We start from the raw sequence: 55,768 nt of genomic DNA, 5'->3' as shown, positions 1-55,768 counted from the left end.
GAGGCGGTAGTCGACGTGGGCGGCGTCGAGCAGGGCGATCAGGTGGTCGTAGGTGTCGTGGTGGGTGTGCTCGGGCATGCGGAGTCCTTGTCGAGGGTGTCGGCGGGTGGGAGCCGGTGTTCCGGTGCGCGTCGGTGGGCGCGCTCCACCGCCTGGCCCCAGTAGGTGCCGGCGACCATGAGGGCCGCCCCGAGGCCGGTGAGCGGGGTCAGGCGGTCGCCGCCGAGGGCCACGCCCACCGCGACCGCCCAGACCGGCTCGGTGCCCAGCAGCAGGCTGGCCCGGCTGGCGGAGGTGCGCTGCACGGCCCAGGTCTGGGCGAGGAAGGCGAACACGCTGCAGAACAGGGCGAGATAGACGAGCTGGGCCCAGGTCGCCGGGTCGGAGCGGACCAGCGTCGGCAGGTCCTGGGCCACGACCGGCAGGAACAGGGCGGTGCCGACGAGCGTCTGCACGGTCGTCAGCTGCAACGGACGGACCGCCCGCCCGGCGGTCAGGCGGCCGACGAGGGCGACATGCACGGCCCGGATCAGCGCGGCGCCGAGCATCAGCAGGTCGCCGAGACGGGGCTCGTGGAAGCCGTTGCCGGACATCAGCAGTCCGACGGCCAGGACGCAGACGGCGGTCGCGGCGAAGAAGGAGGCGGGCAGCGGGCCGCGGCGGCCGCCGCGGTCGAGGAGCGGGGTGAGGACGATGGTCAGGCTGATGATGAGGCCGGCGTTGGCGGCGCTGGTGTGGGCGACGCCGTACGTCTCCACGACCAGGACCGCCGCCTGGGTCAGGCCCAGGGGCACCCCGATCCGCAGCTCGTCCCGGGTCCACGGGTGCGCCCCGCGCCGCCGGGCGGCGACCAGACCGAGACAGGTGAGCGCGGACAGGGCGTAGCGGGCGAACAGGACGAGCAGGACGGGCAGGGCCGCGGTCGCCGTCTGGGCGGACAGATAGCTGGAACCCCAGACGAGCGCGACAAGGAGGAGTACCGCATCGGTACGGCGGACGTCGGACACCCGCCCACCGTGCACCGGAGACGTCCTTGAAGCCCAGTACCACTTTCTAAAACGATCATTTAGCAGCCCTACATCATCGACCTACACTGGGGCGATGGACGAAAGGCAGCTGCGGATCCTCCGGGAGCTCGGCGAACTGGGGAGTGTCACGGCGGTCGCCGAGGCGCTGCTCGTGACACCGTCGGCGATCTCCCAGCAGTTGCGGCTGCTCCAGCGGTCGATCCCCGTGCCGCTCACCGAGCGGCAGGGACGCCGTCTGGTCCTCACCGACGCCGGGCAGGCGCTGGCGGGCGCGGCCGTGGAGGTCGAGACGGCACTCGCGCGGGCCCGGCACACGGTCGAGGAGTTCGTGCAGCGGCCGCACGGGGAGGTGTCGGTGGCGGCGTTCCACAGCGCGGGCACCGCGTTCTTCCCGCTGCTGGTCCGCGCGCTGGCCGGGCCGGGCGGACCGGCGCCGAGGCTCGTCGACGAGGATGTGCCGCAGGAGGACTTCCCCCGGCTCACCCGGGAGTACGACATCGTCCTCGCCCACCGGCTGGACCACGCCCCGCCCTGGCCGGACACGGTGGCCGTGACGACGCTGCTGCGTGAGCCGCTGGACGTGGCCATGCCCGCCGACCACCCCCTGGCCGCCAAGCGCCGCGTCACCCCGCGCGACGTGGCGGACGAGTCCTGGATCACCGTGCACGACGGCTTCCCGGTGCTGGCGGTCATCGAGGCGATCGCGGCATCGGCCGGGCGGCGCCTGCATCTGGCCCACCGCATCAACGAGTTCGCGGTCGTCGCGCAGGTGGTGGCCGCCGGCGGCGGTATCGCGCTGATGCCGCGCTGGACGATGCCCCGGCATCCGGCGCTGATCCTGAGACCGCTGAGCGGCGTCCAGGCCAGACGTCACATCGACGCCCTGTACCGCCCGGAACGCACGGCCAGATCGGCGGTCCGCACGGTACTGGCCGAGTTGCGCCGCGCCGCAAGCAACATCCAGCACCAGCAGTCCGACGGCGGGACCACGCCCCACAGGGGCGCGGGGAACCGCGCGACCAGCCACGAACCACCCGCAGTCGCCCGCGCACCAGGAGCCCCCACCCCGTAGGCGCTCAGAACGAATGCCACCGCACGGTCTCGTCCCCGTCCCGCAAGGACGCCACCCGCCGCTCGAACTCCGCCAACGCCCGCGGATTGCCCGGCGCGTGCTGAGCCACCCACGCGCAACTCGCCGTCTCCCGCGCCCCGCGCAGCACCGAACAGCCCTCCCACTCGCGCACGTCCCAGCCATAGGTCCCGACAAACGACTCGTAGGCCGCCGCGGGCAACCCGTACCGGTCCCGCGAGAGCGCCATGACCACCAGGTCGTGCTCGCGCAGATCGAAGGCGAAGGTCTCCAGGTCGACCAGCACCGGCCCGTCCGCCCCCACATGCACATTGCGCGGCAGCGCGTCCCCATGGATGGGCCCGGGCGCCACATGGGGCGTGAGCCCCGCCGCGGCCGCCGCGAACCCGTCCCGCCGCTCCCGCAGATACGCCGCGTCCGCCGGATCGATCGCGTCACCGGCGAGCCGCAGCCAGCGCTCCACCCCGCCCAGCAACTCACGCGGCGGCAGGGCGAAGGAGGGCGCGGGCAGCGCGTGCACGACCCGAAGCAGTTCGGCCAAATCCCGTGGCCCGGCGGGCCGTACCGGATCCGGCAGCCGGTGCCACACGGTCACCGGATGGCCCTGAACCAGACGCGCCTTCGGCTCGGCCGCCCGCACCGCGGGCACGCCCGCCTCCGCCAGCCACACCGCGATGTCCAGCTCGCGCCGCGCCCGGTCGAGGAGTTCGGCGTCACGGCCGACCTTGACGGCCAGGTCACCGGCGGCGAAGACCGCGTTCTCGCCCAGGGCGAGCAGCCGGGCGTCCCGCGCCGGCCCCGGCAGCACCTCCGCCGCGGCCAGTACGTCCCGCGCCCGTGCCTCGTCCATCGTCCGCCTCCGTGTGCTCGCCCGCCGCCAGGATCGGCGTCGGATTCCCGCCATCCGCGCTCAGTCTCGCATTTCCACAGGTCGGACCGCGTGCGCGCGGCCTTGACGGGGGTACGGCGCCTTCACGACCATGACCGGGCCCACCCGAGCCGCACAAAGGGGCTGATTCCGTGACATCGGTGACCGAGGCGGAAAAGGCGGTGAGACCTGCGCCGGGCGGCAAGGAGGGGCGCGGCGTCATGGACCGTGGCGCCTGGTTCCTGGTCCTGCCCGCGCTGATCCCCATCCTGGTCCTGAGCGTCGGTCCGCTGCTGTACGGCATCGCGCTGTCCTTCACCGACGCCCAGTCCGGGCGGACCCGGCCCACCCAGTGGATCGGCGCGCTCAACTTCACGGACCTGCTGCACGACACACTGTTCTGGGAGTCGTTCCGGATCGGTCTGGTCTGGGCGGTCTGCGTCACCGTCCCGCAGTTCCTGCTGGCGCTCGGCCTCGCCCTCCTGCTCAACGAGGACCTGCGCCTGCGCTGGCTCGCCCGTGCCCTCGCGATCGTCCCGTGGGCCATGCCCGAGGTCGTCGTCGGTGTGATGTGGCGACTGGTCTACAACCCCGACGCGGGCATCCTCAACGAGACGATCCGCGACCTGGGTCTCGGTGACGGCCGCGACTGGCTGAGCGGGCTCGGCACCGCCCTGCCGGCCGTCGTCGTCGTGGGCATCTGGGCGGGCATGCCGACCACGACGGTCGCCCTGCTCGCGGGCCTCCAGAACACCCCGCGCGAACTGCACGAGGCGGCGGCCGTGGACGGCGCCGGCGCCTGGCGCCGCTTCCGCACGGTCACCTGGCCCGCGCTGAGGCCCGTCGCCCTGTCCATCACGGCGCTCAACCTCATCTGGAACTTCAACTCCTTCGCCCTGGTCTACGTCCTCACCAGCGGCGGCCCCGGCGGCCGCACCCGCCTGCCGATGCTCTTCGCCTACGAAGAGGCCTTCCGCTACGGGCAGTTCGGCTACGCGGCGGCGATGGGATGCGTGATGGTCGCGGTGATCTCGGTACTGCTCGCGCTCTTCCTCGTCGGCCGGCTCAGGGGAGGCGCCGAGGCATGAGGACCAGCCGAACCGCCCGCGCCGGACAGTACGTGGCCCTGCTCGCGTACCTCGTCTTCCTGGCCTTCCCGTTCCTGTGGCTGATCTCGACCGCCTTCAAGCCTCCGCGTGAGCTGGGCAGCCTGCATCCCACCTGGATCCCGAGGGACCCCACACTCGCCAACTTCCGTCAGGCCTTCGACGAACAGCCACTGCTGCACGCCGCCCTCAACTCCCTGATCGCCGCCCTCGGCGCCGCCCTCGTCGCCGTGCTGCTCGCGACCCCGATGGCGTATGTCATGGCCCGCCACCGCACCCGGCTCGCCCGGGCGGCGACCGGCTGGGTGGTCGTCAGCCAGGCCTTCCCGCTGGTCCTGGTGATCATCCCGCTGTTCCTGGTGCTGAAGAACCTGCGGCTGATCAACTCGATGCCCGGACTGATCATGGTGTACGTGGTGTGGGCGCTGCCGTTCGCGCTGTGGATGCTCGTCGGCTACGTCCGCGCGGTGCCGCCCGAGCTGGAGGAGGCGGCGGCGGTCGACGGGGCCGGGCGCCTGCGGACCCTGGTCTCGGTGACCGCCCCGCTGCTGGCGCCCGGGATCGTCGCGACGGCGATGTTCGCGTTCGTCACGGCGTGGAACGAGTTCTTCTTCGCCCTCGTCCTGCTGAAGACCCCGGAGAAACAGACCCTGCCGGTGATCCTCACGCACTTCATCGGTGCGGAGGGCGTCGCCGACCTCGGCCCGCTGGCCGCCGCCGCGTTCCTCGCGACGCTGCCCTCGCTGGTCGTGTTCGCGCTCATCCAGCGAAGGATCACGGGCGGCATGCTCGCCGGGGCGGTGAAGAACTGATGCGTACGAGAATGCTGTTGGGCTGCCTGGCTCTGGTGCTGCTGCTCGCCGGGTGCAGCGGCGGCGGCGACTCCGCGGGTGGCCGCATCACCCTGCGCTTCCAGTCCCTGGCCTGGCAGGAGGAGTCCGTCCAGGCCAACGAGGAGCTGGTGAAGGAGTGGAACGCGAGTCACCCCGACGTCGAGGTCGAGTACGTGCAGGGCAGTTGGGACGGCGTCCACGACCAGCTCCTCACCTCCTTCGAGGGCGGTGAGGCCCCGGACATCATCCACGACGCCTCGGACGACCTCGCGGACTTCGCGTACGGCGGCTACCTCGCCGAACTGACCGACCTGCTGCCCGCACGGCTCAGGTCCGGCATCCCGCGGCGCAGTTGGGAGACGGCGACCTTCGGGGACGGGATCTACGGCGTGCCGTTCCTCCAGGAGCCGCGGGTGCTGGTCGCCAACGCGAAGTGGCTCAAGCAGGCGGGCGTACGCATTCCGACCCCCGAACGGCCCTGGAGCTGGGCCGAGTTCCGGGCGGTCACCGAGCGGCTCAGCGGGGACGGCAAGTACGGCGTGGCCTGGCCGCTCAAGGAGCCCGTCTCCGCCACCCTCAATCTGTCGCTGTCGTCCGGCGGCCGGCTCTTCCACCGGGACGCCGACGGCAAGGTGACCGTGCGCTTCGGGACGGACGACGAGGTCATGCCGCGCACCGTCCACGACCAGGTCAACGCCGACCGCAGCGCCTCCCCGACGACCCTGGGCAGCGGCGGCTCGGACACCCTGCCCGGCTTCTTCGGCGGCCGGTACGCGATGGTCCCGCTCGGCTTCTCCTACCGGCAGCAGATCGTGCAGCAGGCCCCCGAGGGCTTCGACTGGCAGGTGCTGCCCGCCCCGGCCGGCGCCGACGGACTCACCCAGGGCGTCAGTCCGCAGACCCTGTCCATCGCGGAGGACAGCCCGCACAAACGGGAGGCGGCCGAGTTCATCGACTTCCTGCTGCGCCCCGACAACATGGTGCGGCTGGCCCTGGGCGACTGGATGCTCCCCACCGGCACCGAGGCCCTGAAGGACCCGGCCCTGCACACGACCGAGAACGACTGGGCCACCGGCACCGCCCTCGCCGCACATCTGCGCTCGGCGCCCGCGCAGTCGGTACGCGGCTACCCGGAGTGGAAGGACAAGATCGCCACGCCCGCGTTCCAGGAGTACTACAGCGGAGCCATCGGCCTGGACGAACTGCGCGAGCGGCTGGAGGAGGACGGGAACCTCGTCCTGGCCCGCTATCAGCGCTGACCCGGCGCCGTCGCCGTTATTCGGTTGTCCTCGTCCTTCCTCCTGTCTTCCGGTCAGGGCCTTCGTCTGCCCTTCCCGCTCTCCACGGAAGACAAGGACCGCAGGCCATGACCCGTCCCACCCTCGTATCCCGCGCGCTCTCCCGGACTTTCCCCGCCGACCGCACGGCCGCCGGACGACTCGCCTACGAGCTGCACGCGTCGTCCCGAGGGCCCTCGTCGGCGAGGTGCCGCCGGGGGCGTGGCCGAGCCTGCACGAGGTGCTGGGGGTGCCCACGACACGAAAGCGAGTTGCACGAGACGTATCGTCTCGATTAGCGTCGGGGTCATGACCAGTCCCGCTCACATCGCCATGTTCTCCATCGCCGCGCACGGCCACGTGAACCCCAGCCTCGAAGTGATCCGCGAGCTCGTGGCACGCGGGCACCGGGTCACCTACGCGATCCCGCCGGCCTTCGCCGAGAAGGTCGCCGCCACCGGCGCCGAGCCGAAGCTCTGGAACTCCACGCTGCCGGGCCCCGACGCCGACCCGCAGGCGTGGGGGAGCACCCTGCTGGACAACGTCGAGCCGTTCCTGGCCGACGCGATCCAGGCGCTCCCGCAGCTGATCGAGGCGTACGACGGGGACGAGCCGGACCTCGTCCTGCACGACATCACCTCGTACCCGGCACGCGTCCTCGCCCACCGCTGGGGCGTGCCCGCGATCTCGCTCTCGCCGAACCTCGTCGCCTGGGAGGGCTACGAGGAGGAGATCGCCGAGCCGATGTGGGCGGAGCCGAAGAGGACCGAGCGCGGGCAGGCCTACTACCGCCGCTTCCACACCTGGCTGGAGGAGAACGGCATCACCCGGCACCCCGATCCGTTCGCGGGCCGTCCCGACCGCTCCCTCGTCCTCATCCCGCGCGCCCTCCAGCCCAACGCCGACCGTGTCGACGAGACGGTCCACACCTTCGTCGGCGCCTGCCAGGGCGACCGCACCGCCGAGGGTGACTGGCGCCGGCCGGAGGCGGCCGAGAAGGTCGCGCTCGTCTCCCTCGGCTCGTCCTTCACCAAGCAGCCGGCGTTCTACCGGGAGTGCGTGCGCGCCTTCGCCGGTCTGCCGGGCTGGCACCTCGTGCTCCAGGTCGGCAGGCACGTCGACCCCGCCGAGCTCGGTGACATCCCGCCCAACGTCGAAGTGCACAGCTGGGTACCGCAGTTGGCGATCCTCAAGCAGGCCGACCTGTTCGTCACCCACGCCGGCGCGGGCGGCAGCCAGGAGGGCCTGGCCACGGCCACCCCGATGATCGCCGTCCCCCAGGCGGTCGACCAGTTCGGCAACGCCGACATGCTCCAGTCCCTCGGCGTCGCCCGCCACCTCCCGACCGAGGAGGCCACCGCCGAAACCCTGCGCGAAACCGCCCTCACCCTGACCGCCGACCCGGAGGTCGCCCGGCGCCTGAAGGGCATCCAGGCCCAGATGTCCGAGGAGGGCGGCACCCCACGGGCCGCCGACCTGATCGAGAGGGAGCTGACGGCCGTACGGAAGGCGTGAGGGGACGCCTCAGAAGGGAGCAGGGCCCGTTGGCTCCCCCGGAGTCAACGGGCCCTGCATCTGGGACGGGTGGGTCAGACCGGTACGCGTTCGCCCTTGTCGTCGTGGGCCGTGCCGTGGGTCACGGCCTCGGGTGCCTCGTCGTGGGTCATGTCGGGCAGGCGGTTGAGCCACTTCGGGAAGTACCAGTTGCGCTCGCCCAGCAGGGCCATCACCGCCGGGAGCAGGACGCCCCGGATGATCGTCGCGTCGATGAGGACCGCGGCCGCGAGGCCGACGCCCATCTGCTTCATCGACTGCATGGACAGCGTGCCGAAGATCGCGAACACGGCGACCATGATGACCGCGGCGCTGGTGACGACACCGGCCGTGGTGACCACGCCGTGCTGGATCGCGTCCTTCGTGCTGCGGCCCCGCAGCCGTGCCTCACGGATCCGTGAGACGACGAACACGTGGTAGTCCATCGACAGGCCGAACAGGATCACGAAGAGGAACAGCGGCAGCCAGGTGATGATGGCGCCGACGCCCTCCGCGCCCACCAGCGAGGCGCCCCAGCCGTGCTGGAAGACGGCGACGAGGATGCCGTACGCCGCGCCCACCGACAGCAGGTTCAGCACGATCGACGTGACCGCGACGGTCAGGGAGCGGAACGACAGCAGCATCAGCCCGAAGGCGAAGACCACCACGAACGCGAAGACCGGGACGACCGCTCCGGCGAGCTGGTCGTTGAAGTCCTTCGAGCCCGCGACCTGCCCGGTGATCGGCGCCTCGACGCCGTCGACCTTGCCCAGCGTGGCCGGGCGCACGTCGTCGCGCAGCTTGTCCAGGCTCGCGCCCGCCTTGTCGAGGTCGGAGCCGCCGACCAGCGGGACGTACACGAAGGCGATGTTCTGCTCGTCGTGCAGCTTGATCTCGACCGGGCCGCGCGAGGCGCCCGAACTGACCGCACGGTCACGGAAGTCGGCGAGCGCGGACTTCACCTCGGGAGCGTTGATGTCGTCGGCCTTGACGACCACCTCGGCCGGTTCGGAACCGCCCGGGAAGGCCTCGTTGACCCGGTTGTACGTCTGCACGATCGGCAGCGAGTCGCCGAACTCCTGGTCCAGCGTGAGGTTCTGGGTCTTCATGCCGACCGCGGGAGCCGCGATGGCGAGCAGCGCACCGGCCGCGACGACGACCGAGATGACGGGCCGCGCGAGCACTCCCTTGAGCACGGCCGTCCAGAACCGGCTCTCGCGGTTCGCGCCGCCCTTGTCGCGGCGGAGCCTGCTCTCCGGGTGCAGGAAGGGGATCTTGCCCTTCTCGACCCGCTCACCCAGCAGCGACAGCAGTGCCGGGAGCACCGTCACCGAACCGACCATGGCGACCGCCACGACGATCAGCGAGGCCAGGCCCATCGCCTCGAACTCGGCGAGACCGGTGAACAGCATGCCCGCCATCGCCACGCACACCGTGACACCGGAGACGATGATCGCGCGGCCACTGGTGGCGGCGGCGACCCTCAGCGCGGTCTGCGGGTCCCGGCCGGCCTGGCGTTCCTCGCGCTCGCGGCGCAGGTAGAACAGGCAGTAGTCGACGCCGACGGCCAGGCCGACCAGCAGCATCACGGAGCTCGCGGCGTCCGTCATCGGCATCACATGGCTGATGACGCCCATCAGGCCCGTCGTCGCCATGATCGCGGTGACCGCCAGCAGGACCGGCAGCAGGGCCGCCACCAGCGCGCCGAAGGCGATGAGCAGAATGCCGAGGGCCACGGGCACCGCGGAGTACTCGGCCTTCTGGAAGTCGTCCCCGAACGCGTCGTCGAACGTCTTCATCATGCTGGCGCCGCCGATCTCCTCGATCCGCACCGCCCCATGGTCCTTCTGGACGTCCTCGACCGCGTTCAGCACCGGCTCGACGCGCTCACCCGCGGTGTCCGAGTCACCGCGTATGTCGAACTGCACCAGCGCGCTGCGGCCGTCCTCGGAGATCGTCCGCGTGTCGTACGGCGACGTCACGTCCGTGACCCTGCCGGTGCCCTCGACCGCCTTGACGACGGCGGTGACGGCCTCCCTGAACTCGGCGTCGGTGGCCTTGAGCGAGGCGTCCTTCGCCTGGATCAGGACCGTCTCACCGGCCGGCTCCTCGATCCCGGCGTCCTCGATGATCTTGGCTGCGGTGTGCGTCTCGCCCTTGAGCTGGTCGCTGTCCTTGACGTCGACCCGGCCGGCCGCCGAACCGAGCCCCATCGCCAGGACGACGAACAGCACCCAGATGCCGACGGCAGCCCATCGATGGCGGGCGCTCCAGCCGCCGGCGCGGGCGGCGAGGCCCCGTACCCGCGTTTTTCCGTTCCCCATGACGGGCTTGCCCCCTCGTCTTGCGGTGGCGGCCCCCTGCCGCCTCCTTTCGTTTCGAAGGTATGGGCCGGATAAAGCCATCTCGTCGTGCTCCCCGGTGAAGTGGCGCGGCCGGAAGTCATCCCCTCGGACCGCGGTCCCTCCCCACTGGGGAGGATGGGGGTCCCTTACATCTATCCGGCCGGGTCGGGGGAGTGGATCAGGGAGGCGCGGTCTGGCGGATCGGGTGAAGGAGCTTGTGCTGCATGCTGACCGGTGAGTAACTTACGGGTCCGGCCGTCGTGCCCGCCCCCACTGGGCACGACGGCCGTCTCGCCATGACCGGACTGCCCGGGGCGTGCGGGATCGCCATAAGGTGGCCGGATGACGACGACGTATGCGGCGCTGCTCCGTGGCATCAACGTGGGCGGCAGCAGAAAAGTCCCGATGGCCGAACTGCGCACCCTGATGACCGGTCTCGGCCACGACCGCGTTCGCACCCATCTCCAGAGCGGCCAGGCCGTGTTCGCCGCCGACCACGGAGACGAGGAGTCCCTCGCCGCGGAGCTCGCCACGGCCATCGAGAAGCACTTCGGCTTCGCCGTCGACGTGATCGTCCGCGACCACCCCTACCTCAAGGCGATCGCCGACAACTGCCCCTTCCCCGCGGCCGAACTGGAGCCCAAGCAGCTCCATGTCACCTACTTCTCCGCCCCGGTCGAGGCCGAGCGCTTCGCGGAGATCGACCGGGACGCCCACCTCCCGGAGGAGTTCCGGCTCGGCGACCGCGCCCTGTACCTGTACGCCCCGAACGGCCTGGGCCGATCCAAGCTCGCCGAAATCCTGTCGAGACCGCGGATCAACAAGGGTTTGACCGCCACCAGCCGCAACTGGAACACCGTCGTGAAACTCGTGGAGATGACCGGTGACTGAGCAGGATCCCGCCGTACGCGCAGCCGTCGAGGGCGAGCTGAGACTGCTCGACCCCGAGGTCCGCCGCTCGCCCGAGGAGCTGGGGGCGCTGCTGCACCCCGAGTTCCACGAGTTCGGTTCCTCGGGCAGGCGCTGGGACCGGGAGTCGACCATGGCACGGCTGCCCGTGGACAACGATCCGCATCGCCATGTCGTCACCTCCGAGATGCACGGCGTCCGGCTGGCGCCCGACCTCGTCCACCTCACCTTCGACACCGAGTACAACGGCAGCCGCGCGCACCGCAGCTCCCTGTGGCGGCGCACGGACGCCGGGTGGCAGATGTACTTCCATCAGGGGACGCCGTTCCCCGCCGAGGGGCAGTAGACCTTGCGCTACGTCGTCATCGGGGCCGGAGCCGTCTGCTGCCCGTCGTCGACGGACCCGCCGCGCTCGGGGAACTGCGCCCCGACGACGTCCTCGTGCTCGCCGTGAAGACCCAGGACAGCGTGGCCGCACTGCGGACCTGGGGTCCCGCCCCGGGCGCCGTCGGCGGACGGCCGACGAGGCTGTCGTCAACACACGCTGCTCAACTGACCGCGGCTCGGCCCAACCAGGCGACAAACAGCGGCCGTTGTCCCTAGGGTGATCCGCGCCAGGACGGCGGGAAGAGCAGGTCACCGTGGCGGGCGGCGCGGCACAGGCATGCCCGCGGCGGTGCGGCCGGGCCACGGCGCGGTCGAGCTCTCGGCCGTGCAAGCCACAGGAGGCGGGACAGTGAATACCTACAACAGGCGCGACTTCGACGGCTCGGCCCACGACGGATCCGACCCGGTCGCGCTGCTGCGCCTCGCGGAGCGGCTCGTGGAGCGGCTGCACATCGAGAAGCCCGCGCTCGTCCCGCAGGGGGAGATCGTCCGGGACGAGCTGCTGTACGCCGCTCAGGACGGCCTGCCCGCCAACCGCGGCCGGATCCGCTTCGCCCTGGAGGCCATCGGCACCGGAGTGGCGGCCGGCGGCGGCTGTCTGATCCTGGTCCAGGAGATCGGCCGCGTGCTGGAGGTGTGACGCCCCGGGACGCCCGGGTGCCGGGGCGCTCAGGCCCCGACGGCCGCCAGCACCGGCACCCGCGCCGCCTCGTAGCGTTCCAGCAGGACCCGGGCCACCTCGGGCGCCGCCCCCAGCACGTCCGCGAGGACGTCCGCCTCGGCCGCGCCCCGGGCGATGCGGTCCGGGAGGAAGCCAGGCGCCAGGACGTACGGCGCCACGGCCACCCGCTCGCAGCCCAGCTCGCGCAGCTCCCGCACCGCGTCCTCGGTGCGGGGGAACCCCGCGGGAGAGCCGGCGGAGGCGAACGCAGGCCGCACGGCGCACCAACCGGTGTGCCGCCACTCCCGCGCGATTTCAGCGATCACTGCGATCGCCTCCGGGTCGGTGGACCCCGCCGAGGCCAGCACGACCCCGGTCGAGGACTTGTCGGCGGGCGTCAGGCCCGCCTCGTACAGGCGCCGCTCCAGGGCAGCCGTCAGCAGCGGCGACGGGCCGAGGACCTCCGCCTGCCGGATCCGCAGCTGCGGCGGCGCGTCCCGCAGCACCGCCGGGATGTCGGCCTTCGCGTGGAAGGCGCGGGTCAGCAGCAGGGGCAGCGCCACGACATCCCGCACGCCCTGGGCCGCCAGCGACTCCAGCACGCCCTGCACGGAGGGGATGTTGAAGTCCAGGAAGCCGGTCTCCACCCGCACGTCGGGGCGCAGCGCGCGGACCCGCCGCACCAGGGCGTGCACGGTCGCGGCATGCCGCGGGTCGCGGCTGCCGTGGGCGATGACGAGGAGGACCGGTTTCTTGGACATCGGGGTTCAGCTCCTTGCCAGCAGACCGCGGCTGCGCAGCACCCACCGCTCCAGCGGGCTGAAGATCAGCAGGTCGATGGCGATGCCGACGATCAGGATGAGCAGGATGGCGAAGAACACCATCGACATGGAACTCGTGTTGCGGCCGTTCTCCAGCAGCTGGCCGAGGCCGGTGCCGAGGTCGGGCGAGGACGCGATGATCTCCGCCGCCATCAGCGAACGCCAGGAGAAGGCCCAGCCCTGCTTCAGGCCCGAGAGATAGCCGGGCAGCGCCGCCGGCATCACGATGTGCCAGGTGCCCTTCAGACCCGTCGCGCCCAGCGTGCGGCCGGCCCGCAGGAACAGCGGCGGCACCTGGTCGACGCCGGAGACCAGGCCGTTGGCGATCGAGGGGACCGCGCCCAGCAGGATCACCGCGAACATCATCCGGTCGTTCAGGCCCAGCCAGATCACCGCCGGCGGCACCCACGCCACCGACGGCAGCGACTGCAGACCGGACAGGATCGGCCCGATCGCCGCGCGCACGAACCTCACCCGCGCGACCAGCAGACCCAGCGGCGTACCGATCGCGAGCGCCAGCAGGAAGCCGAGCAGACCGCGCGAGACGGACGTCCAGATGTACTCGTGGAGGGTGCCCTCCAGCCACGACTCGCGCAGCTCGCCCCACACGTCGGACGGCGCGGGCAGCTTCGTCGGATCGCCGGCGGTCCCGGACGACACCAGGAACTGCCACACCGCCAGTACCAGCGCGACGGCGACGACCGGCGGCAGGATCTTCTGGGTCAGGGTCCTGCGGAACGGCGTACGGCCCGTCTGGACCGTCTCCAGTGCGTCCAGGCCCGCTTCGAGTCCGGCGAGATCGGCCCCGTCCTTGGCGGCGGTCGTCTCAGTGCTGGCCATGACGGCGGATCTCCCCACGCAGTTCTTCCGTGATCTCCCGGGACAGTTCCGCCACCGCGGCGTCCTCGATGCGGCGCGGCTGCGGGATGCCGACCGTCCACTCCCGCGCGACCCGGCCCGGGCGGGACGACAGCAGGACGACGCGCTGCGCCAGGCGGACCGCCTCGCGCACGTTGTGCGTGACGAACAGGACGGACAGCCGCGTCTCGCGCCAGATACGGGTCAGCTCGTCGTGCAGCACGTCGCGGGTGATCGCGTCGAGCGCGGCGAACGGCTCGTCCATCAGCAGCAGCTTGCTGTCCTGGGCGAGCGCCCGCGCCATGGCGACGCGCTGGCGCATACCGCCGGACAGCTCGTGCACCCGCTTGCCGTACGCGCCCTTGAGGCGGACCAGTTCGAGGAGTTCCTCGGCGCGCTCGCGCCGTTCGGCCCTGGCGACACCCCGCAGCTTCAGGGCGAGCTCGATGTTCTTGCCCGCGGTCAGCCACGGGAACAGGGCGTGCTCCTGGAACATCAGCGCCGGGCGGCCGTCGGTGGTGATGCTGCCCGCGCTGGGCCGGTCGAGGCCGGCCACCAGGTTCAGCAGCGTCGACTTGCCGCAGCCGGACGCCCCGAGGAGGGTGACGAACTCGCCGGGCGCCACGTCGAGGTTGATGTCGTCGAGGACCAGCTGCTGCCCGGCGGGGCCGGCGAAGGACTTCGAGACGTGGTCGATGCGCGCGGCGTGCTCCACGGACACATCCGTGTCGGCGGCCTCGGCGAGGACTGTCGCCATGGTCGTCACCTCCTGGGAACTCATCGGGATCACTGCCTTGCTCACGACGTCGCGCCGAGTCCGGCGTCGTCGACCTCGGGTTCGCCCTCGCCCTTGAGGACCTTGTTCAGCGGTGCCAGGTCGTAGATGCCGGCCAGGTCCGGCTGCTGGAGCAGCCCCGCCTCGACCGCGTGCTCGGCCTGGGTGTTCAGCGTGGCCGCCAGCGGGTCGTCCGTGACCCGGATGGACCGCCACGCGGGGTCGAGCACATCGGCCGGGAGCGGCTTGCCGGTGTCGGCCTCGAGCTGGGCGTTGGCCGCCGCCTTGGCCTCGTCCGGGTTGGCGTCGATCCACTCGTTGGTCTTCACCGAGGCGCGCAGCACGGCCGCCACGGCTTCCGGGTGCTCCTTCAGGAAGCTCTGCGACACGATCACGTTGGTGATCACGAACTTCTTGTCCGGCCACAGGTCGGATTCGTCCAGGAGTACCTTGGCGCCCTCGGCGACCAGCTTCGACGCGGTCGGCTCGGGCACCCACGCACCGTCGATCGAGCCGGACTTGTAGGCGTCCGGCGTGATCTTGTTGTCCGTGCGGACGACGGAGACGTCGCCCTTGCCGCTCTCCGCGTCGACCTTCCAGCCCTGCTCGGCGGCCCAGTTGAGGAACGCCACGTCCTGGGTGTTGCCGAGCTGTGGGGTGGCGATCCTCTTGCCCTTGACGTCCTTCAGGGACTTGATCTTCTCCGGGTTCACCACGAGCTTCACGCCGCCCGAGGCCGAACCCGAGACGATCCGAAGGTTCTTGCCGCCCGCTTTGATGTAGCCGTTGACCGCGGGGGACGGGCCGATCCAGCCGATGTCGATCGAGCCGGAGTTCAGCGCCTCGATCTCCGACGGACCGGCGTTGAACGTGGCGTACTCCGCCCTGGTGCCGCCCAGCTCCTTCTGGAACCGCCCCTCGTGCCGGCCGACCAGCGCGGTGGCGTGGGTGAGGTTCCCGAAGTAGCCGATCCTCACCGAGTCCAGGCCGTCGACCTTGGCCGCCCCGGCGATCGCCTGCTCGGCGTTGTCCTTGGCCTGCGAGCCGTAGCCGCACGCCGCGAGGGCGAGCAGCGGCAGCGCGGCCAGGACGGCGAGCGTCCGTCGCAGGGCGGGGGTGGCAGGCACGGGAGGGGTTCCTCTCGGTGGCCCGGCACTCACGCCCTTCTCAGGCGCGGCCGGGAGATCGGCGGATGGACGAAGAGCGGCTCAGCGCACACATCGCGAGACCCCGCCCTGTCCGCTGCCCAGGACGCCGCTGCCGACGCGGCCGCCCTCCTTCGCGAACGTGGAGAAGTAGTCGAGGGCCTTCATCTCAGAAGTCCCACCCGTCGTCCTCGGCCTCGCCCTTGACCGGCTCCGGCGAGGCGAACGACTCGCCGACCATGCCCGCGGTGAGCGTGGTGCCGTCGCTGGGGTCGATCAGGATGAACGAACCGGTGCGGCGCGAGTCGGCGTAGGAGTCGACCGGCAGCGGCTCGGCGGTGCGGATCTTCACCCGGCCGATGTCGTTGGCGACGAGCTGCCCCGGGTGCGGGTGCAGGGACAGGTCGTCCAGCGTCAGCCGGGACGGGATGTCCTTGACGATCGCCTTGACGGTGCGGGTGCCGTGCTTGAGCAGCACACGGTGGCCGACGGTCAGCGGTGCGTCGGCGACATGGCACACCGTGGCCTCGATGTCCTGCGTGGTCGCGGGCGCGTCCTTCGTCGGCACGATCAGGTCGCCGCGCGAGATGTCGATGTCGTCCTTCAGCAGGACGGTCACCGACTGCGTGGTCCACGCGACGTCGACCGGTTCGCCCAGCAGGTCGATGCCGGAGATCCTCGACGCACGGCCCGACGGCAGCACCGTCACCGACTCGCCGACGCGGAACGAACCCGCGGCGATCTGCCCGGCGTAGCCCCGGTAGTCCGGGTGCTCGGCGGTCTGCGGCCGGATCACGTACTGCACGGGCAGCCGGGCGTGGCAGTGGCTCAGGTCGTGGGTGACCGGGACCGTCTCCAGGTGCTCCAGGAAGGTCGGCCCGCCGTACCAGTCCATGTTCGCGGACGGGTCCACCACGTTGTCGCCGGCCAGTGCCGAGATCGGGATGGCGGTGATCTCCGGGACGCCCAGTTCGAGCGCGTACGCCGTGAACTCCTCGGCGATCGCGGCGAACACGGACTCCTGGTAGTCGGCCAGGTCCATCTTGTTCACGGCGAGCACGACGTGCGGCACCCGCAGCAGCGCGGCGATCGCGGCGTGCCGGCGGGTCTGCTCGACGACGCCGTTGCGGGCGTCGACCAGGATCACCGTCAGCTCGGCCGTGGAAGCGCCGGTGACCATGTTGCGGGTGTACTGCACATGGCCCGGGGTGTCGGCGAGGATGAACCGGCGCCGGGGTGTGGCGAAGTAGCGGTACGCCACGTCGATCGTGATGCCCTGCTCGCGCTCGGCCCGCAGGCCGTCGGTGAGCAGCGCGAGGTCCGGGGCGTCCTGCCCGCGCGAGGCGGACGCGCGCTCCACGGCCTCCAGCTGGTCGGCGAGGACCGACTTGGAGTCGTGCAGCAGCCGGCCGACGAGCGTGGACTTGCCGTCGTCGACGGAGCCGGCGGTGGCGAACCGCAGCAGGGTCGTCTCGGAGAGTTCCGTGGTCGTGCTCATGCTTAGAAGTACCCCTCGCGCTTACGGTCTTCCATCGCGGCCTCGGACATCTTGTCGTCGGCGCGGGTCGCGCCGCGCTCGGTCAGCCGGGAGGCGGCGATCTCGGTGATGACCTGCTCCAGGGTCACGGCGTCGGAGTCGACGGCGCCCGTGCAGGACATGTCGCCGACGGTCCGGTAGCGCACGAGACGCTTCTCGACCCGCTCGCCGTCCTTGGGGCCGCCCCACTCGCCGGCCGTCAGCCACATGCCGCTGCGCGCGAACACCTCACGCTCGTGCGCGAAGTAGATCTCCGGCAGCTCGATGCCCTCACGGGCGATGTACTGCCACACGTCCAGCTCGGTCCAGTTGGACAGCGGGAACACCCGGACGTGCTCACCGGGCGCGTGCCGGCCGTTGTACAGGTTCCACAGCTCGGGCCGCTGCCGGCGCGGGTCCCACTGGGAGAACTCGTCGCGCAGCGAGAAGACGCGCTCCTTGGCCCGCGCCTTCTCCTCGTCCCGGCGTCCGCCGCCGAAGACCGCGTCGAACTTCTCGCTCTGGATCTTCTCCGTCAGCGGCAGCGTCTGCAGCGGGTTGCGGGTGCCGTCCGGACGCTCCTTGAGCACCCCGCGGTCGATGTAGTCCTGCACGGACGCGACATGCAGCCGCAGGCCGTGCTCGGCGACCGTACGGTCCCGGTAGTCCAGGACCTCGGGGAAGTTGTGCCCGGTGTCGACGTGCAGCAGCGAGAAGGGGATCGCCGCGGGGGCGAACGCCTTCAGTGCCAGATGCAGCATGACGATGGAGTCCTTGCCGCCGGAGAACAGGATCACCGGCCGCTCGAACTCACCCGCCACCTCGCGGAAGATGTGCACCGCCTCGGACTCCAGCGCGTCCAGGTGCGAGAGGGCGTACGGGGCGTCCGTACCCTCCTCGGCCTCGGCGACGGTCGTCGTCATGCCAGTCCCCTTTCGGTGAGCAGCACGTGGACCGCGGCCGCGGACTCCTGGACGGTCTGGTGCTGCGACTCGATGCGCAGGTCGGGCGTCTCGGGCTCCTCGTAGGGGTCGTCCACCCCGGTGAGCCCGGACAGTTCGCCCGCCGCCTGCTTGGCGTACAGACCCTTCACATCACGTACGGAGCACACCTCGACCGGAGTCGCCACGTGCACCTCGATGTACGGTGCCCCGCCCTCCTGGTGGCGCTTGCGAACCGCCTCACGGCTGTCCGCGTAGGGCGCGATCACCGGGACGAGCGCCTTGACGCCGTTGCGGGCGAGCAGTTCGGCGAGGAAGCCGATGCGCTGCACGTTGGTGTGCCGGTCCTCGCGGCTGAAGCCGAGGCCCGCCGAGATGAACTCGCGGATCTCGTCGCCGTCGAGCACCTCGACGAGGTGGCCCTGTGCGCGCAGCCGGCCGGCCAGTTCGTACGCGATGGTGGTCTTGCCGGCGCTCGGCAGACCCGTGAGCCAGACGGTGGCTCCGGTCGTCACTTGGTTCTCCTGAGTCTGATTCGTCCGGGTGGTCGTCATCCGTGCAGCCCGCACTCGGTCTTGGCCCGCCCGGCCCAGCGGCCGGCCCGCGCGTCCTCGCCCTCCAGCACCCGGCGGGTGCAGGGGGCGCAGCCGACGGAGGCGTAGCCGTCCATCAGCAGCGGGTTGGTCAGCACGCCGTGTTCGGCGACGTAGGCGTCCACGTCGTCCTGCGTCCAGCGGGCGATCGGGGAGACCTTCACCTTCCGGCGCTTGTCGTCCCAGCCGACGACCGGGGTGTTCGCCCGGGTCGGCGACTCGTCGCGGCGCAGCCCGGTCGCCCAGGCCACGTACCCCTTGAGCCCGCGCTCCAGCGGCTCGACCTTGCGCAGTTTGCAGCACAGGTCGGGGTCGCGGTCGTGCAGCCTGGGCCCGTACTCGGCGTCCTGCTCGGCGACCGTCTGACGCGGGGTCAGGGTGATGACGTTGACGTCCATCACGGCCTCGACCGCGTCGCGGGTGCCGATGGTCTCCTCGAAGTGGTAGCCGGTGTCGAGGAACACGACGTCCACGCCGGGCATGGCACGCGAGGCGAGGTGCGCCACCACCGCGTCCTCCATCGACGAGGTCACGCAGAAACGCTCCCCGAAGGTGTCGACCGCCCACTGGAGGATCTCCAGCGCGGAGGCGTCCTCCAGGTCACGGCCCGCCTGCTCGGCGAGCGCCTTCAGATCGTCGGTCGTGCGCTCTTCCTGAACCGCGGTCATATCTCGTCTCCCCCTGCGTCGCCGGGCTGAAGGCCCCGGGTGAGCAACCCGAGGAACTTCAGCTGGAATGCGCGGTTGCACGCCGCGCATTCCCATGCGCCGTGGCCCTGCTCGGACGGACGGAGGTCCTCGTCGCCGCAGTAGGGGCAGTAGAAGGGGGCGGCCCGCTCGCTCACGACAGGGCCTCCTCGGAGGCGCGCGCGGCCCAGGCGGCGAACCGCTCGCCGTCCTCGCGCTCCTCCTGGAACCGCTTCAGGACGCGCTCGACGTAGTCCGGCAGCTCCTCGGAGGTGACCTTCAGGCCACGCACCTTGCGCCCGAACCCGGCCTCCAGACCGAGCGCGCCGCCCAGGTGCACCTGGTAGCCCTCGACCTGCTCGCCCCGGTCGTTGACGACCAGCTGCCCCTTGAGACCGATGTCCGCCACCTGGATACGGGCGCAGGCGTTCGGGCAGCCGTTGATGTTGATGGTGAGCGGCTCGTCGAAGTCCGGGATCCGGCGCTCCAGCTCGTCGATCAGCTGGGAGCCGCGCGCCTTGGTCTCGACGATCGCGAGCTTGCAGTACTCGATGCCGGTGCAGGCCATGGTGCCGCGCCGGAACGAGGACGGCCGGGCGGTGAGGTCCAGCGCCTCCAGGGACTCGACGAGCGAGTCGACCTGCGCCTCCTCGACATCGAGGATGATCATCTTCTGCTCGACGGTGGTCCGGACCCGGCCCGAGCCGTGCGCCTCGGCGAGCTCGGCGATCTTCGTCAGGGTCGTGCCGTCGACCCGGCCGACGCGCGGGGCGAACCCGACGTAGAAGCGGCCGTCGTTCTGCCGGTGCACACCGACGTGGTCGCGCCAGCGCTGCAGCGGCTGGGCGGGGGCGGGGCCGTCGAGCAGCTCGCGCCCCAGGTACTCGTCCTGGAGGACCTGGCGGAACTTCTCCGCGCCCCAGTCGGCGACCAGGAACTTCAGGCGGGCGCGGGTGCGCAGCCGCCGGTAGCCGTAGTCGCGGAAGATGCCGATCACGCCCGCCCAGACGTCCGGGACCTCGTCCAGCGGCACCCAGGCGCCGAGCCGGACGCCGATCTTCGGGTTGGTGGACAGGCCGCCGCCCACCCACAGGTCGAAGCCGGGCCCGTGCTCGGGGTGGTGGACACCGACGAACGCGATGTCGTTGATCTCGTGGGCCACGTCGAGCAGCGGCGAGCCGGAGACCGCCGTCTTGAACTTGCGCGGCAGGTTGGAGAACTCCTTGCTGCCGATGTAGCGCCGGTGGATCTCGTCGATGGCCCAGGAGCCGTCGATGATCTCGTCCTCGGCGATGCCGGCGACCGGTGAGCCGATGACCACACGCGGGGTGTCGCCGCAGGCCTCGGTGGTGGACAGGCCGACCGCCTCCAGGCGGTTCCAGATCTCGGGCACGTCCTCGATCCGGATCCAGTGGTACTGGACGTTCTGCCGGTCGGTGATGTCGGCGGTGCCCCGCGCGAACTCCTGCGAGATCTCACCGATCACCCGCAGCTGCCCGGTGGTGAGCCGGCCGCCGTCGATCCGTACCCGCAGCATGAAGTACTTGTCGTCCAGCTCCTCCGGCTCCAGGATCGCGGTCTTGCCGCCGTCGATCCCGGGCTTGCGCTGGGTGTAGAGCCCCCACCAGCGCATCCGGCCGCGAAGATCGTTCGGGTCGATGGAGTCGAAGCCGCGCTTGGAATAGATCGTCTCAATACGTGTCCGCACATTGAGACCGTCGTCGTCCTTCTTGAACTGTTCGTTGCCGTTGAGCGGGGTGAAGTGCCCCGCGGCCCACTGGCCCTCACCGCGGTGACGGCTCACCTTGCGGCGGGGAGTCGCGGCGGCAGGCTTCTGCGGGGTGGCGGCCATGGTTGATACGTCCTTCGGGACAGGCGGGAATGCGGCTTTGACCTGCGCATACGGGCGCATGGGCATACGTGCGCGGCATTGCGCGGGAATGAAGCGGGAAGAGAGAGATGTCGGGCGCTGCGGGGCGGTCAGCGCGCCGGACAGATGGCGCTGGACATGCGGCCGAGGTCGACGTGCCGCCGACTCACCAAGGCAATTCCAGTTCCAGGCATGACGGAAGCGTGGCACGGCGATCTGGACACAGTCCAGCTTCGTCCATCATGCGGACACCCTTGTCCCGTAGGGTGAGACAAGGGTGTCGTCGGTCACATGGCCGTATTGGGCCGTTTCTGCCCAGGTCAGGCTGGGTACGCCCCGGGCCACGGTCCGGGCGTGGCGACCACGGCCTCCTCCTCGACCTTGGTGTCGAAGAGCCTGAAGCCGCGGCGCTGGTAGTTGGCCATGGCGTGCTCGCCGTCCTTGCTGCATGTGTGCAGCCATACCCGCTTCGTCGGCGCCCGTCCCGGCCAGCGCTCCGCCAGGTCCCAGGCGCGCGCGGCACCGTACGCCAGCAGGTACCCGCCGATGCGGCGGCCGCGGAAGGCCGGGATCAGGCCGAAGTACTCGATCTCCACGACCCCGTCGTCCTGCGGGCTCAGCTCCACGTACCCCGCGGGCGTGCCCCGGTCGTAGGCCACCCAGGTCTCGACGCCGTCCCGCTCCAGATGCTCCTGCCACCGTGCGTACGGCCAGCCGAGCCGGTCGGTCCACAGGATGTCGCCGCCGACCGAGGCGTACAGGAACCGGCTGAACTCCGGCGAGGGCACCTCGGCGCGGACGACCCGCACGTCGCCCTGCGGGACCTGCGCCGGGAGCAGGTCGTCGGGGGAGGTCTGTTCCAGGGACCAGGTGGTCACGGGGAGGTTGGGCATGCTGGCCAGGGAATCATCCGGATGGCGCATCTGTCGATTGTCTGCCGGCCGGTCGCGGCTGGTCGCGCTCACGCGGCGGAGCCGTGTATCAATACAGCCCCGCGCCCCTTGGGGGGCGCTCAGTCGAGCGCCCGGTCGATCGACGTCAGCGGCATCGCGAACAGCATCCGGCCCGACTGGGACCAGACCTCACCGGTGGCTTCCCAGTACGACAGGGGGCCGGCCCGCGTGCCCCAGCACCTGGGGGCGTTCTGCTCGCCGCAGCGGGTCGCCTCGGCGCCCTCGGTGTCCTGGCGCCACAGGCTGCCGTGCCGGTCCGTGCTGCCCGGGGCGCGGCCCACGTACCAGCCGGCGCGGTCCGCTCCGCCCGCCCGGTGCGACAGGACGCCCTCGATGCCGGAGGCGTCCGTCTCGTACGCCTCGACCGTCTGGGCGGATCCGGTGGCGCCGGTGGCCAGCAGACCGGAGCGGGCCGGGTCCTTGCTGAAGTCGTAGCGCCACAGCCGGGCCGGCCGGTCGCTGTCGACGGCCGTCCGCTCGCTCGCGACCAGGCTGTCGGGCGTGGTGCTGCGGTCGAGGGAGATGCCGCCGAGGTGCGGGGCGGTGCCCGCGCCGGTCAGACGGTACGAGCCGACGGCCGGCAGGACGAAGCGCTGGCCGTGGGCCGACCAGCCGTCCGGGACGCGGCCCACGGCGGCACTGTCGACCGTGGCGCGCTGGATGCGGTTCATGTCGTACACGTACAGCCCGTCGGCGGCGGTGACCAGCAGCTTGTCCTGGTACCAGACCATGCCGGAGAGGCGGGAGGTCAGGGCGCGGTAGTCACGTCCGCCCTCCACCGGGACGACGAGGAGCGCGGAGGCGTACCTGAGGTGGGTCAGGTCGTTGGCGTCGACGAAGGCGACCCGGGCGGGGCCCCGGTCGGCGGTGCCCTCGTTCCAGCCGGAGAGGATCACCCGGTTGCCGTTCCACCAGCCGTCGTCGTCGGCGTCGCCCGAGGTGGTGACGGCACCCGCCCGCCAGCCCCGGGTGCCGGCGCTGTCCCAGCAGTGCGCACGCGTGGCGGCGGGAGCTATCGGCAGCGCCTTGCGCTCGGCCGCCGTACAGCCGTTCGCCTCGCGCAGGCTCCGGTCGGCGGTCTCCAGGACGGCACGGACGCCGACCGGCTCGCCCATCCCGGAGGAGAGTTCGTCGAGCGTGGCCTGCGGGACCAGCCGCTCCTGGAGCCGGAGCGCGCCGGTCTCGGCGGCACTGGTCAGAGGGGTCAACGCCCCGGGGTCGTCGCCGACCGTGGCCTGTGAGGCGCTGATCATCGTGGCGGCGGCGGTGAGTGCGAGGGCGGTTCCGGCCAGGAACGCGCGCAGCGCACGCCCCTGCTTGCGTCGACGGTGTCTGCCGCGGTGCTTCATCAAACCTCCCGAGGCGAGCCAACTGCGGCCATTGGTTTGTGCGTTGACCAAAGGAGCAGGTGGGGTGGCCCGTACAGGGATGCTACGGCAGTTGGGCACGCTTGCGGACTAAGACCCTGCAAATATGCGGAAGAAGAGTCCGCACTCAGGGCATCTCGGCCGAGAACCGACCCCGTACCACCGCGGGCGCCGTCGAGTGCGGCAGCAGCTCACGCGGGTCCTCCGGGAGCAGCACCTCCACCTCCGCGTCCTCGCGGAAGCGGTACGGCCGGTGCTCCAGCAGGCCCCCGAGATAGCGCCGTACCCGCGACAGCTCCGCCCGCACCGTCACCGTGCGGCCCGGGTCGCCGAACATGTCCTCGGCCAGCCCCGCCGCGCTGCGACCGCCCCGGTGCAGGGCCAGCAGGTACAGCAATTCGGCGTGCCGGGGACTCAGTTCGTGGCTCCAGGTGCCCGCGCCCCCGGACACCGTCATCGACCAGCGGCGCGGCTGCGTCAGATCCAGCGCGATCCGTGTCGCCCCGGCCGGCACCGGCTCGTCGGCCGGCCGCAGCAGCCAGCCGCCCGCCATCGGCTCCACCGCGCACAGGCCCAGCGGCATCAGCCACCGCCGGCCCGGCGACAGCGCCTTGGGCAGCACGATCCGGCTCGTGTACGGCATCCCGGTCACCGCGGCCGTCCAGCCGTCCCGGTCCACCGCCAGGGCCCGCCCGGTCAGCCGCGCCAGCACCGGCGCCGCGACCGCGCGCAGTCGCTCCAGCCCCGTCAGGTGCAGCTCCCGCAGCCGGGCCTCGGCGAGCTTGGCCACCGAGTCGACCCAGGCGAGCGTGGCCGGATGCATCGTCTCCAGCGGCCCGCTGACATCGACCACGCCGAGCAGCCGGCCGTCGCGCGGATCGGTGATGGGGGCGCCCGTGCAGGTCCAGGAGGTCTGCGAGCGGTGGAAGTGCTCGGAGGCGAAGACCTGTACGGGCCGGCGCACCACGACCGGGGTGCCGATCCCGTTCGTGCCGACGACGTCCTCCCGCCAGTCGGCGCCGAGTTCGAAGCCGAGGCCGTCCGCCTTGCGCAGCACCGAGGAGTTGCCCTCCCGCCACAGCACCCGGCCCTCGCCGTCGGCGACGACCATGATGTGGTGGGCGACGTCGGCGACCGAAAGCAGACCCTCGCGCAGCACCGGCAGCACATGTCTGAGCGCGGTGGACTCCCGTCGCCGCTGCACCTCCTCGCGGGACAGCAGCCCCGACCGGAAGTCGTGGTCCGGATCGACCCCGCCGCGCAGCATGCGTTCCCAGGACTGCTCGATCACCGGCCGCGGTGCGACGGGGGCGCGCTGGCCTGCGAGGGTGGCGGCGCGGACCTCGCTCAGCAGGCGCGCCGCCCGTGCCGCGTCCAAGGGGCCTCCCGGGAGAACGGTCCTCATCTGACTGTGTGTCTCATAGTGCCGCCCCGCCGCTCGCGGAGGGACACAGTCCGCACACAGTCGCCAACAAGTTGCAACCCCTTGCAACCCTGGTGGACCGCCCTGGCCTGATTGAGACTTGAGCGACGCCGTCCCGAGCGGCGTTCGCGGCCTCGAACGGGCCATGGCGGGGGTGGTGCCGTGTCGGCGCAGCACCACCCCTTGCCACCCACCTCCGGCGGTTCGGCCGGGCGCGGTTCCAAGGCACCGGTTCAGGTGCGCCGGCGTGTGCGGGCGCTCTGTGGCTGGTCGCGCAGTTCCCCGCGCCCCTGAGGGACAGGCCTGCGGCCTTCCCTCCCCGCGGTCAGGCCTGCGGCCTTGAGCGGTCCACGACCGCGGTCAGGTTCAGGGTGTGCGGCAGGGTTCCGAAAGCACTGCCGCCGTCGCTGCCCAGCCTCGACGCGCAGAACGCGTCGGCCACCTCCGGTGGCGCGAATCTGACCAGGAGGGAGCCCTGGAGGACCAGGGCGAGGCGTTCGGTCAGGCGCCGGGCGCGTGCCTCGATGCCGTCCAGGTCGGCCAGGTCCGTCAACAGGGCCTTGATCGCGGCGTCCAGACGGTGATCGGCGCCGCGTGCCTGCCCGACCTCGCGCAGATACGCGTCGAGCGCCGCGGGCTCCCGCTGCAACGTCCGCAGCACATCCAGCGCCTGGACGTTGCCCGCGCCCTCCCAGATCGAGTTCAGCGGCGACTCGCGCACCAGCCGGGGCATCCCGGACTCCTCGACGTAACCGTTGCCGCCCAGGCACTCGGCGGCCTCGACCGTCACCGGCGGGCACCGCTTGGTCACCCAGTACTTGGCGGCCGGGACCGCGATCCGCAGCAGCGCCTTCTCCTGCTCGCCGCCGGTGTCGTAGGCCGCCGCGAGCCGCAGTGCCAGGGTGGTCGCCGCCTCGGACTCGACGGCCAGGTCCGCCAGGACGTTGCGCATGAGCGGCTTGTCGACGAGCCGGGCGCCGAACGCCTCGCGGTGGTCGCAGTGATGGACCGCCTGCGCGACGGCCTGCCGCATCAGCCCCGCCGAGCCGAGCACACAGTCGAGCCGGGTCGCCGCGACCATCTCGATGATGGTGCGCACCCCGCGCCCCTCCGCACCGACCCGGCGCGCCCACGTCCCGTCGAACTCGACCTCGCTCGACGCGTTCGACCGGTTGCCCAGCTTGTCCTTCAGGCGCTGGATCCGGAACACGTTGCGGCTGCCGTCCGCCAGGACCCGCGGCACGAGAAAGCAGGTCAGCCCGTCCGGGGCCTGGGCCAGCACCAGGAACCCGTCCGACATGGGTGCCGAGCAGAACCACTTGTGCCCGGTCAGGGAGTACGTCCCCGACTCGGCCAGCGCGGTGGCCGTCGTCGTGTTGGCGCGTACGTCGCTGCCGCCCTGCTTCTCCGTCATCCCCATCCCGAACAGGGCACCGGCCTTTTGCTGCGCCGGGCGCAGCTCATGGTCGTAGATCATCGACGTCAGCCGCGGCTCCCACTCGGCGGCCAGGCCGGGGTCGGTGCGCAGGGCCGGGACCGCCGCGTGGGTCATGGACAGCGGGCAGCCGTTGCCCGCCTCGACCTGGGTCCACAGCAGGAACGCCGCCGCCCGCCGCACATGCCCCGCCGGCCGTACCCAGGCCGCGGTCAGGCCCGCGGAGACGCCCTTGCCGAGCAGGCGGTGCCAGGACGGATGGAAGTCGACCTCGTCGATCCGGTGGCCGTAGCGGTCGTGCGTCCGCAGGCGCGGCGGGTTCTCGTTCGCCAGTGCGCCCCACTCCTGCACCTGCGCCGAGCCGCAGGTCCGCCCGAGGGCGGTCAGCTCCGCGCCGACCTCGTCCAGCAGCTCGGGTGCGACATGACGTCCCACGGCCTCGGACAGGGCCCGGTCGGCGGTGTAGACGTCGTACCCGACCAGGGCCGGTGGCTGGTTGGTCACCGTGTGCGTGCTGCCTGCCATGGCTGTGAAGCTCTCCCTCCGTCGGGCGATGCCACCACCCTGACACGGCGGGGGTGCGGTGCGCGGGCAGGCGGCGAGCGTGCCTGCCCGGCGCCGCGACGAGTCCCGCGCCGCACGACGGATACCTTTAGGTCGTGCAGCCAGCAAGTGAACCGTCTCCCCAGCACTCCTCCGGTCGTCTCCACCGGGCGCGTGCCCTCTACCGGAACGTCTCCAAACGCAGGACCGCCTGGCTGCTGCTGAAGGACACCGTCAATTCCTGCATCGAGTACCGCATCCTCGGACTCGCCGCCGAAGCCGCGTTCTTCACCCTGCTCTCCGTGCCGCCGCTCCTCCTCAGCCTCATCGGCCTCCTCGGTTACGTCGACGACTGGACCGGCACCGACACCATCAACAGCCTGGAGACCAACCTGCTGGAGGCCTCCCGCACCGTCCTGTCCGACAAGGGCGTGCGGCAGATCGCCCAGCCGATCCTCGACGACGTGATGAACGGCGGCCGCCCCGACGTGATCTCGGTCGGCTTCCTGTTCGCCCTGTGGTCGGGCTCCCGCGCGGTGAACGTCTTCATAGACACGATCACCGTGATGTACGGCCTCGACGGCGTCCGCGGCATCGTCAGGACCCGGCTGGTGGCGTTCCTGCTGTTCATCGCGGCGCTGCTGATCGGCTCGGTGGCGCTGCCGCTGATGGTGGCGGGGCCGGACGCGGTGGTACGGATCGTGCCCTGGTCGGAGACCCTGGTGCAGGTCCTGTACTGGCCGGTCGTGATCGTCCTGTCGGTGGCGTTCCTGACCACGCTCTACCACGTGTCCGTGCCGGTCCGCTCGCCCTGGATCGAGGACGTGCCCGGCGCGCTGGTCGCCCTCGGGATGTGGGTGCTGGGCAGCTTCCTGCTGCGCATCTACCTCCAGAACACCATCGAGGGCGCGACGATCTACGGCTCCCTCGCGGCCGCCGTAGCCGTACTGCTGTGGATCGGTGTGTCCGCGTTCGCGGTGCTCGTCGGTGCCGCGGTCAACGCCGCGATCGACCGGGTCTGGCCGGCCGCCGCGACGGCCGCGGCCCGTGCCGCGAACGAGCGGCTGCGGGAGGCACAGGTCGCCGAGTACGTGGCCCGCGCCGCCGCGCACCGCGAGTCCGACCCCGACGACCCGGACGACCCGGACATGCCGTCGGAGTTCCCGGAGCGCTGGTCCCGCTTCCTGCCCCCGGAGGACCTCACGTCGAGGCTGCGGACCCATGTGAGGAGCACGCACCATCCGCCGCACAAGCCGGAGGACTCCTAGCGGCTCGCGCGGCGGCGGTGTCCGGGCTCAGACCTTCCACGCCCCCGCCGCCGCGGCTTCCCTCGCGAAGCCGGTGAAGTCGCGCGGCGCCCGGCCGAGCACCTTCTCGACGTCGTTCGTGAGGTGCGCGTTGCGGCCGTCCATGAGCGTGTCGAAGACCTCCACCAGCAGCTCGACCTCCTCCGGCGGCACTCCGAAGCCGGCCAGGGCCTCGCCGTACGACCGTGTCGGAACCGGTGTGTACCTGATCGTGGTGCCGGTCGCCGCGGAGATCTCCGCGGCCGCCTCCCGCCAGGACAGCAGCCGCGGCCCGGTCAGCTCCAGCGTCCGCCCCGCATACCGGTCACCGGACGTCAGCACGGCCGTCACCACGTCCGCGATGTCCCGCACGTCGACGAACGGCTCCCGCACCTCGCCCGCCGGGAAGACCAGCTCCCCGTGGACCATCCCCTCCACCAGCGGACCCTCGCTGAAGTTCTGCGCGAACCACGTCGCCCGGACGATCGTCCAGTCCGCGCCGGACGACTTCAGCGCCTCCTCGGTCGGCAGCGCCTGGTCCTCGCCGCGTGCCGACAGCAGCACCAGCCGCCGTACCCCGAGCCCCACCGCCTCCCGCGCGAGCGCGCCGATGCCCTCGGCCGCCGCCGGGGAGCCGACGTCGGACGGGTACATCAGATACGCCGCGTCCGCGTCCCGCAGGGTCTGCGCCCAGGTCGTCGGGTCCTCCCAGTCGAAGCCCCGGGCCCGGGACGCGGCCCGCACCGTGAGCCCCGCGTCGCGGGCCGCCCGAGCCACCCGGCTCCCGGTACGGCCCGAGGCACCGGTCACCACCACCGTCATCCGCTGCGTGTGCGCCTTCCCGGCTGCGTTCTGCGTCATGTCTCCAGCCAACGGTCGCGCGCCCCGACAGCCCATCGCCGAACGGCTCATTCCCATGCGCGGGCGTCTACGCTGGCGGGATGGACGCCCTCGCCGGTCTGCTGGAGGGGCCACGTGCCCGTGGCGCCTTCATGATCCGCGCGTGTTTCGAACCGCCGTGGTCCATCCGCATCGAGGACCGGGCCCCGCTCACCGTCATGGTCATGGTCCGCGGTGAGGCCTGGGTGCTCCCCGACCAGGGGGAGCGAAGCGAGAAGGGGGTCCCCCCGGCCGAAGGCCGGGGGAGGATCCGGCTGCGGCCCGGCGACCTCGCGATCGCACGCGGCCCGGACCCCTACACCTGCGCCGACGACCCCGGCACCGCGCCACAGGCCCTGATCCTGCCGGGCGCCGAGTGCCGCTACCCCGACGGACGCTCCCTCAACGGCTCGATGGACCTCGGCGTGCGCACCTGGGGCGACCGGCCCGACGGCTCGGCCGTGATGCTGATCGGCACGTATCTGTGGGAGGGCGAGATCAGCGGGCGGCTGCTGAAGGCGCTGCCGCCGCTGCTGTCTCTCACCTCCGACGTGTGGGACTGCCCGCTCACCCCGTACCTCATGGACGAGATCGTCCGTGACGAACCCGGTCAGGAGGTCGTCCTGGACCGCCTGCTCGACCTGCTCGTCATCGCCGCGCTCAGGGCCTGGTTCTCCCGTCCGCAGGCGGAGGCGCCGGCCTGGTACGCGGCGCTCGCCGACCCCGTGGTCGGCCGGGTGCTGCGGCTCGTCCAGGACGACCCGGCCCTGCCCTGGACGGTGGCCTCGCTGGCCGCCAAGGCGGGTGTGTCGCGGGCCGCGCTGGCCCGCCGGTTCACCGAACTGGTGGGGGAGCCGGTGATGACGTACCTCACGGGGTGGCGGATGGCGCTCGCGGCGGATGCGCTGCGCGACACCGACGACACGCTGGACGCCATTGCGCGGAGGGTGGGGTACGGGAGCGCGTTCGCGTTGTCCAGTGCGTTCAAGAGGGTGTACGGGGTGAGTCCGCAGGAGCATCGGGGGCGGGTTCTGTCGTAGGGCGGCCGCGGGTTGTGTGTGGCTTGTCGCGCAGTTCCCCGCGCCCCTGACGGCGTGGCGGCGTAGCCTCGCCCGTATGTATGCGGAGCGGGCGTCACGGCTGCCTGGCGCCGTGGTGTGGACCAACACCCTTGATGAGCATGGCGCCGGGCGTGTCCTGCCCGACGGGTGCATGGACCTGCTGTGGCACGACGGGCGGCTGCTCGTCGCCGGGCCCGACACGCGTGCGTACGTCACCTACGGGGAGTCGAGCGGTTGGGCGGGCGTCCGTTTCTTTCCCGGGACCGCTCCCGCCGTTCTCGGCGTGCCGGCTCATGAAGTGCGTGACCGGCGCGTCGAGCTCGCGGATCTGTGGTCGGCCTCGCAGGTGCGGCGGCTGTGTGGTCGTATCGAGGCGGCCGACGATCCGGTGACCGCCCTCGAAGGCGTCGCGCTGGAGCGGGCCGCCGATGCGGTGCCCCCTGACGCACTCCTACGACGAGTCGTGACCGCCCTCGACTCGGGCCGCTCCGTCGCCGCCACTGCCGACGAACTCGGCCTCGGTGCCCGCCAGTTGTACCGCCGTTCGCTGACCGCCTTCGGCTACGGACCCAAGACGCTGGCCCGGATTCTGCGGCTGCAGCGGGCGCTCGCCCTCGCGCGGGCCGGGGTGGGCCTCGCAGACACGGCCGTCCGGGCCGGGTACGCCGACCAGGCACATCTGGCGCGGGACGTCAGGGAGTTGGCGGGTATGCCGCTCGGCGAGCTACTCGGCCGGCGCGGCGGCTGAGGGGACCCGGTGGAGTCGACTGCGGTGGGCAGCGCCGCCCAGGGGCGCGGGGAACTGCGCGACCGGCCACGACGGCGCCGCAGAGGAACGGCGGTCCTTCACGGCCCGTCCAGCGCAGCGAACAGGTCGACGCCGTTTCCGTCCGGGTCCTGTACGCAGGCGTACCGCTGGCCCCAGAAGGCGTCCCAGGGCTTGAGCTCGCCGTGGTGGCCGGCGGCCACCAGTTCCTCGTAGACCGCGTCGACCTCCGACGGGCTCTCGCACCGCATCGCCAGCGAGTGACGGCCGCTTCCGGAGGGCGGTCGCCACCCCGGGTGGAAGGACCGCACGGTGTCCTCGGTGTCGAGCAACAGACGCAGCCCGCCCGGCAGTCCGGCCTCCGCGTGCGGCTCGTTCTCCGAGCCGTCGGGGAACGGGAAGCCGAGGCGGCGGTAGAAGGCGACGGCGGCGGCCATGTCGGTGACGACGAGGCCGATGGCATCGAATCGTGGAGTCATGCGGCCACCGTAGGCAGGGGCGGGCCGGCCGGTCTTGAAGGAATCGGACACCGCGCCGGCCGCGCCGGCTCATCCGAAGGTCACCGCCCCCAGCGGTGTGTCCACCGTGAAGGAGATTCCCACCGGGCCCGTCGTGAGGTCGAGGTCCGTGCCGAGGGCAGCCAGCAGGGGCCGGATCTCGTCCGGCTCGGGCGCGCTCGCGGTCAACGACAGCAGGGGAGTGGTGGGCAGGCCGGAGGCGGTGGGGTGGACCGTGGCGCTCCAGTCGATCAGGAAGGGGACGAGCCCGGAGGGGTGGGCGTCGTCGCCGTCGGTCAGGCGCCACCGGAGCAGCGTGCCGTCGGGCTTGCGGCGGCTCATCGACTGCGCCGGGCCGGGGTCGTAACCCCGGTCGCGGGCGGCCGCGATGGCCGCGTCCAGGTCGGGTGGGCTGATCGCCCAGGTGACCGTGCGCGGGACGGTGAGACCGTCGACGTCGAAGGGGCGGGGCTCGCCGGGCGCGGACTGCTCGGGGTCCGGGCCGATGATCTCCAGGTATCTGGTGCCGCCCAGGGACACCAGGTAGTTGCGCGTGCCCAGCCCGACGTGCACGCCGCCCGGGGCGGGGACCACACCGGTGCGCCGGGTGAAGTCGGCGACCGTGGCGGCCAGGTCGGGGGTCGCGAGGACGAGGTGATCGAGAAGCGCGGGAATGGCGTTCATCGCAGCCGAGGCTACGCAGAGCGGCGTCCGTGATGGAACACCTGTGCGCCAGGACACGCCGGTCAGTCGTCGAAAACGACCGTGCCGTCGGGCAGCAGCGTCGGATGGCCCCTTCGCGGCGCCGCTGAGCCGCACATCGACATGGCTCGCGCCTCTCGGGTGCGGTTCGGCAACCCCCTCAAGGGGCGCGGGGAACTGCGCACACCGAGGATCAGCGGGCCCTGGAAACGCGCCTCGACGCGTACGCGGCGGTCGTCTTCCTCTCCACCAGCGGCGAGGTCCTCACCCCGGCCGGGCGCGAGCGTCTCGCCGCGTACGTCGAGGCGGGCGGCGGCTTCGTGGGGGTGCACGCGGCGGCCTGCACCGAGTACGACTGGCCGTACTACGGCGAACTGCTCGGCGCCCGCTTCGACCGGCACCCCGACCTCCAGCCGGGCAGGGCGATCGTCGAGGACCGCGAGCACCCGGCCACCCGGCACCTGCCCGGCGTGTGGGACTTCGTCGACGAGTGGTACGACTTCCGCACCAACCCCCGCGGCACGGTACGGGTGTTGGCCCGCGCCGACGAGTCGTCGTACGAGGGCGGCGGCATGGGCGAGGACCATCCGCTGGTGTGGTGCCGTGAGCAGGGAGCGGGCCGTGTCTTCTACACGGCGCTCGGGCATTCCTCCGAGGCGTACGAGGACCCCGACTTCCGGGCCCACCTCCTCGGCGGCGTCGGCTGGGCGGCGAAGTCCGCCCGGTGACCGCGCCGACCCGGCCCCACCGAGGCCCGCCCGACGGCGGGTCGGGCGCGGCGGCAATGGCTCTCAGGGCCGCAGATCCGGGACCCGGGGATCAGGGACGCCTGCTGACCCGGTGTCCGGTCCGGCCCTGAGAGCCTCCGTCGCCGTGCGACCCTCAGCGGCGGGGCCTGCGCAGCGCCCGGAACTGGGGGCCGTACGTGCCCCGGCCGCCGGGGATGCCGGTCTCCATCAGTTCCACGGCCGGCTTCTCCAGGCCGCGCATCGTGCGGATGCCCGCGCCCAGGCTGCGGTGGCCGCCGCCCGCCCAGGCCGCGTCGAGGGAGTCCAGCACCGTGCTGTACATGGCGTCGAAGCGGAACAGCAGCCCCCCGACATGGGCGGAGGTGTTGCGCCAGCCGCCGACCGGGACCGGCGCCATGGGGCGCACGTCGGGGAAGGGCACGGGCGGGCCGACGAACCTCCAGCCGTCGTCGGTCTCGCGCAGCTCCCTGCCGTGGTAGATCTCCCCGAAGGCGTAGTAGTGCGCCGGACGGTCGTCCGAGAAGGAGTCGGTCGGGGAGCTCTCGGTGCCCTCGCCCTGCTCCCTGATGATCTCGATGGCGTGCTCGACGTCGTCGAGGGTGCGCACCGGGCGCAGCTCGTCGGTGTCGATGTGCTGGGTCACCTGGCCGCGCGTCGCCAGGTCCGGCCGTACCGCCCGGAAGGCTCCGAGCATGCCCTCGTAGAACTCACCGACGGTGGGGGAGGGCTGCACACTGCGGGCGAGGGACACCTCGGGCGCCTCGATCGCCATCATCACGTCGCGCACGAAGGGCCTGGTGAGGCCCGACAGATAGACGGTCACCCCGGCGCGCACTCCGCCCGGCAGCGGACCGGGGTAGACGGGCGCGGCGGCCTTGATCTGCGGCCTGCCGCCCACGGCCACGAGCAGGTTGGAGACGATGCCCAGGTGGTACATCTCGTCGCCGACGATGCGCCGGATCATCCGAGCGACCTCGCTGCGCTGGTCCTTGACCGACCACCAGCCGCACAAGTAGGGCGGGATGGTGGCGAGTTCGAGCCCCACGGCGACCTGAAGGGCGGACCTGAGCCAGGCGACCCCGCGGCTGTCCTCGGGGACGGCCATCAGACGTGCCACGGACCCGAGGCCGGCCGCGGCCTGCACGGGCGCCTGCGCCGCCGCCACCCCGGCCGCCGCCACGTCCGCTGCCGCCACGTCAGCCTGTGACTCGGCGGCCTGTGCGGGACCGGCGACCGCGGCCGGCGCCCCGGCCGCCACCGCGGCCGACGCCAGGAACCTCCTGCGCTTGAACGGAGCAACCGCCGGCTCGTCCGGCTCTTCGCCCATACCCGTCAACCTCGCCTCAGCTCATAGGGACGGCCCCGCCTCGGCCAGCCGCACCGCAGCCGGGACCCCTCCGACAGCTCGCGAAGCTAGCAGCGATCACCGCCGCCACCAGGGCACACGTGCCGAACGGCGCATCGACCACCCTGTCGGGCCAACGATCAAGAGGCCGGGTGCATGGGCGCCCCGGCGAGGGCGGGGGGAGTCGGCCGAAGCCCTCAGCGCGGCGTCGCGTCCCGTGGCGCGGCCGTGCTCGACCGCCGCACCAGCCGCGTCGACAACTCCGTCCGTGTGCTCTCCGGCCGGTCCCCGTCCATCATCCGCACCAGCAGGCGCAGCGCGGTCGCCGCCATCTCCGACAGCGGCTGGCGGACGGTGGTCAGGGCGGGGGAGATCCAGCGGGCCTCCGGCAGATCGTCGAAGCCGACCACGCTCATGTCGTCCGGCACGCGCAACCCCCGTTCCGCCAGGGCCTCGTAGACCCCGAGGGTCATCCGGTCCGAGCAGACGAACACGGCCGTCGGCGGTTCGGGCAGGTCCAGGAGCTCCAGCGTCCGCAGGTGCGCGACGCCCTCGTCGAAGCCGGCGTGCCTGACGTACTCGGAACGGTGCCGCACCCCGGCCGAGGCGAGCGCCGAACGGTAACCGGCCACCCGGGCGGCGCTGCACATCTTGCGCTGGTGACCGGCGATGACGGCGATGCGTTCGTGGCCGAGCGCCAGGAGGTGCTCGGCGGCCGTCACCCCGCCGTGCCAGTTCGCCGCGCCCACCGACACCACACCGGGCGGCGGCTCCAGCACCGGGTCGATCATCACGAACGGGATGCGGTGCTGCGCCAGCCACGCGTACTGCGACGGCGTCAGCTCGGCCAGGTTGAACAGCACCCCGGAGGAGCCCCGCGCGGTGAGCTTGTCCAGCCAGCCCCGCTCCGGCCGCGCGCCCCGCGTCCGGGTCAGACCGGCCGAGACGACCACCTCCAGACCCGCGTCGTGGGCGGCCGCCTCCACCCCGTGCAGCACCGCGCCCGACCACGAGTTGTCGAGGGAGTGCACGACGAGGTCGACCAGGCCCGGCGTCTTCGCCGCGTCGAAGCGCGGTCTGCGGACATAGCCGAGCCGGTCCAGCGCCTCGGTGACCCGGCGGCGGGTCTCCGGGGCGACGTCCTCGCGGCCGTTGACCACCTTGGAGGCGGTCGGTACGGACACCCCGGCCTCGCGGGCCACGACCGCGAGGGTCGGCCCGGCAGCCACGCTCGCACCGCCCGTACGGACCATCGGGAACCACCTCTCCGGCCCGCCCGAGGGCCATGAAAAGTTTCGACCAGCGCGAAACAGTAAGCGCTTCCTACCCTAGGTTCGCCGCGCCGAGTCCGGAAGAGCCCGGAGTTCGCGGGAGTTAACGGGTCGCGGCTGCCGAAACGTCGAACACGCCCCGGATCAGCGGCAGATGAGGCGGAGTCCCGTGAGGTCGGCGATGAAGGACGAGTCGACGAGGTCCATGGGCATGGGCCGGACGGGCGCGGTCCGCGACAGGGCCCGGCAGCGGCAGGACCGCCCCCCGGCGGTCACGGACCGTGATCCGCCACGGCCGCCGGATCAGGTCCGCCCGTCGCGGCCGCTGGCGCTCCACCACCGTGACCGGCTCGGCTTCGGCACGCTGATGCACGCCGAGTGACCGGGTACGCCGAACAGCCCTCTCACCCGCCCGTGCGCCGGAATATCGGGCCACAATGAGTTGCTCTGATCTTCACGGTGCCCGAGCGCGGTGAGGAGGCTGGTGGACGTATGACGGCAGTCCGGACAGACCCCGTGGTGAGCACACCCTACGGTTCGGTGCGCGGCCGGTACGAGAACGGCGTCGCGGTGTTCCGGGGCATCCCCTACGCGGCACCCCCCTTCGGCCCGCTCCGGTTCCGGCCGCCCGTGCCGCCGGAACCCTGGGACGGTGTGCGCGAGGCCGTGGCCTTCGGGCCGACCCCGCCGAAGCCGCCGTACTCGGAGGCGTTCGCGCAGTACCTGTCCGACCCGGTCGTGCCCGGCGACGACTGTCTCAGCCTCAACGTCTGGACGCCCGAGCCGGGCCCCGGAGCCCGCCTCCCGGTCATGGTGTGGCTGCACGGCGGCGCCCTGACCCGCGGTTCTTCCGGCGTGCCCGTGTACGACGGGCACCCCTTCGCCCGGGACGGCGTCGTCCTCGTCTCGGTCAACTACCGGCTCGGCGTCGAGGGCTACGGCTACTTCCCGGACGTCCCCGCCAACCCCGGCCTGCGCGACCAGCTCGCCGCCCTGAACTGGGTCCACGCCTCCATAGCGGCCTTCGGCGGCGACCCGGACCGCATCACCCTGTTCGGCCAGTCCGCCGGCGCCATCAGCATCGGCGCGCTGCTCGCCGCCCCGCAGGCCCAGGGCCTGGTCGGGCGGGCGATCCTGCAGAGCGGCCCGCCCGAGACGGCCGAGCGGGACAAGGTGCGGCGCATGGTGCGCCGGATGGCGACCCGGCTCAAGATCCCCGCCACCGCCGCGGCCTTCGCCGAGGTCGACCGTGAACTGCTGCTGCGCACCCAGGCCGATGTGGGCCGGCTCAGCAGCCCGGTGGTCGGCGGGCCCGCCTTCGGCATCGTCGTCGACGGCGACCTCGTGCCCCGCGACCCGCTGGTGGCCCTCACCGAGGGCGACGCCGCGGCCGGCGTGGAGCTGATGCTGGGCTGGACCCGGGACGAGTACCGGCTGTGGCTGGTGCCGGGCGGGCTCCTGGAGCGCGTCGACCGGCTCGGCGCGGTCGCCCTGGCCGGTGCCATGGCCCGCTGCCACGTCGGCGCGGATGTGCCCCGCGGCTACCGCGCCCTGCACCCGAAGGCGGGTACCGCCGAGATCGTCGGTCAGATGGTCACCGACCACCTGCTGCGCCTCCCGCTGCGCCACCTGGCCGACGCCCGCCCCGGATCGTCGTACGTGTACGAGTTCGCCTGGCCCTCCACCCTCCCCGACCTCGGCGCCTGCCATGCCCTGGAGCTCGGCTTCGTCTTCGACACCGGAGAGGTCCCCGAGTCCCGCAAGCTGGCCGGCGAGGGGGCCCCGCAGGAGCTGGCCCACGAGATGCACCGGGCCTGGGTGCGGTTCGCGGTGGGCGGCGACCCCGGGTGGCAGGCGTGGGACGACACGCATCCGGTACGGATCTTCGGCGACGGCGACACCCGTACCGCCCACGGCCCGCGCGACGCCGAGCTCGCCCTGTGGGCCACCGCCGAGCCCCGCGAGCCCGCCCCCACAGCAGACCTGGCCGACGGCGTTCCCGCGCGCGGCGCCGAGATGCGGTCGGTCGTACGACGACTGCGGCTGCCCGGCGCGGTCCGCCGGCGCTGAGGGGCGCGGGGCGCTCTTCCAGGGGCGGCGGCCGAGCCTCGGCACGGGAAGCTACGCCGTGGCCTTCAGCGTCCGTGCGATCGAGCCGATCACCTCCGGGCCCACCCGGCAGCAGCCGCCGATCAGCCGCGCGCCGGACGCCCGCCACCCCCGGACCTCCTCCGCCGAGAACGTGGCGCGGCCGTCCCAGGCACGCGCCTCGGCGTTCCAGGTCTCGCCGCTGTTGGGGTAGACGACGACGGGCTTGCCCGTGACGCGGGCGGCGGTCTCCACGGCCCCCTCGACATCCTCGGGCGCGCAGCAGTTCACGCCGACCGCGATCACCTCGTCCGCGTCGGCGGCGAGTGCGAACGCCTCCTCCAGCGGCTGCCCGGCGCGGGTGCGGTCACCGGCCACGGAGTACGACAGCCAGGCAGGGACCCCGAGCCCGCGCACCGCCCGCAGCAGCGCCTCGGCCTCGTCGGTGTCGGGGACCGTCTCCAGCGCCAGCACGTCGGGCCGGGCCCCGGCCAGCACCTCCAGGCGGGGCCGGTGGAAGCGCTCCAGCGCCGCCACGATCAGCCCGTACCGTCCCCGGTACTCGGAGCCGTCCGCGAGCATCGCCCCGTACGGGCCCACCGACGCGGCCACCCACAGCGGGCGCGCGATGCCCTCGGCCCGCGCCCGCCGTACCGCCTCACGGGCCGACTCGACGCTGAGCGCGATCAGTTCGGCCGCGCGCTCATGCTCGATGCCGCGCTTGGCGAACCCCTCGAACGTGGCCTGGTAGCCGGCGGTGATCGCCACGTCCGCGCCCGCCTCGAAGTAGGCCAGATGCGCCTCGGTGACCGCCTCCGGCACCTCCGCCAGCAGCCGCGCCGACCACAGCTCGTCGCTCAGGTCGTGCCCGGCGGATTCGAGCTGGTTGGACATACCGCCGTCGAGCACGACCGTCCCGGCGGCGAGGGCTTCGGCGAGAGGGATGGCGCTGGTCATGTGGACGACGGTAGTCGAGGCAAACCCCCGCCTCGGGGGAAAGCGCTCTCTCCCGTCCCGTCGAACCCGTTGACCTCCCGGCGGCACACCCTTACCTTTTCGGCGTTCGTAATGACAGATCACGTCCGTAATTTCGAACACACCCCCCCATGTGACCCCGAGAGGCAGTCCGTATGAGCCGCAAACACGACCTGCCCGAAATCCCCAGCCGCAGACTGCTGTTGAAGGGCGCCGCGGCCGCCGGCGCCCTCACGGCCGTCCCCGGCCTCGCCCACGCCGCCCGGAAGCCGGTGCCCTACGAGAACCCCCTCGTCCGGCAGCGCGCCGACCCCCACATCCACCGCCACACGGACGGCCGTTACTACTTCACGGCCACCGCCCCGGAGTACGACCGGATCGTCCTGCGCCGCTCCCGCACCCTGGGCGGCCTGTCCACCGCGACCGAGTCGGTCATCTGGCGGGCCCACCCCACCGGCGACATGGCCGCCCACATCTGGGCGCCGGAGCTGCACCGCATCGGCGGCAAGTGGTACGTCTACTTCGCCGCCGCGCCCGCCGAGGACGTGTGGCGCATCCGCATCTGGGTCCTGGAGAACTCCCACCCCGACCCGTTCAAGGGCACCTGGGTGGAGAAGGGGCAGGTCAGGACGGCCTGGGAGACGTTCTCGCTGGACGCCACCACCTTCACCCACCGGGGCACCCGCTACCTCTGCTGGGCGCAGCACGAGCCGGGGACGGAGAGCAACACCGGCCTGTTCCTCTCCGAGATGGCGGACCCCTTGACCCTGACGGGACCTCAGATCCGGCTGTCCACACCGGAGTACGACTGGGAGTGCGTCGGATACAAGGTCAACGAGGGCCCCTACGCCCTCAAGCGCAACGGCCGGATCTTCCTCACCTACTCGGCCTCCGCCACCGACCACCACTACTGCGTCGGCATGCTCACCGCCGACGCCGACAGCAACCTCATGGACCCGGGCAGCTGGTCCAAGTCCCCGACGCCGGTCTTCACCGGCAACGACACGACGAAGCAGTACGGCCCCGGCCACAACTGCTTCACCGTCGCCGAGGACGGCCGCACCGACGTGCTCGTGTACCACGCCCGCCAGTACAAGGAGATCGTCGGCGACCCCCTGAACGACCCCAATCGCCACACCCGCGTCCAGCGGCTCGGCTGGCACCCGGACGGCACCCCGGACTTCGGCGTACCCGTGGCGGACACGGCGGCGGACACCACCGCAGCGACCGTGAAGGAGGGTGAGTGAGATGAGACGTGCGTACGCGGTCGCGCTCGCCTTCTGCCTCGCCCTGGCCGGTGCCCTGGTCACCGCGGGCCCCGCCCAGGCGGCGCCCCGGACCGTCACCACCGGCACGCAGTTCACCGACACCTCGGGCAACCCGGTGCACGCCCACGGCGGCGGTGTCCTCAAGGTCGGCTCGTACTACTACTGGTTCGGCGAGCACCGCAACGCCGACAACACCTTCCGCTACGTGGACGCCTACCGCTCCACCGATCTGAAGAACTGGGAGTTCAGGAACCACGTCCTGACCCAGTCCGGTGCGGCCGAGCTCGCCACCGCCAACATCGAGCGCCCGAAGGTCATGTACAACGCCGCCACCGGCAAGTTCGTGATGTGGATGCACAAGGAGAACGGCACCGACTACAGCGAGGCCCGTGCCGCCGTCGCCGTCTCCGACACCGTGGACGGCGACTACACCTGGCAGGGCAGCTTCCGCCCGCTCGGCCGGCACATGTCCCGCGACATCACGGTGTTCGTCGACACCGACGGCGCCGGCTACATGATCTCCGCCGCCCGTGAGAACCAGGACCTTCAGATCTACCGCCTGACCAGCGACTACACGGGCATCGCCGCCCTGGTCGCCGACCCCTGGCACGGCGGCCACCGCGAGGCCCCCGCCCTGTTCAAGCGGAACGGCGTTTACTTCATGCTGACCTCCGGCGCCACCGGCTGGAGCCCGAACCAGCAGCAGTACGCGACCGCCACGGACATCGCCGGCCCGTGGACCGCCATGACGAACGTCGGCGACCCCACCACCTACGGCTCGCAGACCGCGTACGTCCTCCCCGTGCAGGGCACTTCGGCCACCTCCTACCTCTACCTCGGCGACCGCTGGGGCAACTCGTTCGGCGGCACCGTCAACGACTCGCGCTACGTCTGGCTGCCGCTGACCTTCCCCTCCTCGACGTCGATGTCGATGTCCTGGTCCCCGGAGGTCACCGTCGACACGGCCACCGGCGCGATCAGCGGCACGAGCGCCGGCTACCACACCCTCGTGGCCCGGCACAGCGGCCGCTGCACCGACGTCACCAGCCAGTCGCAGTGGCCGGGTGCCCAGCTCAAGCAGTACGACTGCAACGGCGGCACCAACCAGAAGTACTGGTTCAGGTCCGTCGGCAGCGGCTACTACCAGCTGATGACCCGGCACAGCTCCCTGTGCGTCCAGGAGAACGCGAGCACGGTGACGCAGGAGAACTGCGACGCCTCGTCCACCGCCCAGCAGTGGTCGGTCACCACCAGCGGTTCCTACGTCGGCGTCGTCTCCCGCGCCACCGGCGAGTGCCTCGACGTGAACGGTGCGTCCACCGCCAACTCCGTCGCGATCATCACCTACACCTGCAACGGCGGCACCAACCAGCAGTGGACGCGGGGGACGTGAGTCGCCCTCAGGCGAGCAGATCGATCGCGTCGATCGCCGTGCCCGCCGTCGTCACCCCGATCCGAGGGCTGTGCGCGGCCGCCGCCCGGTCCCTGGTGGAGCCGCTCGGCGTCGAGGGCTCCGCGGCGCTGTACCTCTACGACGAGAAACGGGACAACACACACTTCGGTGCGTGGGGCAACGCTGTACGCGATCCTGGTCCGCGAAGAACTCGTCGTCCTGCATCTGGTGCCACGGGGCCTGATGCGGGTGGGATGAAACCCCTGGGGCGTCCCGACCGGAACCGGGGCGCCCCAGGCCTTGACCGAGCCGAGCCGCACGGAAAGAGAGCGATGCACCTGCCCCCGGACGACCGCACCCGCAGCCCCCGCACCGGCTACACCCGCGCCCACTGGGAGGCCGCCGCCGACTCCCTGCTCGCGGCGGTCGAGCCGTACGCCACCGAGGACCGCGCTCTGTACCACCTCCCCGGCGACCACGAGAGCTGGTCGGGCCGCCTCTCCGACGGCCTGGAGGGCTACGCCCGCACACTGCTGACGGCGGCTTTCCGCCGGGACGAGACGGTGCTGGAGCGCTACGCCGACGGGCTCGCGGCCGGTGTCGCGGGGGTCTGGCCCCGCATCGAGGACCGCGGCCAGCCCCTGGTCGAGGCGGCGTCGATCGCGCTCGCCCTGCGGCTGACCCGGCCCCTGCTGTGGGACCGGCTGGACGACGGGGTGCGGCAGCGCGCGGCGGCCTGGCTCGGGGACGCGCTCACCGCCCAAGCCTGGCCCTGCAACTGGGAGTTGTTCCCGGTGACGGTGGGCGGCTTCCTCCAGGAGGCCGGCCACGAGGCCGAGGCGTCCCGCAAGGCGATCGAGCGGGGCCTGGAGCGCATCGAGGACTGGTACGTCGGCGGCGGCTGGTACACGGACGGCGACGGCCGCAAGTTCGACTACTACAACGGCTGGGCCATGCACCTGTACCCGGTGCTGCACGCCTGGCTCGCACGCGACGAACGCCTCCTGGATCTGTACGGCGGCCGGCTCGAACGCCATCTGGACGACTACGCCCGCCTGTTCGGCGGCGACGGCGCCCCGCTGTACCAGGGCCGCTCCCTGACCTACCGCTTCGCGACCACGGCCCCGCTGTGGCTGGGCGCCCTCACCGGCCGCACCCCGCTGTCGCCGGGGGAGACACGCCGGCTCGCCTCGGGCGCGCTGAAGTACTTCCTGGAGCGCGGCGCCGTGGACACGAACGGCCTGCTGACCCTCGGCTGGCACGGCCCCGACGAGACGGTCCTGCAAGGCTACTCGGGCCCGGCGTCCCCGTACTGGGCGAGCAAGGGCTTCCTCGGCCTGCTCCTTCCGGCCGACCACGAGGTGTGGACGGCGCGGGAGCAGCCCGCCCCGGCCGAGCGCGTCGACGCGGTCACCGCGATCGCCGCACCCAACTGGCTGCTGCAGTCCACGGGTTCGGACGGCCTGGTCCGCCTTCACAACCACGGCAGCGAGGACGTCCGCTACGACCCGCACTACACCCGCCTCGCCTACTCGACGGCCACGCGACCCGCGCCGTCGCACGACAACAGCGTGATCGTCGGCGACGACCCCGGTCGTACGGACATCGTTCCGCTGGGCGTGGGGGAGGGCTGGGCGGCCTCGCGGCACTCGGTCGGCGACGGGGTGCGGGTCACGAGCGTGGTACTCGCGCAGGGTGCCGTCGAGGTGAGGGCCCATCTGGTGGCGGGGGCGCGGCCCGGGACGCCGGTGCGGATCACGGGCTGGGCCGCGCCGGACGGTCTCCGGGCCGAACTCCAGCCCGCCGGGGGTCTCGACGCCGACCTGACCGGCGTCACCGGCGACCGCCCCACCCTCTTCGTCGTCCTCGCCCGCCTCACCGCCGAACCGGAACCCGCGCCGCTGGACGAACTGGTGACCGTGCAGCCGGACGGTGCGGACGGGATCCTCGTCCGCTGGAGCGACGGCCGCGAGGTCCGGGCACGGTTCACGGGCGGCGAGGGTGTCGGCGTGAGTGTCTGAGCGCCGCCGGGCGCCGCGACGGCGTCAGATGGCCGCGGGCCGCCCGGAGAGACCCGCGCGGTCGAGCGACCGGGCGACGGCGGGCAGATCACGAGGGTCGCCGTCGGCGTCGGCGGAACCGACCCGCTCCAGCAGCAGCCGCGCGTCCAGCCGGTGACCAGTGGCCGGTCCTGTGAACGGCCATGTGTCCCCCGAGTAGCACTCGTCACGATGATGATCACCGCAACCGTACGGCCTGACCCCGCCCGCGCCGCGTCACTTCGGCCGGCACCGAAGTGACAGGGGCCTAGCGTGCGGAGCAGGGAACGAGGACAGCCGACGCACAGGGAGACCGTCGTGACCACCTTCGCCGAACTCCACCGAGGTGACGAGCCCCTGCTGCTCCCCAACGCCTGGGACCACGCCTCGGCCGGGGCGCTCGCCGCCGAGGGCTTCCGCGCGGTCGGCACGACCAGCCTCGGTGTGGCCGCCGCCGTCGGCCTGCCCGACGGGGCGTCGGCCACCCGCGACGAGACCCTGCGCCTCGCCCTCGCCCTCGGCTCGGGACCGTACCTCCTCTCCGTGGACGCCGAGGACGGCTACAGCGAGGACCCGGACGAGGTGGGGGAGTTCGCCCGGGAACTGGTTGCCGTCGGCGCCGTCGGCTTCAACCTCGAGGACGGTCTCGGCTCACCCGCGCTGCACGCCGCGAAGATCGCCGCCGTGAAGGCGGCCGCACCCGGCCTCTTCGTCAACGCGCGCACCGACACGTACTGGCTGGGGGAGGGGCACACGGACACCAGGGCGCGGCTGGACGCCTACCGACAGGCGGGCGCCGACGGCGTGTTCGTGCCCGGGCTCACCGAACCCGGCGAGATCGCCGCCCTGGTGAAACACCTCGACGTCCCCCTCAACATCCTCTACTCCCCGACCGGCCCCGCCCTTCCCCAGCTCGCCGACCTGGGCGTCCGACGCGTCAGCCTCGGCTCGCTGCTCTACCGGCGGGCGCTGGGCGCGGCGCTGGAGACCGCACTGGAGATCCGCGAGGGGCGCACGCCGGGCGGGGCCGTCCCGTCGTACGGCGACGTGGACGCGCTCAGCCGCCGGAGCGACGTGACTCACAGCGACGAGCCGTAGGTTCCTGTTAGCCTTGACTCTTTCGCGGGTATCACACCCTTTGGACTCATCACCGGCGAGGGACCGAGGAACCATGACCATGGACATCCCCGGCGACAGGCGCCTGGCGGCCGCCGTCGTGATGGACGACCGACAGCGGGTGCTTCTGGTGCGCCGCAGCGTCAAGGAGCGGTTCCTGCCCCAGGTGTGGGGCGTTCCCTGCGGGAAACTGGAGCCCGGTGAGAGTGCCGTGGACGGCGCCCTGCGCGAGCTGAAGGAAGAGACCGGACTGCTCGGTGAGATCGTCCGCAAGGTCGGCGAGTCCTCCTTCCTCAGCGACTACCGAGGGCACGAGATCAAAAACTGGCAGGAGAACTTCCTGGTCCGGCCCCTGACGGGGGAGATCACCCTGCCCGAGCCCGACCAGGACCACGCCTGGCTCGCCCGCGCCGAGCTGACGGACGTCGAGATCGACGAGTACAACCTCGACATCGTCCGTCAGGCGTTCACAGAGTCCTGAACTGCTCCGCAAGGTCCCGCAGCGCCGCCAGATACTCCGCCGTCCCCAACGGCACCTTCGCGACCGCGCCCGGATGCGGGCCCGCCGCCGTGAACACATCGGTGTGCGGCCGTCGTTCGGCGCCGGTCTCCAGGAACAGCGTCACCGTCGGCCGGTCCGTGTCGCACCAGGCCCGATGCAGGGTGTGCGCGGGCAGGGCGTAGGAGCTGCCCGCCGCGTACTGGCCCAGATGCGTCAGCCGCAGCCGCGCCGGCCCCGCCGGCTCCAGCATCCAGCTCGCCGAATGCTCCGCCAGCGACTCCTCGTAGCGGGCGGCCGCGATGCCGTCGTCGCCGACCTCGTACAGCTCCATGGCCAGCCGGCCCCGTACGACACAGGACGCCAGCGGTGAACGGTGGTTGTGGATGTCCTCCTTGCCGATCGCCCCCGCGCCCGGATGCCACACGTGCGCGCGCAGCATCTGACGCGGCCCGCCGTCGATCAGCAACAGCTTGTCGAAGCCGAGGACATGCCGGTACGACAGACGGGCGCGAGCATCCGGATCCCCCTCGCCCGAGGCGAGTTCGGCGATCAGTTCCAGCAGCCGCTCGGGCGAGCCGAGTTCGGTGACGACCGCACGGGCCGCGGCCACCAGCCGGTGCTCGGGCAGTTCACCGTCCAGTGCCCCGGCCAGCAGCCTCCGTGCCGCCAGGACCTGCCGACCGCCCATGCACTCATCCTCCAACACCCGCTCGAATCAACCGACTTCAGCCATGCGGCTGGTACATCCATACGGCATGCGCGCGCAGCGCCGAAAGACCTTGATAGGTCATCCACATCGGCCGCCGACGCTCGGTCGCCTCGTGACGCGCCCACAGCCAGATGCCGTCCGTCTGCCCCGCCCACACCGCGGCGACGGCCCCCTCCAGCCGTACCCGGAGCTCCTCCTCCAGACCCTCCGCGCGGGCGATCTCCAGCGCGCTCGGTGTGAGCAGGGCGCGGGCGAGCCAGGACGCGGTGAAGTGCCGTACGTTCAGCACCTCGTGGCGGGCCGGGTCGTCGGTGCGAGGCCGGCGCACCTCCTCGTGCAGGTTCGCCAGGTCCGGGCAGGTGTCGTGGGGCGCGTCCGGGCACGACAGCAGCCAGCGGATGCCGTCCTCACGGGCGGCACGGGCGCGTTCGGCGCGCGCGTCGCCGTCCTCGCCCAGCACCCGGGCGGCCCGGTCCAGGGCGACGACGGCCTGCGCGGTGTGCAGCGGGGACGGCCTGCCGTACGGTGGCTGGAGGCGGTAGCCCCAGCAGCGCAGATGGTCGCGGCGCGGGTCGCTGATCGCGCCGTCGGCGAGCGCCTCACGCAGCAGGGGCAGGACCTCGGAGCGGGGCGCGGCCCGCAGCAGCCCGCGCAGCACCGTCGTCACGACGTGGGTGGACTCCCGCCCGGTGCGGTCGAGTTGACGGGTGAACCCGTCGGCGCAGCGTTCCACCTCGGCCGCCAGCCGCTCGGGGGAGGCGCCCGCGCGGGCCAGCGCCCCCAGCACCAGCGCCGTGACCTCCGGCCGCGCCTCGGAACCCTGCGAGCGGGCCGACCAGCCACCGTCCGGGAGCCGCAGCCGCCACAGCGTGTCGACCAGTTCGCCGGTGCTCAGCCGCCCCTCGGGCACGCCGAGGTCGAGCATGATGTGCAGGCCGTAGGCGGTGCCGACGGGCGTGGGCCGGGACGGCGTGTCCTCGCCGAGGGAGTGCGGCCAGCCGGTGAGCCGCCCGTGCTCGGAGTCCTCCACCACGGACACCTGCTCGACGAGGGTGTCGTAGGCCGTGGCGAACACGGCCGGGAGCGGGCCGGGAGCGCCCGGTGCCATCGCGCCGGGCCCCACGGTGGGAGCCGGCGCCGAGTCGGCCGCCGTCCGCGCCCGCAGCAGGCCCGCCGCCAGCCAGGCCGCGACGAAGGTGCCGAGCCCGCTGACCCCGGAGATCAGATACCGGGCCGCGGATCCGTCGATGGAGTCGGGCAGCACACTGAACAGGAACTGGAAAACGCCGTACCCGGCGGCCGCGGCGCCGAGGCCCCCGAGCCAGCCGACGAAGCGTGCCGGGGGCGAGGTGTCCGGGTGGTCCGCGTCGGCAGAAGGGGGTGCGGGATCGGGCCGACGGGACCTCAGGGGGCCGCGTCCGAGCTGCTGTTGGGACAAGACGCGCTCCCTCCCCCGTGGCGGCGGCGTGTGAACTCCGCGAAGCTTCCAGTCTAAGTGGTCAGCGTGGCACCTGGGGCAACGGCCGGTGCTGCCCGTCGCGCGGCCAGTTGGCGAGAGCCACGTGCAGGGCGTCGATCGCGCGGTCCCACGACTCGCGCACGTCCCGCGGAGCCCCGAACGCCCCGGTGGACTCCAGCGCGCAGTAGCCGTGGAAGGTGCTGCGCAGCAGACGGACGGCGTCGGTGAGGTCGGGTTCCTCCAGGCCGTAGGTGCGGAGCACGCCGTAGGTGATCTCCGCGGTGCGGCGCATCGCGGGGGAGCCGGCGACGAGCAACTGGTCGACGCGGATCCCGGTCGCGGCGTACCGGCCGGGGTGCTGCAGGGCGTACTCCCGGTAGGCGTCCGCGAAGGCGGCGAGCGCGTCCTTGCCGGCGCGTCCCGCCACGGCCGCGGCGATCCGGTCGATCATCTCGCCGCCCGCCAGCAGGGCGAGGCGGACGCGCAGGTCCTGGAGGTTGCGGACGTGCGAGTACAGGCTCGCGTCCTTCACGCCGAAACGCCGGGCCAGCGCGGACAGGCTGACGTTCTCGAAGCCCACCTCGTCGGCGAGCTCCGCGGCGGCCGCGGTGAGGCGGTCGGCGGTGAGTCCTGCGCGGGCCATGGGGGTGTGTCCTTCGACTGCGGAAACCTGAAGCGACTGGGCAGGATGCTAGTGGTCGCCGGTCGTGCCCGGCCGGACCAGCCCCGTCTCGTACGCCAGGACGACGGCCTGGGCGCGGTCCCGCAGCGACAGCTTGGCGAAGATGCGGGCCACGTGGGACTTCACCGTGGCCTCGCTCAGGGTGAGACGGGCCGCGAGCTCGGTGTTGGACAGGCCCCGGCCGAGAAGGGTGAGGACCTCCCGTTCGCGGGGAGTGAGGGACGTGAGGCCGGCGGGGACGGCGGGCTCGTGGGTGGCGGCGTCCCCGGCGAAGCGCTCCACCAGACGGCGGGTGATGGAGGGGGCCAGCAGGGCGTCACCGGTGCTGACCAGACGTACGGCCGCCGCCAGGTGCTCGGGCGTGACGTCCTTGAGGAGGAAGCCGCTCGCCCCGATCGACAGGGCCGTGTAGACATAGCGGTCCAGGTCGAAGGTGGTGAGCATCAGCACCCGGCAGTCCGGGGCCTGCACGAGGATGCGTCGGGTGGCGTCCAGGCCGTCCATGTTCGGCATGCGGATGTCCATCAGCACCACGTCCGGGCCGAGTTCACGCGCCATCGACACCGCCTCCACGCCGTCCGCGGCCTCGCCGACCACCTCGATGCCGCGCGCGGTCAGGATCAGCCGGAAGCCGGTGCGGATCAGCGTCTGGTCGTCGACGATCAGCACGCGTGGCGCTCGCTCGGCCGGCGGCGCCGTCACGGCCGGTCCAGGGGGATGCGCGCCCGGACGCGGTAACCGCCGCCGAGCCGCCGCCTGGCGTCCAGGTCACCGCCGTGGACCGCGACCCGCTCCCGCAGCCCCAGCAGCCCGCGCCCCGTGCCGTCCCGGTGCCGCGGTACCGGCCGTGGCTCCTGCGGGGCACCTCCGGTCAGCACGCTCGGCCCGGTGCTGAGGACCTCCACCCGCAGCGCGTGGTCCGCGTAGCGCACCGTGACCTCGGCCTTGCCCCCGTCGCCGTGCCTGAGCGCGTTCGTCAGGGCCTCCTGCACGATGCGGTACGCCGTCACGTCGATCCCCTGCGGGAGGGGGCGGGGCTCGCCGGAGATCCGGACCTCGACCGGCAGCCCGGCGAACGACACCCGGTCGACGAGCTGCCCGAGCCGGTCCATGCCGGGCTGCGGGGCGAGGCCGGCGGCGCTCGCGCGGTCGTCCTCGCCCGTCTCGGTGTCGTCGTCCTCGCCGCTCGGCGACGGGGCGAGCAGCCCCAGCAGATGCCGTAGATCCGTCATCGCGCCGCGGCCCGCGTCCTCCACCGCGCGCAGCGCCGCCGACGCCTCGTCCGGCATGGTGCCCATGACCTCGCGGGCGGCGCCGGCCTGGACGACCATGAGGCTGACGTTGTGGCTGACGATGTCGTGCAACTCGCGGGCGATCCGGTCGCGTTCGGCCGAGACCGCCGCCCGGGCGGCGCTCTCCCGCTCCCGCTCCAGCAGCCAGCCGCGCTCCCCGACGGCCTGCCGCCAGCGGCGCCGCGTCCGCAGCAGCGCCAGGGACAGGGCCAGTACGGCCGCGCACGCCACCGCGAGTGCCACCGCCGGCCCGTTCGTCTCCCAGTCCCCCATGGGGTTCACCCTGGCAGACGATTCCCCGTGCACGCATCGGCCTGGAGACGCAGGCCCTGCATCCACAGGATGAGGCGCCCGGCGAGATGCCGTCCGGGGACGGATGCCCTCTCCCGCCGTGCCTCGTAGCGTCCTGCCCATGACAGTCGAGGACAGCAGTGGAGAGGTCGTCGTACGGCTCGACGGCGTGCACAAGGAGTACGGCGAGACGACGGCGCTGGCCGGGGTTTCGCTGGAGATCCGGGCCGGTGAGGCGGTCGCGGTGATGGGCCCCTCGGGGTGCGGCAAGTCCACGCTGCTCAACATGATCGCCGGCCTGGACCGGCCCACGGGCGGCACGGTCGTCGTGCACGGGGAGAACGTGGGGGAGCTGAGCGAGAAGGGGCTCGCCCTGTACCGGCGGCGCCGGATCGGCATGATCTTCCAGTTCTTCAACCTGATCGACGACCTGTCCGCCCTGGACAACGTGGCGCTGGCCGCCCAGCTGACCGGCACCCCGGCCCGGCAGGCCCGCCGCCGTGCCCTGGAGCTCTTCGACGAACTCGGCATCGGGCAGCGGCGCAACGCCTACCCCGCCGTCCTCAGCGGCGGCGAGCGGCAACGCGTCGCCGTGGCAAGGGCGTTGATGAACCGCCCGGCCCTGCTGCTGGCCGACGAGCCGACCGGCGCCCTGGACAGCCGCTCCGGGGAACAGGTCATGGATCTGCTGCTCGACCTCAACCAGATCGGCCAGACACTGATCCTGGTCACCCATGACGAGCACCTCGCGAGGCGCTGCGCCAGCCGGCTCGTGGAGTTCGCCGACGGCCGGGTCACCGGCGAGCACACCCTGGAGCCGACCGCATGAGGGCCGTGTGGCGCGCCGCCCGCGCGGCGGTACGGCGGCGCAGACTCCAGACGCTCGTCATCGCGCTGGTCACCCTGACCTCGACGGCGGCGACGGTCGTCGCCGTCGGTCTGCTCGACGCGGCCTCCGCACCTTTCGACAAGGCCTTCGGCAGGCAGCACGGCCCGCATGTGACCGCCGTGTTCGACCCGGCGAAGGTGTCCGCGCGGCAACTCGCGCGGGCCGCCCGGCAGCCCGGCGTTGCGGCCGCCGCGGGCCCCTACGCGCAGGCCACGGTCGAACTGCCGGACGGCGCCATGACCTTCGGCCTCGGCAGCCGGATCACGGTCGTCGGCCGCGCCGACCCCGACGGCCCCGTGGACCGGCTCGACCTGTGGGCGGGCCGCTGGGCCACCCGCCCCGGCGAGGTCGTCCTGAACCGGCAGTCCGACTGGACCGCGGACGACCTCGGCAAACGGCTCCCGATGCCCTCGGGCGGCCCGGCGCTCACCGTCGTCGGGTTCGCCTTCGACCTGAGCCGCACCGCCGACGCCTGGGTCGCACCGCAGCAGATCGACGCCCTGGAGCCGAGCGCCACCCAGATGCTGTTCCGCTTCCCGGACGCCTCCTCGCAGGACCGGCTGCGCGCACAGCTCGGCACGGTCACCGAACGGCTCCCGGCGCACGCCCTGGCCGCCTCCCGGACGTATCTCACCCTCAAACACCAGGTGAGCAGTTCGGCACGGGCGTACACGCCCTATCTGATGGCCTTCGGCATCCTCGGGATCGCCGTCGCGGTGCTCATCATCGCCAACGTGGTCAGCGGCGCGGTGATCTCCGGGTTCCGGCACATCGGCGTGCTCAAGGCACTCGGCTTCACGCCGGGGCAGGTGGCCGCCGTATACCTCACGATGATCTCCGTGCCGGCGGTCGTCGGCTGTGTGCTCGGCGCACTCCTCGGCAATGTGCTCGCGCGCCCCTTCTTCGAGTTCGTGTTCATGGGTCCGGACGCGGGAGTGCTCCACGACCACGTGTCCGTCGCCGCGTGGGTGAACGCCGTCACCCTGCTCGGCACGCCCGTGGTCTGCGTCCTCGCCGCACTCGCCCCGGCCCTGCGCGCCCACGGCATGTCGGCGGCACGGGCGATCAGCGCGGGCAGCGCCCCGCGCGCCGGCCGTGCCCTGGGCATCCAGCGCCGGCTGGCCGGCAGCCGGCTGCCGCGGTCCGTGAGCCTGGGCACGGGCCTGCCGTTCGCCCGGCCCGGCCGCAGCGTCCTGACGCTGGCCGCCGTGGTCCTCGGGGTGACCACGGTGACGTTCGCGACCGGACTCGCAACGACCATGGACCGGTTCGGGAACGCGGGCCGCGACGCCTACCAGGTGACCGTGTACGCCTCCAGCTTCCGGCACGGCAAGGAGATCCAGCCGCAGCACGACGACCCTGAACTCACCTCCCTGCTGCGGGAGTTGCCGGGTGCGAGAGAGGTCACCGCCCGGGCGTCGGTGGACGTCCGGCTGGCGGGCTCGGCCCATCAGGTGACCCTCGAAGGGCGTCGGGGCGACCGGCTCCGGCTCGACGGTGTCCTCACCGACGGCCGGTGGATGCGCACGAGCGGCGAGATCGTCGCCGGCTCGGCCTTCCTGCGGCAGAACGGCGTACGGGTCGGCGAACGGGTGAGCCTGGAGAAGGGCGGTCGTACCGAACGGGTGCTGGTCGTGGGTGAGTTCATGGAGAGCAATGCCCGGATCGTGCTCTCCGACTGGCCGACGCTGACGGCGCTCGCTCCGGCCGAGCGGCCCATCGCCTACCACGTCAAACTGCGCGACGGCACCGACCCGGCCGGCTACGCCCGCGCGGCCCGCGCCGCCGACGCCGGGATCACCCCGGACGTGCGGGGCTCCAACGCCGTCACGCAGACCATCGTCGGCTCGGCCTTCGCCCTCACCGTGATGCTCGCCGCGGTCGCCTCCCTCGGCGTCTTCAACACGGTCGTCCTCAACACCCGCGACCGCAGGCGCGACCTGGGCATGCTCAAGTCGATCGGGATGACCCCAGGCCAGGTCACGGCGATGACGGTGACGTCGATGGCCGTGCTCGGCGCGCTGGGCTCCCTGCTCGGCATCCCCCTGGGCATGGCCGGCTACGAGCTGGTGATCCCGCGTATGGCGGACGCGGTGGACATCACCCTGCCGTCCTACATGACGGACGTCTGGCGGGCCCCCGCCCTGGCCGGACTCGCCCTCGCGGGGCTGCTGATCGCGGTGCTCGGGGCGTATGTGCCGGCGCGCAGGGCGGGGCGGCTGACGATCGGGGAGGTGCTGCGCGGCGAGTGAGGCCGCGGCCTCAGCAGCGCCTGCCGTGGGCCACGACCAGTTCCACGTCCTCGGCCCGCACTCGCAGGGCGTGGCGCTCGGTGTCCTTGCCCCGGGACGGCGACGGGTCCCAGAGCCAGAGGGTGTCGCCGCTCGGCTTGAAGGACGGCACCGGATGCCCGGTCGGGACCGGGCCGTTGACGACCGGTGTCCCGTCGCCCAGCGGCCGGACGCAGACGAGTTCGGCCCGCAGGCCGAAGTAGCCGGGCGGACGGTGGCCCGCGCCGGCCGCGTCCATCGCGCGACCGGCGGCCTTCTCCACGTCGTCGAGCGCTCGACCGCGGTCGGCCGGGCGGTCCAGCGGGAGCCGTGCACGGGGACTTCGACGATCAGCCCGGCGTACCCGTCTTCCACGGTGACCGAATCGCCGTCCCGAGCGGGCCGCACTCCCCAGCCCCGGGCGCCGAACACCCCGCTCGCCGACTCCAGTTCGTCCTGGTCGTCACGGACCTCGACGACCAGGCGCACCCTGCGGTTGTACGGTCCCAGCGCCTCCGGTGTCACCGGGGAGGTCGCGCACCGTCACCCGATCGGCGCGTACAGTACCCCCAGCTTGTCGATCTCGTCGCCGGAGCGCCCCGTGAACCCGGCGATCTGCCAACCCGACGGCGCCGTGAAGGTCTTCGCGTCCGCCGTCGCCGTACCGGAGGACAGCGTGCGACCCCGGTCGGTCGTGAAGGCCGCCGAGAAGATCCTGGTACGGCCGTCCTTCCGGCCCTGCGTCAGCCTCACTCCCGTGAGGTGCTCGCCGGAGGCGAGGGTCAGGGACGTCGCGGTGCCGCCCGTGCCGCCGTGAGTGAGGGTCCTGCCGCCGTCGTGGGCCAGGGCGACCGCGTCCAGTCGGGAGCCGCCGCGCAGGGTCAGGGTGCGGGGCGCGGGCGTGGCCGGCAGGTCGTCGGCGTCGTTGAAGGCCGTGCCGTGCGGGCCGCCGAAGAAGTCGCTCGCCCTCAGGGACGGGTCGAGGGTGTAGGAGAAGCCGACCGTGTGCGGGAAGTGGTCGGAGAGGTGCTCGCCGTCCGCGCGGAGGAACTTCGCCCAGTCGTTGCCGTAGCGGGTCGCGTTCAGGGACAGCAGCTCGCTGCCGCGGTAGAGGACCTTGTCCACGACTTCGCAGTCGTCGGTGGGGGCCGTGGCGTCGCACAGCAGCGCCTCGCTGCCCGCCGCCGGGGGAGTGCCGCCCCTGACCAGCCGCACCCAGGCGTCGGTCAGGCCGTTCTCGGCGACCAGGGTGCGGATGTTGTCGCCGGTGCGCGTGTAGCGGGTGTTGGTGTCGCCCATGACGATCACCGCGTTGCCGGCCGAATTGGCCTGGATGAAGTCCGAGAGCTGCTCGACGTTGGCGCGGCGGGCGGCGAGCGCGGCGTCGTCGGAGTCCGCGTTGGTGTGGACGTTGTACAGGTCCACGAACACGCCCTCGGCGAGGCGCACCCGGGCCAGTGTGAAGCCCTTCGGGGTCAGGCAGTTGGTGCCGGTGCAGTCGTTCCACCGCACCCGCTGGAAGTCCTCGAAGGGGTGGTCGGAGAGGGTGTTGAGGCCGTCGCCGAAGGCCGCGCCGCCGCTGGTCGCCGTGCGGTGCGGGTGGGTGTCGTTGGCGTACAGCGAGGCGTGGTAGTTGAAGTCCTCCTGCACGTTGACGATGTCGTACGGGGCCAGCCGCTGTCCGATGAGAGGGGTGTTCGTCTCGGGGTCGCTGTCGCCGAGGCCGAGGGGAAGGCCGGCGATGTTGTACGTCAGGACGTCGAAGGACCCGGAGGCGGCGGCCGTCGCGGCTGTCGCGGGGGTGGCTGCGGTGGCGGTGAGGCCGGTGAGGGCCAGCGCGGCCGCGGTGAGCGTACCGATCAGTCTTCTCATGGTGGGGATGTCTCCGGTCGGTGACGAAGAAGATGAACTTGAAGTCGAGCGTTGAAGTTGAGCGTTGTTCAGGTTCGATGTCAACAAGGCTGACGTACAAGGGTCGTTGAGGAAACTGTGAGAGGCGGGGCGTTCCGCCGTGTCGGTGGCACCCGGCGGTCATGCCTCGCTCGTTCAACGTTCATGTTTCGCCTTGATCCTCCACAGGCGGCGCAACAGCGCCGCAGAAGGCAGCCGCCGGAAGCCGGCGGCATCCCAGGAGGCGTTCATGGGACACGGGCACACGCACGGCCACGGCCATCACCACCACCACGGACACGACCACGACCACTCGCACGACGCGGCGGCCGCGCTGCCGGCGGCCTTCGACCCCGCCGTGCCCGACGAGGCCCTCACCCCCGAGCAGCAGTCGCGCCGCACCCTGCTGCGCCGGGCCGGTCTGCTCGGCGCGGGTCTGGCCGCCGCGAGCGTCGTCACCCCGGCCGCCGCCGCTCCCGGGTCCGCCGCCTCCTCGGCCCCGGCCTCCGGCGGCCGCCGGTCGAACGGCTTCCTGTGGCTGTCCGGTGACCACCACATCCACACCCAGTACAGCAGCGACGGCAAGTACCGCGTCGTCGACCAGGTCCGCCAGGGCGCCAAGCACGGCATGGACTGGCTGGTCATCACCGACCACGGCAGCACCACCCACGCCAAGATCGGTGTCGACAAGGTCAACCCGGACATCAGGGCGGCACGCGCGGCCTACGAGGACACCCTCGTCTTCCAGGGCCTGGAGTGGAACATCCCGGGCGCCGAGCACGGCACCGTCTTCGTACACCCCGGCAACAACGAGGTCTCCGTCCTCAAGCAGTTCGAGACCGACTACGACGGCAGCGTCAAGAGCGCCTCCGACTCGACGCCCGCCAACGAGGCTCTCGCCGTCGCCGGCCTGAACTTCCTGGCCGAGCAGGTCCAGCGCCGCAAGGTCAAGGACGCGCTGATGCTCGCCAACCACCCGGCGCGGCGCGGCGTCGACTCCCCGCACGAGATACGCAACTGGCGTGACGCGGGCCGCGGCCGCCAGATCGCCATCGGCTTCGAGGGCGCCCCCGGCCACCAGGCCGCCGGCCTGCCCGCACCGATGGGCCCGGGCCGCGCCCGCGGCATCTACGACAACAACCCCAGCGCCAACTCCTTCGCCGGCTACCCGCTGGAGAGCTACCGCACCTGGGGCGGCTTCGACTGGATGACCGCGACCGTCGGCGGACTGTGGGACAGCCTCCTCGCCGAGGGCAAGCCGTGGTGGATCACCGCCAACTCCGACTCCCACCAGGTGTACGCCGACACCGCGGCGCGCGGCGGCGGCAACTTCGACGCCAACGGACGCTACGACGACCCGGTCTACAACGGCCGGATCGACATCAC

Annotated in this window: 52 protein-coding genes and 3 pseudogenes (2 of these 55 running past the window's edge); 23 read left to right on the top strand and 32 right to left on the bottom strand. The window is 72.2% G+C overall.

Going from position 1 to position 55,768, the window contains the following annotated elements; translation table 11 throughout:
* Both AC3ETA_RS10865 and AC3ETA_RS10860 read right to left on the bottom strand, forming a co-directional pair.
* Positions 1–78, bottom strand: partial view of a YbaK/EbsC family protein gene (locus AC3ETA_RS10865; protein WP_432192625.1) — the start only. The gene continues 423 nt to the left of window position 1, outside the view; only the first 78 of its 501 coding nucleotides appear in the window; its start codon is at positions 76–78; its stop codon lies off the left edge, out of view.
* A complete protein-coding gene (locus AC3ETA_RS10860) occupies positions 39–1,007 on the bottom strand; it encodes a DMT family transporter (RefSeq protein WP_432192624.1) in 969 nt (322 codons plus the stop codon). Before AC3ETA_RS10860 ends, AC3ETA_RS10865 begins: the two co-directional genes overlap by 40 nt.
* A 94-nt stretch (positions 1,008–1,101) precedes the next feature.
* Between AC3ETA_RS10860 and AC3ETA_RS10855 the strand changes: the two genes are divergently transcribed.
* Entirely contained in the window at positions 1,102–2,100 is a 999-nt protein-coding gene (locus AC3ETA_RS10855) for a LysR family transcriptional regulator (protein ID WP_432192623.1), read from the top strand.
* Positions 2,101–2,104: 4 nt separating this feature from the next.
* Here AC3ETA_RS10855 and AC3ETA_RS10850 read toward each other — a convergent pair whose 3' ends face one another.
* Entirely contained in the window at positions 2,105–2,968 is an 864-nt protein-coding gene (locus AC3ETA_RS10850) for a phosphotransferase enzyme family protein (protein ID WP_432192622.1), read from the bottom strand.
* 170 nt (positions 2,969–3,138) lie between these two features.
* On the opposite strand from AC3ETA_RS10850, the gene AC3ETA_RS10845 reads away from it, so the two are divergent.
* The 4 genes and pseudogenes from AC3ETA_RS10845 (at position 3,139) to mgt (ending at position 7,717) form a co-directional block, all read left to right on the top strand.
* The gene (locus tag AC3ETA_RS10845; RefSeq protein WP_432192621.1) at positions 3,139–4,074 is read left to right on the top strand and encodes a carbohydrate ABC transporter permease; all 936 of its coding nucleotides are present in this window, start codon (positions 3,139–3,141) and stop codon (positions 4,072–4,074) included.
* Complete coding sequence (locus AC3ETA_RS10840; protein ID WP_432192620.1) at positions 4,071–4,904, top strand: carbohydrate ABC transporter permease; 834 nt, start codon at positions 4,071–4,073, stop codon at positions 4,902–4,904. The genes AC3ETA_RS10845 and AC3ETA_RS10840 overlap by 4 nt, the downstream gene beginning before the upstream one ends.
* Positions 4,904–6,184: an ABC transporter substrate-binding protein gene (locus AC3ETA_RS10835; protein ID WP_432192619.1), complete on the top strand. Its 1,281-nt coding sequence runs from the start codon at positions 4,904–4,906 to the stop codon at positions 6,182–6,184. Before AC3ETA_RS10840 ends, AC3ETA_RS10835 begins: the two co-directional genes overlap by 1 nt.
* A gap of 290 nt (positions 6,185–6,474) precedes the next feature.
* Positions 6,475–7,717: pseudogene (gene mgt, locus AC3ETA_RS10830) on the top strand (macrolide-inactivating glycosyltransferase).
* A gap of 74 nt (positions 7,718–7,791) precedes the next feature.
* On the opposite strand, the gene AC3ETA_RS10825 reads toward mgt, so the two are convergent.
* Complete coding sequence (locus AC3ETA_RS10825; protein WP_432192618.1) at positions 7,792–10,059, bottom strand: MMPL family transporter; 2,268 nt, start codon at positions 10,057–10,059, stop codon at positions 7,792–7,794.
* Between the two features lie 363 nt (positions 10,060–10,422).
* Between AC3ETA_RS10825 and AC3ETA_RS10820 the strand changes: the two genes are divergently transcribed.
* The 4 genes and pseudogenes from AC3ETA_RS10820 (at position 10,423) to AC3ETA_RS10805 (ending at position 12,016) form a co-directional block, all read left to right on the top strand.
* Positions 10,423–10,971, top strand: coding sequence for a DUF1697 domain-containing protein (locus AC3ETA_RS10820; RefSeq protein WP_432192617.1), 549 nt, complete (start codon positions 10,423–10,425; stop codon positions 10,969–10,971).
* Positions 10,964–11,335: a nuclear transport factor 2 family protein gene (locus AC3ETA_RS10815; RefSeq protein ID WP_432192616.1), complete on the top strand. Its 372-nt coding sequence runs from the start codon at positions 10,964–10,966 to the stop codon at positions 11,333–11,335. Before AC3ETA_RS10820 ends, AC3ETA_RS10815 begins: the two co-directional genes overlap by 8 nt.
* A pseudogene (locus AC3ETA_RS10810) lies at positions 11,323–11,505 on the top strand (ketopantoate reductase family protein); the annotation flags it as partial. The gene AC3ETA_RS10815 and the pseudogene AC3ETA_RS10810, both read left to right, overlap by 13 nt.
* Positions 11,506–11,725: 220 nt before the next feature.
* Entirely contained in the window at positions 11,726–12,016 is a 291-nt protein-coding gene (locus AC3ETA_RS10805) for a hypothetical protein (RefSeq protein WP_432192615.1), read from the top strand.
* A 29-nt stretch (positions 12,017–12,045) separates the two neighbouring features.
* Here AC3ETA_RS10805 and AC3ETA_RS10800 read toward each other — a convergent pair whose 3' ends face one another.
* The 15 genes from AC3ETA_RS10800 to AC3ETA_RS10730 form a co-directional block, all read right to left on the bottom strand.
* Positions 12,046–12,798: a sirohydrochlorin chelatase gene (locus AC3ETA_RS10800; protein WP_432192614.1), complete on the bottom strand. Its 753-nt coding sequence runs from the start codon at positions 12,796–12,798 to the stop codon at positions 12,046–12,048.
* A gap of 6 nt (positions 12,799–12,804) precedes the next feature.
* Complete coding sequence (locus AC3ETA_RS10795) at positions 12,805–13,698, bottom strand: ABC transporter permease (protein ID WP_432192613.1); 894 nt, start codon at positions 13,696–13,698, stop codon at positions 12,805–12,807.
* On the bottom strand, positions 13,685–14,473 hold the full coding sequence (locus AC3ETA_RS10790) for an ABC transporter ATP-binding protein (protein WP_432192612.1): 789 nt from the start codon (positions 14,471–14,473) through the stop codon (positions 13,685–13,687). The genes AC3ETA_RS10795 and AC3ETA_RS10790 overlap by 14 nt, the downstream gene beginning before the upstream one ends.
* A gap of 41 nt (positions 14,474–14,514) precedes the next feature.
* Complete coding sequence (locus tag AC3ETA_RS10785; RefSeq protein WP_432192611.1) at positions 14,515–15,618, bottom strand: aliphatic sulfonate ABC transporter substrate-binding protein; 1,104 nt, start codon at positions 15,616–15,618, stop codon at positions 14,515–14,517.
* 187 nt (positions 15,619–15,805) lie between these two features.
* Positions 15,806–17,134, bottom strand: a complete 1,329-nt coding sequence (locus AC3ETA_RS10780; RefSeq protein WP_432192610.1) for a sulfate adenylyltransferase subunit 1 — start codon at positions 17,132–17,134, stop codon at positions 15,806–15,808.
* A gap of 2 nt (positions 17,135–17,136) precedes the next feature.
* A complete protein-coding gene (gene cysD / locus AC3ETA_RS10775; RefSeq protein WP_432192609.1) occupies positions 17,137–18,075 on the bottom strand; it encodes a sulfate adenylyltransferase subunit CysD in 939 nt (312 codons plus the stop codon).
* Complete coding sequence (gene cysC, locus AC3ETA_RS10770) at positions 18,072–18,647, bottom strand: adenylyl-sulfate kinase (RefSeq protein ID WP_432192608.1); 576 nt, start codon at positions 18,645–18,647, stop codon at positions 18,072–18,074. Before cysC ends, cysD begins: the two co-directional genes overlap by 4 nt.
* Positions 18,644–19,354: a phosphoadenylyl-sulfate reductase gene (locus AC3ETA_RS10765; RefSeq protein WP_432192607.1), complete on the bottom strand. Its 711-nt coding sequence runs from the start codon at positions 19,352–19,354 to the stop codon at positions 18,644–18,646. The genes cysC and AC3ETA_RS10765 overlap by 4 nt, the downstream gene beginning before the upstream one ends.
* Complete coding sequence (locus tag AC3ETA_RS10760; protein WP_432192606.1) at positions 19,351–19,530, bottom strand: hypothetical protein; 180 nt, start codon at positions 19,528–19,530, stop codon at positions 19,351–19,353. The genes AC3ETA_RS10765 and AC3ETA_RS10760 overlap by 4 nt, the downstream gene beginning before the upstream one ends.
* Positions 19,527–21,224, bottom strand: a complete 1,698-nt coding sequence (locus AC3ETA_RS10755; RefSeq protein WP_432192605.1) for a nitrite/sulfite reductase — start codon at positions 21,222–21,224, stop codon at positions 19,527–19,529. Before AC3ETA_RS10755 ends, AC3ETA_RS10760 begins: the two co-directional genes overlap by 4 nt.
* A gap of 128 nt (positions 21,225–21,352) precedes the next feature.
* The gene (locus AC3ETA_RS10750) at positions 21,353–21,436 is read right to left on the bottom strand and encodes a putative leader peptide (RefSeq protein ID WP_310887545.1); all 84 of its coding nucleotides are present in this window, start codon (positions 21,434–21,436) and stop codon (positions 21,353–21,355) included.
* A 126-nt stretch (positions 21,437–21,562) separates the two neighbouring features.
* The gene (locus AC3ETA_RS10745; RefSeq protein WP_432192604.1) at positions 21,563–22,135 is read right to left on the bottom strand and encodes a GNAT family N-acetyltransferase; all 573 of its coding nucleotides are present in this window, start codon (positions 22,133–22,135) and stop codon (positions 21,563–21,565) included.
* A 119-nt stretch (positions 22,136–22,254) separates the two neighbouring features.
* On the bottom strand, positions 22,255–23,544 hold the full coding sequence (locus AC3ETA_RS10740; RefSeq protein ID WP_432192603.1) for a hypothetical protein: 1,290 nt from the start codon (positions 23,542–23,544) through the stop codon (positions 22,255–22,257).
* 145 nt (positions 23,545–23,689) lie between these two features.
* Positions 23,690–24,967 (bottom strand): GAF domain-containing protein, encoded by a 1,278-nt coding sequence (locus AC3ETA_RS10735; protein WP_432192602.1) that lies wholly within the window; start codon positions 24,965–24,967, stop codon positions 23,690–23,692.
* Positions 24,968–25,310: 343 nt separating this feature from the next.
* Positions 25,311–26,945 carry an acyl-CoA dehydrogenase family protein gene (locus AC3ETA_RS10730; RefSeq protein ID WP_432192601.1) on the bottom strand — a complete coding sequence of 545 codons (1,635 nt, stop codon included), beginning with the start codon at positions 26,943–26,945 and terminating at the stop codon, positions 25,311–25,313.
* Positions 26,946–27,079: 134 nt separating this feature from the next.
* On the opposite strand from AC3ETA_RS10730, the gene AC3ETA_RS10725 reads away from it, so the two are divergent.
* Positions 27,080–28,231, top strand: a complete 1,152-nt coding sequence (locus AC3ETA_RS10725) for a YihY/virulence factor BrkB family protein (protein WP_432192600.1) — start codon at positions 27,080–27,082, stop codon at positions 28,229–28,231.
* 27 nt (positions 28,232–28,258) lie between these two features.
* On the opposite strand, the gene AC3ETA_RS10720 is transcribed toward AC3ETA_RS10725, so the two are convergent.
* Positions 28,259–29,110: an NmrA family NAD(P)-binding protein gene (locus AC3ETA_RS10720; protein ID WP_432192599.1), complete on the bottom strand. Its 852-nt coding sequence runs from the start codon at positions 29,108–29,110 to the stop codon at positions 28,259–28,261.
* Between the two features lie 80 nt (positions 29,111–29,190).
* On the opposite strand from AC3ETA_RS10720, the gene AC3ETA_RS10715 reads away from it, so the two are divergent.
* Positions 29,191–30,168, top strand: a complete 978-nt coding sequence (locus AC3ETA_RS10715; RefSeq protein ID WP_432192598.1) for an AraC family transcriptional regulator — start codon at positions 29,191–29,193, stop codon at positions 30,166–30,168.
* Positions 30,169–30,244: 76 nt separating this feature from the next.
* Positions 30,245–30,937 carry a helix-turn-helix domain-containing protein gene (locus AC3ETA_RS10710; protein ID WP_432192597.1) on the top strand — a complete coding sequence of 231 codons (693 nt, stop codon included), beginning with the start codon at positions 30,245–30,247 and terminating at the stop codon, positions 30,935–30,937.
* Positions 30,938–31,035: 98 nt separating this feature from the next.
* Here AC3ETA_RS10710 and AC3ETA_RS10705 read toward each other — a convergent pair whose 3' ends face one another.
* Both AC3ETA_RS10705 and AC3ETA_RS10700 read right to left on the bottom strand, forming a co-directional pair.
* Entirely contained in the window at positions 31,036–31,434 is a 399-nt protein-coding gene (locus tag AC3ETA_RS10705; protein ID WP_432192596.1) for a VOC family protein, read from the bottom strand.
* A 69-nt stretch (positions 31,435–31,503) separates the two neighbouring features.
* Positions 31,504–32,136 carry a VOC family protein gene (locus AC3ETA_RS10700; protein WP_432192595.1) on the bottom strand — a complete coding sequence of 211 codons (633 nt, stop codon included), beginning with the start codon at positions 32,134–32,136 and terminating at the stop codon, positions 31,504–31,506.
* A gap of 203 nt (positions 32,137–32,339) precedes the next feature.
* On the opposite strand from AC3ETA_RS10700, the pseudogene AC3ETA_RS10695 reads away from it, so the two are divergent.
* Positions 32,340–32,882 (top strand): annotated as a pseudogene (locus AC3ETA_RS10695) (ThuA domain-containing protein); the annotation flags it as partial.
* Positions 32,883–33,036: 154 nt separating this feature from the next.
* Here AC3ETA_RS10695 and AC3ETA_RS10690 read toward each other — a convergent pair.
* The gene (locus AC3ETA_RS10690; protein WP_432192594.1) at positions 33,037–34,230 is read right to left on the bottom strand and encodes a ferritin-like domain-containing protein; all 1,194 of its coding nucleotides are present in this window, start codon (positions 34,228–34,230) and stop codon (positions 33,037–33,039) included.
* A gap of 215 nt (positions 34,231–34,445) precedes the next feature.
* On the bottom strand, positions 34,446–35,501 hold the full coding sequence (locus AC3ETA_RS10685) for a LacI family DNA-binding transcriptional regulator (protein WP_432192593.1): 1,056 nt from the start codon (positions 35,499–35,501) through the stop codon (positions 34,446–34,448).
* Between the two features lie 187 nt (positions 35,502–35,688).
* On the opposite strand from AC3ETA_RS10685, the gene AC3ETA_RS10680 reads away from it, so the two are divergent.
* Together AC3ETA_RS10680 and AC3ETA_RS10675 are read left to right on the top strand one after the other, a co-directional pair.
* Positions 35,689–35,901, top strand: coding sequence for a hypothetical protein (locus tag AC3ETA_RS10680; protein ID WP_432192592.1), 213 nt, complete (start codon positions 35,689–35,691; stop codon positions 35,899–35,901).
* A 110-nt stretch (positions 35,902–36,011) separates the two neighbouring features.
* Entirely contained in the window at positions 36,012–37,589 is a 1,578-nt protein-coding gene (locus AC3ETA_RS10675) for a carboxylesterase/lipase family protein (RefSeq protein WP_432192591.1), read from the top strand.
* 51 nt (positions 37,590–37,640) lie between these two features.
* Here the strand turns inward: AC3ETA_RS10675 and mmuM are convergent, their stop codons facing one another.
* A complete protein-coding gene (gene mmuM / locus AC3ETA_RS10670; protein ID WP_432192590.1) occupies positions 37,641–38,564 on the bottom strand; it encodes a homocysteine S-methyltransferase in 924 nt (307 codons plus the stop codon).
* A 173-nt stretch (positions 38,565–38,737) separates the two neighbouring features.
* Between mmuM and AC3ETA_RS10665 the strand changes: the two genes are divergently transcribed.
* The 5 genes from AC3ETA_RS10665 to AC3ETA_RS10645 all read left to right on the top strand — a co-directional run bounded on the left by AC3ETA_RS10665 (position 38,738) and on the right by AC3ETA_RS10645 (position 44,879).
* Positions 38,738–39,829: a glycoside hydrolase family 43 protein gene (locus AC3ETA_RS10665; protein ID WP_432192589.1), complete on the top strand. Its 1,092-nt coding sequence runs from the start codon at positions 38,738–38,740 to the stop codon at positions 39,827–39,829.
* Between the two features lies 1 nt (position 39,830).
* Positions 39,831–41,243: an RICIN domain-containing protein gene (locus AC3ETA_RS10660; protein WP_432192588.1), complete on the top strand. Its 1,413-nt coding sequence runs from the start codon at positions 39,831–39,833 to the stop codon at positions 41,241–41,243.
* A 332-nt stretch (positions 41,244–41,575) separates the two neighbouring features.
* Positions 41,576–43,264, top strand: coding sequence for a DUF2264 domain-containing protein (locus tag AC3ETA_RS10655; protein ID WP_432192587.1), 1,689 nt, complete (start codon positions 41,576–41,578; stop codon positions 43,262–43,264).
* Between the two features lie 336 nt (positions 43,265–43,600).
* Positions 43,601–44,380 (top strand): isocitrate lyase/PEP mutase family protein, encoded by a 780-nt coding sequence (locus AC3ETA_RS10650; RefSeq protein ID WP_432192586.1) that lies wholly within the window; start codon positions 43,601–43,603, stop codon positions 44,378–44,380.
* Positions 44,381–44,453: 73 nt separating this feature from the next.
* On the top strand, positions 44,454–44,879 hold the full coding sequence (locus tag AC3ETA_RS10645) for an NUDIX hydrolase (RefSeq protein ID WP_432192585.1): 426 nt from the start codon (positions 44,454–44,456) through the stop codon (positions 44,877–44,879).
* Here AC3ETA_RS10645 and AC3ETA_RS10640 read toward each other — a convergent pair.
* The 5 genes from AC3ETA_RS10640 to AC3ETA_RS10620 all read right to left on the bottom strand — a co-directional run bounded on the left by AC3ETA_RS10640 (position 44,866) and on the right by AC3ETA_RS10620 (position 49,315).
* Positions 44,866–45,588 (bottom strand): cupin domain-containing protein, encoded by a 723-nt coding sequence (locus tag AC3ETA_RS10640; RefSeq protein WP_432192584.1) that lies wholly within the window; start codon positions 45,586–45,588, stop codon positions 44,866–44,868. The genes AC3ETA_RS10645 and AC3ETA_RS10640 overlap by 14 nt on opposite strands.
* Positions 45,589–45,625: 37 nt before the next feature.
* A complete protein-coding gene (locus AC3ETA_RS10635; RefSeq protein ID WP_432192583.1) occupies positions 45,626–47,047 on the bottom strand; it encodes a hypothetical protein in 1,422 nt (473 codons plus the stop codon).
* 61 nt (positions 47,048–47,108) lie between these two features.
* Entirely contained in the window at positions 47,109–47,711 is a 603-nt protein-coding gene (locus tag AC3ETA_RS10630; RefSeq protein WP_432192582.1) for a TetR/AcrR family transcriptional regulator, read from the bottom strand.
* Positions 47,712–47,759: 48 nt separating this feature from the next.
* On the bottom strand, positions 47,760–48,452 hold the full coding sequence (locus AC3ETA_RS10625; RefSeq protein ID WP_432192581.1) for a response regulator: 693 nt from the start codon (positions 48,450–48,452) through the stop codon (positions 47,760–47,762).
* Positions 48,449–49,315, bottom strand: coding sequence for a sensor histidine kinase (locus AC3ETA_RS10620; RefSeq protein WP_432192580.1), 867 nt, complete (start codon positions 49,313–49,315; stop codon positions 48,449–48,451). Before AC3ETA_RS10620 ends, AC3ETA_RS10625 begins: the two co-directional genes overlap by 4 nt.
* 139 nt (positions 49,316–49,454) lie before the next feature.
* On the opposite strand from AC3ETA_RS10620, the gene AC3ETA_RS10615 reads away from it, so the two are divergent.
* Positions 49,455–50,162 carry an ABC transporter ATP-binding protein gene (locus tag AC3ETA_RS10615; RefSeq protein ID WP_432192579.1) on the top strand — a complete coding sequence of 236 codons (708 nt, stop codon included), beginning with the start codon at positions 49,455–49,457 and terminating at the stop codon, positions 50,160–50,162.
* Positions 50,159–52,474 (top strand): ABC transporter permease, encoded by a 2,316-nt coding sequence (locus tag AC3ETA_RS10610; protein ID WP_432192578.1) that lies wholly within the window; start codon positions 50,159–50,161, stop codon positions 52,472–52,474. Before AC3ETA_RS10615 ends, AC3ETA_RS10610 begins: the two co-directional genes overlap by 4 nt.
* 10 nt (positions 52,475–52,484) lie before the next feature.
* Here the strand turns inward: AC3ETA_RS10610 and AC3ETA_RS10605 are convergent, their stop codons facing one another.
* Both AC3ETA_RS10605 and AC3ETA_RS10600 read right to left on the bottom strand, forming a co-directional pair.
* Positions 52,485–52,775, bottom strand: coding sequence for a hypothetical protein (locus AC3ETA_RS10605; RefSeq protein ID WP_432192577.1), 291 nt, complete (start codon positions 52,773–52,775; stop codon positions 52,485–52,487).
* A gap of 260 nt (positions 52,776–53,035) precedes the next feature.
* Complete coding sequence (locus tag AC3ETA_RS10600; RefSeq protein WP_432192576.1) at positions 53,036–54,364, bottom strand: jacalin-like lectin; 1,329 nt, start codon at positions 54,362–54,364, stop codon at positions 53,036–53,038.
* A 268-nt stretch (positions 54,365–54,632) separates the two neighbouring features.
* On the opposite strand from AC3ETA_RS10600, the gene AC3ETA_RS10595 reads away from it, so the two are divergent.
* Positions 54,633–55,768 carry the 5' portion of a PHP domain-containing protein gene (locus AC3ETA_RS10595; RefSeq protein WP_432192575.1) on the top strand. The gene runs 589 nt beyond the window's last position, so 1,136 of the gene's 1,725 nt are visible here — the first part of the coding sequence; it begins with the start codon at positions 54,633–54,635; the stop codon falls past the right edge of the window.

Source organism: Streptomyces sp. bgisy027 (genome assembly GCF_057710365.1).
The sequence above is the reverse complement of the archived record's forward strand: the minus strand, read 5'-3'. Positions and strand labels throughout refer to the sequence as shown.

Bases quoted from the DNA above. Each gene is read 5' to 3' on its own strand.
- AC3ETA_RS10705 (WP_432192596.1), bottom strand. From the start codon at position 31,434: ATGACTCCACGATTCGATGCCATCGGCCTCGTCGTCACCGACATGGCC.
- AC3ETA_RS10675 (WP_432192591.1), top strand. From the start codon at position 36,012: ATGACGGCAGTCCGGACAGACCCCGTGGTGAGCACACCCTACGGTTCG.
- AC3ETA_RS10600 (WP_432192576.1), bottom strand. From the start codon at position 54,364: ATGAGAAGACTGATCGGTACGCTCACCGCGGCCGCGCTGGCCCTCACC.
- AC3ETA_RS10720 (WP_432192599.1), bottom strand. From the start codon at position 29,110: ATGACGCAGAACGCAGCCGGGAAGGCGCACACGCAGCGGATGACGGTG.
- AC3ETA_RS10645 (WP_432192585.1), top strand. From the start codon at position 44,454: ATGACCATGGACATCCCCGGCGACAGGCGCCTGGCGGCCGCCGTCGTG.
- AC3ETA_RS10665 (WP_432192589.1), top strand. From the start codon at position 38,738: ATGAGCCGCAAACACGACCTGCCCGAAATCCCCAGCCGCAGACTGCTG.
- AC3ETA_RS10800 (WP_432192614.1), bottom strand. From the start codon at position 12,798: ATGTCCAAGAAACCGGTCCTCCTCGTCATCGCCCACGGCAGCCGCGAC.
- AC3ETA_RS10735 (WP_432192602.1), bottom strand. From the start codon at position 24,967: ATGAGGACCGTTCTCCCGGGAGGCCCCTTGGACGCGGCACGGGCGGCG.
- AC3ETA_RS10615 (WP_432192579.1), top strand. From the start codon at position 49,455: ATGACAGTCGAGGACAGCAGTGGAGAGGTCGTCGTACGGCTCGACGGC.
- cysC (WP_432192608.1), bottom strand. From the start codon at position 18,647: ATGACGACCACCCGGACGAATCAGACTCAGGAGAACCAAGTGACGACC.
- AC3ETA_RS10740 (WP_432192603.1), bottom strand. From the start codon at position 23,544: ATGAAGCACCGCGGCAGACACCGTCGACGCAAGCAGGGGCGTGCGCTG.
- AC3ETA_RS10840 (WP_432192620.1), top strand. From the start codon at position 4,071: ATGAGGACCAGCCGAACCGCCCGCGCCGGACAGTACGTGGCCCTGCTC.
- AC3ETA_RS10715 (WP_432192598.1), top strand. From the start codon at position 29,191: ATGGACGCCCTCGCCGGTCTGCTGGAGGGGCCACGTGCCCGTGGCGCC.
- AC3ETA_RS10710 (WP_432192597.1), top strand. From the start codon at position 30,245: ATGTATGCGGAGCGGGCGTCACGGCTGCCTGGCGCCGTGGTGTGGACC.
- AC3ETA_RS10855 (WP_432192623.1), top strand. From the start codon at position 1,102: ATGGACGAAAGGCAGCTGCGGATCCTCCGGGAGCTCGGCGAACTGGGG.
- AC3ETA_RS10700 (WP_432192595.1), bottom strand. From the start codon at position 32,136: ATGAACGCCATTCCCGCGCTTCTCGATCACCTCGTCCTCGCGACCCCC.
- AC3ETA_RS10660 (WP_432192588.1), top strand. From the start codon at position 39,831: ATGAGACGTGCGTACGCGGTCGCGCTCGCCTTCTGCCTCGCCCTGGCC.
- AC3ETA_RS10750 (WP_310887545.1), bottom strand. From the start codon at position 21,436: ATGCCTGGAACTGGAATTGCCTTGGTGAGTCGGCGGCACGTCGACCTC.
- AC3ETA_RS10620 (WP_432192580.1), bottom strand. From the start codon at position 49,315: ATGGGGGACTGGGAGACGAACGGGCCGGCGGTGGCACTCGCGGTGGCG.
- AC3ETA_RS10610 (WP_432192578.1), top strand. From the start codon at position 50,159: ATGAGGGCCGTGTGGCGCGCCGCCCGCGCGGCGGTACGGCGGCGCAGA.
- AC3ETA_RS10745 (WP_432192604.1), bottom strand. From the start codon at position 22,135: ATGCCCAACCTCCCCGTGACCACCTGGTCCCTGGAACAGACCTCCCCC.
- AC3ETA_RS10655 (WP_432192587.1), top strand. From the start codon at position 41,576: ATGCACCTGCCCCCGGACGACCGCACCCGCAGCCCCCGCACCGGCTAC.
- AC3ETA_RS10825 (WP_432192618.1), bottom strand. From the start codon at position 10,059: ATGGGGAACGGAAAAACGCGGGTACGGGGCCTCGCCGCCCGCGCCGGC.
- AC3ETA_RS10835 (WP_432192619.1), top strand. From the start codon at position 4,904: ATGCGTACGAGAATGCTGTTGGGCTGCCTGGCTCTGGTGCTGCTGCTC.
- AC3ETA_RS10640 (WP_432192584.1), bottom strand. From the start codon at position 45,588: ATGGGCGGTCGGCAGGTCCTGGCGGCACGGAGGCTGCTGGCCGGGGCA.
- mmuM (WP_432192590.1), bottom strand. From the start codon at position 38,564: ATGACCAGCGCCATCCCTCTCGCCGAAGCCCTCGCCGCCGGGACGGTC.
- AC3ETA_RS10690 (WP_432192594.1), bottom strand. From the start codon at position 34,230: ATGGGCGAAGAGCCGGACGAGCCGGCGGTTGCTCCGTTCAAGCGCAGG.
- AC3ETA_RS10765 (WP_432192607.1), bottom strand. From the start codon at position 19,354: ATGACCGCGGTTCAGGAAGAGCGCACGACCGACGATCTGAAGGCGCTC.
- AC3ETA_RS10685 (WP_432192593.1), bottom strand. From the start codon at position 35,501: ATGGTCCGTACGGGCGGTGCGAGCGTGGCTGCCGGGCCGACCCTCGCG.
- AC3ETA_RS10820 (WP_432192617.1), top strand. From the start codon at position 10,423: ATGACGACGACGTATGCGGCGCTGCTCCGTGGCATCAACGTGGGCGGC.
- AC3ETA_RS10630 (WP_432192582.1), bottom strand. From the start codon at position 47,711: ATGGCCCGCGCAGGACTCACCGCCGACCGCCTCACCGCGGCCGCCGCG.
- AC3ETA_RS10755 (WP_432192605.1), bottom strand. From the start codon at position 21,224: ATGGCCGCCACCCCGCAGAAGCCTGCCGCCGCGACTCCCCGCCGCAAG.
- AC3ETA_RS10795 (WP_432192613.1), bottom strand. From the start codon at position 13,698: ATGGCCAGCACTGAGACGACCGCCGCCAAGGACGGGGCCGATCTCGCC.
- AC3ETA_RS10780 (WP_432192610.1), bottom strand. From the start codon at position 17,134: ATGAGCACGACCACGGAACTCTCCGAGACGACCCTGCTGCGGTTCGCC.
- AC3ETA_RS10850 (WP_432192622.1), bottom strand. From the start codon at position 2,968: ATGGACGAGGCACGGGCGCGGGACGTACTGGCCGCGGCGGAGGTGCTG.
- AC3ETA_RS10730 (WP_432192601.1), bottom strand. From the start codon at position 26,945: ATGGCAGGCAGCACGCACACGGTGACCAACCAGCCACCGGCCCTGGTC.
- AC3ETA_RS10790 (WP_432192612.1), bottom strand. From the start codon at position 14,473: ATGGCGACAGTCCTCGCCGAGGCCGCCGACACGGATGTGTCCGTGGAG.
- cysD (WP_432192609.1), bottom strand. From the start codon at position 18,075: ATGACGACGACCGTCGCCGAGGCCGAGGAGGGTACGGACGCCCCGTAC.